This is a genomic window from Pseudomonas sp. MF7453 (genome assembly GCF_016405455.1).
Taxonomy (GTDB): domain Bacteria; phylum Pseudomonadota; class Gammaproteobacteria; order Pseudomonadales; family Pseudomonadaceae; genus Aquipseudomonas; species Aquipseudomonas paralactis.
In genome coordinates this window covers 1-42,157 of sequence record NZ_JAEKCN010000029.1, presented here as the reverse complement: position 1 = coordinate 42,157, position 42,157 = coordinate 1, and the positions used below count along the sequence as shown (strand labels likewise).

Genomic DNA, 42,157 nt, shown 5'->3' with positions numbered 1-42,157 from the left:
ATTTGGGGGGCCGCCGCCACGCGCCATCCATGGCGCGGGGCGGCTAAACCGGCATCCCTGCCGGTTTACCCCCCAAATCCCTGGCGAATTCCGGCCAGCGTGGTTTGACGGGGCGCTTAAGATCAAAGGCAGATCAAGAGCAAGAGCGGCTCGCTTCGCATCGTGGTTAGCGTTGGCAGTGGCTACAAAAGTTGTGTAGATACTCATGCTCATCGGGGTCAAGTGTGGGAGTGGCTTGCCCCCGATAGCGTTGGTGCAGACACCATAGTTCCCAAGCCTGCTACCATGCGCGCCTACACCCCTGCCGTGACGACGCCAGCCAATGCCCTTCGCTTCTCAGCCTGCTTTGAATACCGTGCTCACGCACTTCCATGACCTGATCGTGCCGCTCTGGCAAGGCCCGGGATGGAACGCCGACCTGGCACTACCGTTTGAGGCGCTGGACGCCGATCATCAACCGTTGCCCCCACAACGCTATCGCGCCATGGCTTGCGCCCGACAGTTGTACCTGTTCGCCAGCCTGATCGGCGAGCCGGGTGCGGCCTTTGCCGAAGAACGTGCGGCGGCGCTGTTCCGTTCCCTGCAACGGCACTTCCATGATGCCGAACACGGCGGCTGGTTCTACAGCATCGACTCGGCCGGCCAACCGCTGGACAAGCGCAAAGACCTCTACACCCACGCCTTCATTATTTTTGCCTGCGCCCATTACTGGGCCAAGGTGCGTGAACCGTTGGTGGAATCGGTGCTCAACGCCGCCCTGGAAGTCGTCGCCCAACGCTTTTCCACCGGCGACGGTTTGTACGAGGCCGTACTGGAACGCAATTGGGCCTCCCTCAACTCAGGCCCCTTGCAAAACCCGCTGATGCACCTGGCCGAAGGTTTCCTGGCCACCCTCGCGGTGCGTGAGGACGCCGAGGTACAAGCGGCCCTGCTGGCACTGGCGACGGCCATGCAGCAACGTTTCATCGACCGCGAGCACGGCGTGATGATGGAAAAACCTGTGGGCGCTGTGGATAACTGGTTTGAGCCGGGGCACCAGTTCGAATGGTTCTTTTTGCTGGAATCTTCAGCTGTGCTGCGCGGCACTGCGCTGCATAAGTCGCTGACACGGGCATTTGCCTATGCCGAGCAAAAGGGTGTGGATAAGTTAAGCGGTGCGGTCAGTGGCATGCTCGCGCTGGATGGCACCGTGCGCGACGGCACCCAACGTATCTGGGCCCAGGCGGAGTACCTGCGGGCGCTGACCTTGCGGCCGGGTAGCGAAGCGGTGCTGCAGCGGCAGTTGCAGGCGTTGCAACAGCGCTTCCTGCATGCCAAGGGTTGGCACGAATGCCTGGATGCCGAGGGTAAGGTGAGCCGACGGGATATGCCCTCGACTACGCCCTATCATTTGGCAACTTGCTATGAGGGCTTGGTCCAGCATCTGGGCTGACCTGCAGGGCCCCATCGCAGGCAAGCCAGCTCCCACAGTGGATAGTGTTCACACATTTAAATGTGGGAGCTGGCTTGCCTGCGATAGCCTCACCTCGGTCTAACTGACCTCACGCAATCCACTTGCGATCCCCGGTAAAACTGATCGTCAACCAGCGCGCCGCATCCGGCGTGCCCAAGCCTGTGGATATCTCTTCGCGCAAGCTGTCGAGGGTCGCGACCTTATCCACCGGGTAATCCGCCGGCAGCACTACATGGATCTCGATAAACCGCGCTCGCCCGTGCTTCTGCACATAGGACACGTAGTCGTCGAAACCATGCCTGGCCTGCGCAGCATCCATCACTTCGCGTACTTTATCGTCCAGGTGATCCGGCGCGATCCCCAGCACTTCGCGCAACGCCGGGCGCAGGATCTTGAAAGCCGGCGCCAGCATACTCAGGGCCAGCAGGATCAAAATCAGCGGGTCGACATACACCGCCCATTCGCCGTAGCCCTGGGACTTGAGCAACAGAGCGGCCAAAAAGCTGATCAGCAAACCCACCGACAGCATCGCATCCACCAGCCAACTGATGTTATCGAACTGGATCAGCGATGATTTGAGTGTGCGGTTGCGGTAGCGCACATAGAAGAAGTAGGCGAATTCCACGACGGTAAACACCGCCGCATAAATAATCACCAGCCCCAACTCGATTTCGCGCCCGCCGTTGATGATGCCGAACACACCATTGAGGAATGCATAGATGGCGATCAGCAGCAGAAAGCTGCCTTCGATCAACAGCACCATGGGCTCCAGGTGCCAATAGCCGAACTGGAAACGCTCGTTACTTTTCTTGGCGATCAACTTGGCCGTGATCAGCATCAACACCTTGATGGCGGTGGCGATCAGCGAGAAGAAGCCGTCGAACAGAATGGATTGGGCGCCGGATATCACCCCCGTGACAATCCCGGCGATCGCCACAGCGAACATCAGGATCGTCGATTGTTTGAGCAGTGCCTGCTCACCTCGGTTACTCACATTTCCTCCCGTCAAAACCTTTAAACCGCAGGGTGCGGTGGGGTTTTCAGGCGGGCAGTGTACCTTATGCCGCATTTTGGCCGATTTGCCGCCATTTACTGTAGGAGCGAGCTTGCTCGCGAAGAACCCGAGAGCGCCGCGTGCATTCAGAATATCCGCGTCATCGTTAACGTTTTTCGCGAGCAAGCTCGCTCCTACAGAGTATCGCGCAGGTGCTTAGCCCTTGGCCCCACGCTCAATCGCAAACCCGGCCCAGGTCTGGCTCACCGGCATCAGTTCCAACCGGTTGATGTTCACGTGGGCCGGGGTATTCATCACCCAGAAAATCGTGTCGGCAATATCCTGCGGCTGGATCGGTTCAGCACCTGCATAGGTGGCGTCATAACGCGCCTGGTCACCGCCAAACCGCACCAGCGAGAACTCGCTCTCGCACAGGCCCGGCTCGATGTTGGTCACCCGCACGCCAGTACCTTGCAGGTCGCACCGCAGGTTCAGCGAGAACTGCTTCACGAACGCCTTGGAGCCGCCATACACATGGCTGCCCGGGTACGGATAGTTACCGGCGATGGAGCCCAGGTTGATGATCCCCGCACCACGGCCATGAGCAATCAGGCGCGGCAACAACAGGTTAGTGGTGGTCAGCAGGCCCTTGATATTGGTGTCGACCATGGTTTCCCAATCGTCGAGGTCGCACTTGGGGGCAGGATCAGTGCCCACCGCCAGGCCGGCGTTGTTGATCAGGCCACGCAGTTTGGCAAACGACGGCGGCAAGTTGGCAATAGCCTCCTCCATGCCTTTGCGATCGCGCACATCGACCACCAGGCCATGCACTTCGGTCTGCCGGGAAAGCTCTTCGACCAGGGCATTCAAGCGCTCGGCACGACGACCGGTGAGCACCAGCTTCCAGCCGGCTTCGGCAAAACGACGAGCACAGGCCTCGCCGAAACCTGAAGTAGCGCCAGTGATGAATAGCGTGTCGGACATGGTGTTCTCCTAGAGGGCATCGGGGAAAAAGTTGCCAGCAGAATGCCCTTACGCCGCCGTCGCGGCAACCGCTATGCGCAGAACTTCACATACAACTGTTCATTTTTTAATCAGAACGACCAACGCCTTGTAAACCGTGGCTTGCAGCCATGTGCGCGCAGGTTATCCACAATTGCGCCCACAGTCTTTGGGGGCAAGTGCAAATCGCTCGGAGCCACTGTGTACAAGGCTTGCAGGCGGTTTTAGAAAGTTTTTTGCTTGACCTTGATCGGGGCGTATGTAGCCCTTGAAAAATTCAGAAAGACGCAACGATGGCTTCAGGCCAGTCATTCCGGCCCCTGCGGGAGTCTTTCCAGAGTTTAATCACAGACTTATCCACAGGCTTGACCGACATATTCCGGTCATATACCTGTGTCTTTAAACAGGTTGACAAAGCCGGTGGAGGGTCGAGAAAAAGTAGCTGATCAAAAAACAACCACAACGCTACAAGCCATGTATTTAAAGGCTTTCAGCCAGGTACACCCATGTTACCCACAGCCGGTTCCACAGTGGATGGGGACAAGTCAAAACTGTGACAAAACAGGGATTTGCGGCGGCTATATGTCGCGCTTTGGAGGTGGGCTGGATTTGTTTTCCACAATTTGGTGGAGGGCTTGTTGACACCGCAAAAACAAATGTGGGAACCGGCTTTGGGTGGGAGCTGGCTTGCCTGCGATGCGGCCACCTCGGTATGTCAGCTAAACCGAGGTGATGCTATCGCGGGCAAGCCCGGCTCCCACATAAGGCCCGGTTCCCACAGGGTTGATGCGCCTGGATCTTAGGTCAGTGGCCGCCGAGGTAGGCGTTGCGCACTTCCTCGTTAACCAGCAGTTCTTTACCTGTGCCGGTCAGGCGAATCTCACCATTGACCATCACATACGCCCGGTCCGACAAGCGCAGCGCATGGTTGGCGTTCTGCTCCACCAGGAAGATGGTCATCCCGGTGGACGCCAACTCACGCAGGGTGGAAAAGATCTGCTTTACCACAATCGGCGCCAAACCCAGGCTGGGCTCGTCGAGCAGCAACAGCTTGGGCCGGCTCATCAGCGCACGGGCGATGGCGAGCATTTGCTGTTCGCCGCCGGACATGGTCATGGCCCGCTGGTTACGCCGCTCCTTGAGCCTGGGGAACAGCTCGAACATGCGCTGCATATCCTCGCTGGCAAACTTGTCGCCAATGGGGATGGTGCCCATCAGCAGGTTTTCCTCGACGGTCATGTCGGGGAACACTCGCCGCCCCTCCGGCGACTGCGCAATGCCGTTGGACGCGATGTAATGAGACGACTTGTGGGTAATGTCGACGCCGTTGTACAGAATCTGCCCCGACTCGGCCCGAGGCTGGCCGAAGATCGACATCAGCAGCGTGGATTTGCCCGCGCCGTTGGAGCCAATCAGGCTGACGGTTTCGCCTTCGTTGATGTGCAGCGAGACCTTCTTCAGGGCCTGGATCGGGCCGTAGAACACGTCCAGGTCCTTCATTTCGAGGATAGGTGCGCTCATACCAGCTCCTCTTCGTCCGCGCCCAGGTAGGCAGCAATCACTTTCGGGTCGTTGCGGATCGCGTCGGGGCCGCCTTCGGCAATCACGTTGCCGTGGTCCAGCACCACAATGTGGTCGGAAATACTCATCACCATGCCCATGTCGTGTTCGATCAGCACCACCGTAAGGTCGTGTTCGTCGCGCAGCAGGCGAATCATCGCGCTGAGGGCTTCGGTTTCCTGAGGGTTGAGGCCCGCTGCCGGTTCGTCCAGGCAGATGATCTGCGGCCGCGTGCACATGGCGCGGGCGATTTCCAGGCGGCGCTGCTGGCCATAGGAGAGCTCGCCGGCCAGGCGGTTGGCGCAGTCCACCAGGTCCACAACCTCCAGCCAGTAGAACGCACAGTCCAGGGCATCACTTTCAGCCTTGCGGTAGCCCTTGGTATTGAGGATGCCCGCGAGCATGTTGCGATTGACCCACATGTGCTGGGCCACCAGCAGGTTTTCCAGCACCGACATTTCCTTGAACAGGCGAATGTTCTGGAAGGTGCGCGCCAGCCCGGCACGGTTTACCAGGTGGGTGCCGCCGAACATCTTGTAGTACACACGGCTGAGGAAGCTTTTGGGCGAGACGAAGTCGGTGGCCTCAAAGCGCTCGCCGAGCAGTTGGATCACGTTGGTTTGCTTACCCCGCACGTTGAGTTCGATCTTGCCGCCACTGGCTTTGTAGAAGCCGGTGAGGCAGTTGAACACTGTGGTCTTGCCGGCGCCGTTGGGGCCGATCAGGGCGAAGATCGAGTTGCGTTCAACCTTGAGGCTTACATCGCTCAAGGCCTTGATACCACCGAAGTGCATCATCAGGTGTTCGACGGACAGCACGACTTCCTTACTCATGGCGCTACCCCTTTGCGTGGCGTCACGCCGGTACGGCTGATGCGAATCAAGCCGCGCGGTCGCCAGATCATCATCACCACCATCAGCACCCCAAACAGCAGCACGCGGTACTCGGAAAAACTACGCAGCAGTTCCGGCGCCACGGTCAACACGAACGCGGCGATCACCACGCCGACCGTCGAGCCCATGCCGCCCAACACCACGATGGCGAGGATCAACGCCGACTCGAAGAAGGTAAACGACGATGGGTTGACGAAACCCTGGTAGCTGGCGAAAAACACACCCGCCAAACCAGCGGTAGATGCCCCAATGGTGAACGCCGAGAGCTTGACCAGCACATGGTTCAGGCCCATGGAGCGGCAGGCGATTTCATCTTCACGCAAGGCTTCCCAGGCGCGACCGACCGGCATACGCGTGAGGCGATGTTTGATGTACAGCACGGCCAGCACCACCAGAAACAGCACGATGTAGATGAACATGAACTTGATGTTGGGGTTGTAATCGATGCCGAAGAACTCGTGAAACGGGATGCCGCCATCCTTTGCACGCTTGCCGAACTCCAGGCCCAGAAAGGTCGGCGAAGGCACGGGCATACCGTTGGGGCCACCAGTGAACGACAGCCAGTTGTTGAGTACCAGGCGAATGATTTCACCAAAGCCCAGGGTCACGATGGCCAGGTAGTCACCGTGCATTCGCAACACCGGGAAGCCGAGTATGCACCCCGCCAACGCCGCCGCGATGGCCGCCAGCGGCAGCACCGTCCAGAACCCCAGGCCCAGGTATTGATAACCCAGCGCCAGGCCGTAGGCACCAATGGCATAGAACGCCACGTAACCCAGGTCGAGCAGGCCGGCCAGGCCCACCACGATGTTCAGGCCCAGGCCGAGCAACACGTAGATCAACCCGAGGATCACCACGGTGAGCAGGTATTTGTTGGCGAAGATCGGAAACACGATGGCGATCACGATCAGTGCCGGAATGATCCAGCGCAGTCGCGACTTGTAGTCCGGCGGCAGCACATGCACGCCCGAACCACTGCTTTCAAAACCCTGCAGGATCTTCACGCCCTTGGGGGTTTGCAGGAACAGGCTCAAGGCAAAACGCCCGACCATGACGATGGCGACCAACGTGGCAACTCGCACCGGCTCCAGGTTGAAGCTGTAGCCGTCGAGCACTACGCCCACGATCGGGCCGAACACGATCAGCGAAATCAGCCCGGCGAGGACGGTATCGACCACACTTTTTTTGATATCAATGGATTTGGCAGCAGACATGTTTACACCTTCGCCACGAGTGGGCGACCAAGCAGGCCCTGGGGACGGAAAATCAGAATCACCACCAGCAGGGAGAAACTGAACACGTCTTTGTAGTCAGAGTTGATCAACCCCGAGAACAGCGACTCGGAGATACCGAGGATGATCCCGCCCAGCATCGCCCCAGGCAGGGAGCCGATGCCGCCGAGAACCGCCGCGGTAAACGCCTTGATGCCGATGATGAAGCCGGCATAGAAGTCGAAGGTGCCGTAGTTGAGGGTGATCAGCACGCCGGCCAGGGCAGCCATGGCTGCGCCGATAACGAACACGTAGGAGATCACCCGGTCGGTGTTGATGCCCAGGATCGAGGCCATTTTGCGATCTTGCTGAGTGGCGCGGCACATGCGACCCAGCTTGGTGTATTTGATGATGTAGGTGAGCAACGCCATGCCGGCGAACGCCGCCACCAGGATGAACACTTTGGTGTAGGTCAGTTGCACGAAGCCGGTGCCGATATCGACGCGCCAGGCGCCGGCCAGCAGCGTCGGGATGCCTTGTTGCTTGGCACCCTGGGCGATCTGTGCGTAGTTCTGCAGGATCAGCGAGATACCGATGGCGCTGATCAGCGGTGCCAGGCGGGTGGAGTTGCGCAGCGGTTTATAGGCGACACGTTCAATCACCCAACCGTACACGCCGGTGACGACCACGGTGAAGATCAAGGTGCCGAGAATGAGCAGCGGGAAGGATTCGATGCCGAAGTAAGCCAGCAGTGCCAGACTGATCGCCGCGAGGTAAGCGGAAATCATATAAACCTCGCCGTGGGCGAAGTTGATCATGCCAATGATGCCATAGACCATTGTGTAGCCGATGGCGATCAGGCCATAGACCGACCCGAGGGTCAGGCCATTGACCAGTTGCTGCAGGAAAATACCATCCATAACGCAATCTCACGCGGTGAGCACCTGCACACCGGTGGGTGTGCGGCGCTTCTGGAGGAAAAGACAGGTTTGGTGCAATAGAGCAGGCAACCAGGCCCTCTGTGGGAGCTGGCTTGCCTGCGATAGCGGTTTCACATTCAACACAGGGTTGGCATTGAGTCCGTCATCGCGGGCAAGCCCGGCTCCCACAGGGATCGAGGTGTTCAAGCCGTCGCGTTATTACTTCTGCTTTTCCAACTGATGGTATTTGCCGTCTTTGTCCCACTGGTAAACCACGTAGTCGGAGACTTTCAGGTCACCCTTCGTATCCCAGGCTTTTTCGCCCATGACGGTTTTGACCGGGTTGGCCTTGAGCCACTTGGCGGCGTCTTCGCCCTTGTTGGACTTGGCACCGTTGAAACCGGCAGCCAGGGCCTGGATCGAGGCGTAGGCGTACAGGGTGTAGCCTTCAGGCTCGGTGCCGTTCTTGCGGAACTCTTCCACGACCGTCTTGCTGTCTGGCAGCAGGCGCGGGTCGGCGCCGAAGGTCATGTACACGCCATCGACGTACTGCGCGCCGCCGGCGGTGGCTACCAGCTCGTCGGTGACCACGCCGTCATCGGACATGAACTTGACGTCTTTCAAGCCCGCTTCGCGGATCTGGCGCACCAGTGGGCCGGCTTCCGGATGCAGGCCGCCGAAGTACACGACGTCGGCGCCCAGGGAACGGATCTTGGTAACCAGGGCGCTGAAGTCTTTCTCGCCCCGGGTCAGGCCCTCTTCCAGCACCGGCTTGACGCCGCGCTTGGTCAACTGCGCAGCGGTGGCGTCGGCCAGGCCTTTGCCGTAGGTATCCTTGTCGTTGATCACCGCGACTTTCTTGCCCTTGAGCACGTCGACGATGTAGTCGCCGGCCACGATGCCTTGCTGGTCGTCACGCCCGCACATACGGAACATGGCGCCCAGGCCGCGTTCGGTCACTTGTGGGTTGGTGGAGCCCGGGGTGATGGCGATGATGCCTGCTTCGTCGTAAACCTCAGACGCCGGGATGGTGTTGGATGAGCAGAAGTGCCCGACCACACCGATCACTTTGTCCTGGTCGGCCAGGCGGTTGGCCACAGCCACGGCTTGTTTGGGTTCGCAGGCGTCATCGCCGGCCACCAGTTTGATCTGCTCACCGTTGATGCCGCCGGCCTTGTTGATAACGTCGGCTGCCGCCTGGGCACCCTTCATGTACTGCTCACCGAAAGCGGCGTTGGCACCCGTCATCGGGCCCGCCACACCAATTTTCACATCAGCTTGAACAAACGTAGAAACACCCAGCGCCGCTGCAACGGCGAGGGCCAGAAAACCTTTCTTGTAAAACGTCTGGGACATGAGTGGTGCTCCGATATTTTTGATTTTTGGCACGACAACTTGCATTCAAACTTTTCACTGAAAGCTCAGAGCAAGCCGCGTGCCATTACTTTTTTATTCTTCAAAAAGACACGGTGTCATTGTTATTACGTGGGTTTCGACTCCTTTTGCCAGTACGTGCAACCGTCTAGCTTCTATAGGTGCAACCAGAGAGCAGAAAAAGTACAACCTTGCGCGTCAGCACCTGCAACCGGAGGGATAAACGGCAGTTCCTGCACCTGTAACAAAAGGCGTAACGGAACTGCACATTTACAGTGCGTGATTGCTACGACTTGCACCAATACAGATGGGTAGCCTGCTAAGAAAATGCAGGCTTTTGAGGGGTATTTCGCTGATCAGATCACGATCCTCAGACATTGCCCGGCGTGGTACAGCGAGAATCCTGCTTCATACAGGCAACTGCGCAGACCTGCGCCTGCCAGTGGCTGCATCGGCGCAAAAGGGATCGGCAAGGCTTGGGGATTCTGGTGACACAGGTAGTCGGCAAATGCCTTGCCGACCACGCTGCCTGTGGTCACACCGCGCCCGTTATAGCCGGTGACTGCGACCAGGCCGGGGGCAGGTTCGAACAGGCGCATCAGATGGTCTGGGGTAAACGCGATGCAGCCGGTCCAGGTGTATTCCCACTGCACCGATTTGAGATACGGGAAGTAGTGCTGCTGCACCCGATCGGCCCACGCCTTGAGGAACCAGGCGGGTTTCTGGTTGCCGTTGCCCAGGCTGCCCAGCAACAGGCGGCCATCGGCATCACGACGGATGCTGCTCAATACCTGGCGCGTGTCCCACGACCCCTGGCCACCAGGCAGGATTTGTCGGGCGGCATCATCGGTCAGCGGCGCCGAAGCCACCTGATAGTAATAGCCGGGGAAAAAATTGCGCCGCAACTCTGTCCATTCGCCTTCGGTGTAGGCGTTGGAGGCGATCACCACCTGAGCAGCCTGCACCGCGCCCTCAGCGGTCTGCACCGACCAGTCGGCACCCTGGCGTTCAAGCCGGGTGACCGGGGAATGGTCAAACAATTGCCCGCCCAGCGTTGCGGCGGCATTGGCCAAGCCCGTGGTGTAGGCCATGGGGTTCAGGGTGCCGGCCCGTCGATCGAGCAAGGCGGCGGATATTTTGCGGGTACCGGTGGCTTGCTCGCACGCCGGCCCGGTGAGTAACTCCACCGGCGCGCCACGGCGCTTCCATTGTTCTTCACGACTGCGCAAATCCGCCTCGCCACGGGCGTTGTGCGCCATGTGCAACGTACCCTCGCGGCGCAATTGGCAATCGATGTTGTATTTGTCGATCAGGCTGAACACCAGGGCCGGCGCTGCGCCCAACATGCGGTTGAGCTGGCTGCCCACCGCCGTGCCGAACCCGGCTTCGATCTCATCCGGCGGGATCCACAGGCCGGCATTGACCAAGCCGACGTTACGCCCCGAGCCGCCATGGCCGGTGCGATGGGCCTCCAGCACGGCAACGCTTTTACCCTGTTCCAGCAAATGGATGGCCGCCGACAAACCGGTGATGCCGGCGCCGATTACGCACACATCCACCTTGAGTGTGCCGCTGAGCGCGGCGCGATCTGGTCGGCTGGGGGTGAGGTGTTCCCATAAACATGTTTCGCGCAGTGCCATTGCCAGACTCCGATGAGACCTAACAAACAAATACTCTTTTGAATGGGAAACCCAATCACCTGTGGGAGCTGGCTTGCCTGCTCCCACATTGATCTCACTCCGACCTGAGGCTCAGTCGAACGTGATGCCTTGGGCCAACGGCAATTCCTGCGAGTAGTTCACGGTATTGGTCTGCCGGCGCATATACCCGCGCCAGGCATCCGAGCCCGACTCTCGCCCGCCGCCGGTCTCTTTCTCGCCACCGAAGGCACCGCCAATCTCCGCGCCGCTCGGGCCGATGTTGACGTTGGCAATCCCGCAATCACTGCCCACCGCCGACATGAATTGCTCGGCTTCACGCACGTCGGTGGTGAAGATGCATGACGACAGGCCCTGTGGCACCGCGTTATTCAGGCGCAGGGCTTCGGCGAAGTCGGTGTAGCCGACCACGTAGAGAATCGGCGCGAAGGTTTCGGTACACACCACGTCGCTTTGCTCGGGCATTTCCACAATTGCCGGCGAGACGTAGTAGGCGTTGGGAAATGTGTCTTGCAGTTGGCGCTTGCCGCCGAACACCTTGCCGCCCTCGCTCAAGGCTTGCTCCAGGGCGTCCTGCATGTTGTCAAAGCCCTGCTTGTCGATCAGTGGGCCGACCAGGTTGCCTTCCAGCGGGTGGCCGATGCGCACCTTGGAATAGGCCGCCTTGAGGCGGGTGACGATGTCTTCCTTGACCGACTCATGGGCGATCAACCGGCGCAACGTGGTGCAACGTTGGCCGGCGGTGCCGACGGCGCTGAACAGGATGGCGCGCACGGCCATGTCCAGGTCGGCGCTTGGCCCGAGGATCATCGCGTTGTTGCCACCCAGTTCGAGAATGCTGCGGGCGAAACGCGCCGCAACTTTCGGCGCCACTTCGCGGCCCATTCGGGTGCTGCCGGTGGCACTGATCAGGGCCACGCGCGGGTCGTCCACCAGCGCGGCGCCGGCGTCGCGGCCGCCGATGATCACCTGGCTCAGGTACTCGGGCGCATCGTCAAACTTGTTCAGTACGCGCTCGAACAACGCCTGGCAGGCCAGCGCGGTGAGCGGGGTCTTTTCCGAGGGTTTCCAGATCACTGCGTTGCCGCATACCAATGCCAGCGCGGTGTTCCATGCCCATACGGCCACCGGAAAGTTGAAGGCGCTGATCACCCCGACCACGCCCAGCGGGTGCCAGGTTTCACGCATATGGTGGCCTGGGCGTTCGGAGGCGATGGTCAAGCCGTACAACTGTCGGGACAGGCCCACGGCGAAGTCGCAGATGTCGATCATTTCCTGCACTTCACCCAAGCCTTCCTGAGTGATCTTGCCGGCTTCCCAGGACACCAGCTCGCCCAGGTCGGCCTTGTATTGGCGCAGTACATCGCCGAACTGGCGTACCAGCTCGCCGCGACGCGGGGCCGGCACTTTACGCCAGGCCTCAAATGCGTGCTCGGCACGACTGACCTGTTGCTCCACCTCGGCGGCGCCTTCCCAGTGCACACTGCCGATACGGCTGCCATCAATCGGCGAATGCACGGGCTGTTTGCCCGCCTGGTACAGCGCCGGGTTTACCCCGAGACGATCAAGCAATGCGGCAACCATGGGTCACTCCTTCAATCTGCGTACAAAAATTCGCGCCGCGACACGTGCGGCGATCCTGGCCCTATTTGTAGCTGGCCCAAGACTTGCCAACAAACGACGATTAGGCGAGATATCATTCCGTTTATTCATGCAAAGAACAAAAAGAGGCATGCCGTGCTGAACAAAAGACATTTGCCCTCGATCACCGCGCTGCAGTGCTTCGAAGCCGCTACCCGCCACCTGAGCTTCACCCGCGCTGCCGAAGAGCTGAACCTCACGCAAAGCGCCGTGAGCAAACAGGTGGCGCAGCTGGAAGAGTTGTTGCAGCACCTGCTGTTTCGCCGGGTGCGCCGCCGCTTGCAGATGACCCCGGCGGGCGACCTGTACCTGGTGGAAGTGCGCAAGATCCTCACCCAAGTGGAGATGTCTACCCATTACCTGCGCTCCTACGGCGGCGAGACTGAAGTGCTGCGTGTGTCCACGCCCTATACCTTCGGTGCGCGCTGGCTGGTGCCGCGCCTCAAGGGTTGGCGCCTGCGTCACCCGCAGATCCACCTGGACCTGTGCAACGAGCAAGCGCCGGATGAGCTGCTGCAAGGCAAGGCTGATATGGCGTTCTACTTCGGCCAGGGCGCGCGTCCGGGCACCGAGAGCCTGAAGCTGTTCAGCGAAGAACTTGTCCCGGTATGTTCGCCCGACAGCCTGCCCGCCCAGCCCTTCACCGATCCTACGCAACTGAGCGACCTGGTGCTGCTGCAAAACGCCTCGCGGCCCCAGGGCTGGCATGAATGGTTCGCCAGCCAGGGCTTTCATACCGAGCACAGCTACCATGGGCCGCGGTTCGACACGTTTTATATGTGCATTCGGGCGGCGCAGGTAGGTTGCGGCGTGGCGTTGTTGCCGCGTTTTCTGGTGGAGGAGGAATTGGCCGAGGGCAAGTTGGTGATCCCCTGGCGACATGCGATGCCGAGCCAGGATGCTTACTACCTGGCGTATCCTGAGCATTCGGCGGAAGTGCCCAAGGTGCGCGAATTTGTGAAGTGGATGATGGAGCAGGTGCTTTAGCGCCTGGAGAATCGCCATCGCAGGCAAGCCAGCTCCCACCGTTTGGAATGCATTTCAAATGTGGGAGCTGGCTTGCCTGCGATGGCGCCAGTGGCCTTACTGAAAAAATCACTGGCAATCCCCCACAGGTCTATGCGCCACTAACCCCCTTCCTCAATTGTGCGTAAAGGCCGGCCTCCATCGCCGACCCGTCTGGAGATTCCCGTTATGAGCGAGAGTGTGTTTGCCGATCGCATCGTGCAGAACCTGCTCGACACCGACTTCTACAAGCTGACCATGATGCAGGCGGTGCTGCACAACTACCCCAATGTGGAAGTTGAATGGGAGTTCCGTTGCCGTAACAGTGAAGACCTGCGCCCATACCTGGCGGAGATCCGCTACCAGATCGAACGCCTCGCCGAGTTAAGCCTGAGCCCCGACCAACTGGGCTTTCTGGAACGCATCAGCTTTATGAAGCCGGATTTTTTGCGCTTCCTCGGGCTGTTTCGCTTCAACCTGCGGTATGTGCAAACCGGCATCGAGAACGGCGAGTTATTTATCCGCCTGCGCGGGCCTTGGCTGCATGTGATCCTGTTTGAAGTGCCGATGCTGGCCATCGTCAGCGAAGTGCGTAACCGCTACCGCTACCAAACCGTAATCCTTGAACAGGCCCGCGAGCAGTTGTACCGCAAGTTCGATTGGCTGACGGCCAATGCCTCCAGCGATGAACTCTCGGAACTGCAAGTGGCCGACTTCGGTACGCGCCGCCGCTTCTCGTACCGGGTACAGGAAGAAGTAGTCAGCGTGCTCAAACATGACTTCCCTGGGCGCTTTGTCGGCACCAGCAACGTGCACCTGGCGCGTGAATTCGATATGAAGCCGCTGGGCACCATGGCCCATGAGTGGATCATGGCCCACCAGCAACTGGGCCCGCGCCTGATCGACAGCCAGATCGCCGCCCTGGATTGCTGGGTGCGCGAGTACCGTGGGCTGCTGGGTATCGCCCTGACCGATTGCATCACCACCGACGCCTTCCTCAGCGACTTCGATTTGTACTTCGCCAAGCTGTTCGATGGCCTGCGCCACGACTCCGGCGATCCGATTCAGTGGGCGGAAAAAGCCATCGCCCACTACCACAAGCTGGGCATCGAGCCGATGAGCAAGACCCTGGTGTTCTCCGACAGTCTGACGCTGCCCAAAGCATTGGAGATATTCCGTGCGTTGCGTGGTCGGATCAATGTGAGCTTTGGTATCGGCACCAACCTCACCTGCGACATTCCGGGGGTGGAACCGATGAGCATCGTGCTTAAAATGACCGCCTGCAATGGCCAGCCCGTCGCCAAGATTTCCGATGAAGCGGGCAAGACCCATTGCACCGACCCGAATTTTGTCGCCTATTTGCGTCACGTTTTCAAAGTACCTGCCCTTTCCAGCAAGGAGTGAATCATGCAAGCCGTACAGCGTGAGATTGCGCAGCAGCTCAAGGTCCAAGCGCCGTTCAAAGACCAGGCCAGCCTTGAAGCCGAGATTGCCCGACGCGTGACCTTTATCCAGGACTGCCTGCGCAATTCCGGGCTCAAGGCCCTGGTGCTGGGCATCAGCGGCGGCGTCGACTCCCTGACCGCCGGCCTGTTGGCCCAACGTGCGATGCAGGAACTGCGCGCCAGCACCGGTGATGAGGCGTACCGCTTTATCGCCGTGCGCCTGCCCTACGAAACCCAGTTTGACGAACACGACGCCCAGGCTTCGGTGGACTTTATCGAGCCGGATGAACGCCACACCGTCAACATCGGCCCGGCAGTGAAAGCCCTGGCCAATGAAGTGACCGCGTTTGAAGGCAGGCCCGCGGCGTCCCGCGACTTCGTACTGGGCAACACCAAGGCGCGTATGCGCATGGTGGCGCAGTACACCATCGCCGGCGCGGCCGGTGGGCTGGTGATCGGCACCGACCATGCGGCCGAAGCGGTGATGGGCTTCTACACCAAGTTCGGTGACGGGGCTTGCGACCTGGCGCCCTTGAGCGGGCTGGTGAAGCATCAGGTGCGGGCCATTGCCCGTCACTTTGGCGCGCCGGAATCGCTGGTGGAGAAGGTGCCGACCGCCGACCTCGAAGACCTGTCGCCGGGCAAGCCGGACGAAGCGTCACATGGCGTGACCTATGCCGAGATTGATGCCTTCCTGCACGGCGAGCCGGTGCGTGAAGAGGCGTTCAGGATTATCTGCGAGACCTATCGCAAGACAGAGCACAAGCGGGTCATGCCGTTTGCGCCTTGAGGTGAACCGATCGTTTTGCATTGATTGTCGAATCGCCATCGCAGGCAAGCCAGCTCCCACACTTGACCGTATTCCAACATGGGAATGCGGTCGAATGTGGGAGCTGGCTTGCCTGCGATGAACGATAACGCGGTGTTACTTCAGAACCACAGCACCTTTCATCATCGAGATGTGGCCTGGGAACGAGCAGAAGAAGCTGTATTTCTCATCGGCCTTCAGCTTGGAGACGTCGAAGGTCACCGAGTCTTTCTCGCCGGCACCGATGATCTTGGTGTGGGCGATGATGCGCTCATCACCGGCTTTCAGGTAATCCTTGTCGATCCCCGCAGCCATGCCGTCGGTTGCCACCGGTTGCATATTGGCTTCGGTAGTCAACACCCAGTTATGGCCCATCACGTTCTTGGGCAGGTTACCCGAATGAGTCAGCTCAACAGTGAACTGCTTGCAGCTCTTGTCGATGGTGATTTCTTTAGTGTTGAACGACATTTGGTCGGTGGAGTCGACAGTGACCTTGCACTCTGCAGCAAGCAACTGGCCGCTCGCCAGGGTCAGCAGGGAAACAGCAACGAGTTTGGCAAACATGTGAATCTCCAAGGCAGGGTTAGAAAACGCGTATTGCGACAAGGGTGCCTCAAGCAGGCTGAAGTTCTTATGATCTGCATCAACAGATTGTATACAACTTTAGGCTATCAGACTGATCAACACAATCAACCAGCCAAACTGCCGCACCCTGCCTATGATCGCCCCATCACTCACGGGAGTTCATGCCATGCACCTCAATCACCTGTTCAACGGCCTGCTGGCCGCCTACGCCTGCGGTAAGTGAAAGCAAAGCGCACCCTGAAGCTGCTACCATGACGACCCAAGGCAGCTGCGCGCCGCCCACCCTCACCTTCGACCCTAGAGGATCGCCCATGGCCAAACCTAATTACTCCTTCGCCAAACGTCAGAGAGACTTGGCCAAGGAACAGAAGAAAGAGGAAAAGCTGCAACGCAAGAAAGCCGCTGCAGACGAAGAAGCCGGCGCGCTGAACCCGGATGCGGAAGGTGAAGCAGCAACTGACGAGACCGAAACCCCGAAAGACCCGGCTGAATAAGCATTCCTGTAGGAGCGAGCTTGCTCGCGAAGAACGTCAACGATGACGAGGGTCGCCTGGATTAACGTGGCGCCCCAAGATCCTTCGCGAGCAAGCTCGCTCCTACAAAAATCGACAGCCCGCAGTCATTATTCCAACGGCATCACCGTCACCCGCACCTCCGGGTCATGGCTGCCTCCCCCCAGAATCACCCCACGCAACGGCGACACATCGGAAAAATCCCGGCCCCAGGCCAGGGTGATGTGCTCCAGTGCCGGCTGCACATTGTTGGTCGGATCGAAATCCACCCAGCCCAACCGCGGGCAAAACACCGAGACCCACGCATGGGACGCATCGGCGCCAATCAGCCGTGGCTGGCCGGGCGGCGGCTGGGTCAGCAGGTAGCCGCTGATATAGCGCGCCGCCAGGCCCCGTGAGCGCAGACAGGCGAGCATCAGGTGGGCGAAGTCCTGACACACGCCGCGACGGCGCTCCAGCACCTCCACCAGCGGCGTGGCGACCTGAGTGGCTTCGGCATCGAAGGTGAATTCGCTGAAAATCTTTTGCATCAATGCCTGCACGCCGACCAACAAAGGCTCGCCAGGCGGGAAGCAGCTTTGCGAGAACTCGACAAAGGTTTTTTTCAGATGCACGTAAGGCGATTCGAAGCGATAGCGGCAGGCTTCGATCACCTCCATCGACAGCGCCTGGCTGCTGTAGGTGAAGCTGTCACGGGTGCTGTCCCATGCGGGCGATTGCCGCAGGTCCAGCGAGGGACGCGCCAGCACTTCCACGGTCAATCCGGCATTGACCAGCAACTCATCATGCGGCCGCTCGAACGCCAGGCGCGTGATCGGGTTGCCGAACACGTCCAGCTCATCGCGGCGCGAAGAAGGCTGCGGGCTAATGTCCAGGGTTTGCCAGGTGCAACGCTGCCACGCACACGGCCGTGGCCACAAATGCGCCAACTGCTGGGCCAGGGATACCGGGCTGTCGTAGTGGTAATGGGTATCGTGAAAAATCTGATAGCGCGCACTCATCACACCGACACCGTTTGCTGGCTGACATCATCTACATGGGCAAAATGGCGCAGCGCCAGGCGGTCCGACACTTGCCCGCTCTCATCGGCGACCGCTTGCAGCAGGTCGGCCAGGCCATCCAGCGCGGCACGTACGCCGGGCTCGCCAAACAGCGGGTTCTCAAGGCACCCCAGGTCGAAGCGCCCCAGGCGCTCCACCAACGGCGCCAGGCCGGTTTCCCGAGGCACACCAAAATCATCATTGAGGCGACGCACGGTGCGGCTCACCAACTTGAGCTGAAACAACACCGCGTGGGGGTTCTGCTCATCGAGCAACAACAGGTCGAGCACCGGAATCAGTTGCGGCACCGCCAGGTAGCGCGAGCGATAGGTGATGCTGCTGTTGCCCAGCTCCAGCAACCACTCCAGCCCCGCCTGATCGAACACCGCCACGCCACGCAGGAACGCGGCCAGGCTGGTACTGAGAAATTGCAGACGCTCAATGCGCCGGCCCATCATCAAAAAGCGCCAGCCTTCATCGCGGGTCATATCATCCAGGGCAAACCCGGACAGCGCCGCTAAAGACATTACCAAGCGATTGAGAAAATCCAGCAGCTCGCCAAAGTCCGGGGTTTGGCTTTCCAGTTCCATGGCTTCGCGTTGCAGCTCTACCAGGGCCTGCCAGTTTTCCCGAGACAGCTTGCCGCGCACCTGGGACGCGGCCCACTGCAAGCGCTGCAAATTGGCGCGCAGGCTGGAGGGCCAGTCATCGCCGAGCAAGGCCGCAAGCAGACGCTCCGGCAACTCGCCCTCCTCCGGCAACAGATGCAGGCTTTCACCCAGCTCGACCGCCGCCTGCAATGCCAACGGATCATCGCCGTCGACATAGCGCGCCAGCACGACGCGCAGCCAGCGCGCACTGTCATCACAGCGTTCGCAATAACGGCCAAACCAGAACAGGTTTTCCACCACCCGCGACGGCAAATACGGGTCGCGGCGCACCAGATCGTGGACGCCAATGGCGCGCTGGGCACGCCACTGTTCACCGGCGCTGACGCGCTCGCCGAGCACCCAGGTGTCCTTGCTGGCACCGCCGCGTTGCATCGATACCACTTCGGCATCGGCGTCGGCGGCCACACGGGTCAGGCCACCGGGCAACACGCGATAGCCCTCGGCGCTGGCCACCGCGTACACGCGCATACCGATGGCGCGGTGTTGCAGATGGTCCTCCTCGGTGTGCCAAACCGGCGCCTGGGACAGTTGCGCCAGCTCCTGGGCGACATAGGCGTAAGGCCGTGCGCGCATACGCTCGGCCAGGGTCTGGCGCTGCTGTTCGTTCAAGTCACGGCCAAAAACCGGGGCGAAACTTTGCGAGGGAAACGCCGGTTTGATTAGCAGCTCCGGGAGCTTCTCCAGTGCCTCGGCCAGTACCGGTGCCTCGCCGCACCACCAGGTGGCAATCGACGGCAGGATCAGCGCTTCACCGAACAAGAACTCGTTGATCTTCGGCAGGAACCCCAACAAGCCCGGCGACTCCAGCACGCCGCTGCCCAGGGCATTGGCCACCAGCACATTGCCCTGGCGCACAGCGTCGAGCAGGCCGGGCACGCCCAGGGCCGAGTCGGTACGCAGTTCCAGAGGGTCGCAAAAATCGTCATCCAGGCGGCGCATGATCGCGTGGACTCGGCGCAGCCCGCTGAGGGTTTTCAGGAACACCGTGCTGTCGCGCACGGTAAGGTCGCCGCCCTCCACCAGTGGGTAGCCAAGCTGGCGCGCAAGATAAAGATGTTCGAAATAGCTCTCGTTGAAACGCCCCGGCGTCAGCAGCACGATCAGCGGCGGCTGGTCATCGCCGGGCGCCTGGCGGGCCAGGGTTTCCTGCAGGGTGCGGAAGAAACCGGTGAGGTGCTGCACCTGCAAGTCACGGTATAGATCCGGGAAAGCACGGGACACGATGGTGCGGTTTTCCAGGGCGTAGCCGGCACCCGACGGTGCCTGGGTACGGTCAGCGGTGACCCACCAACGGCCATCGGGCGTGCGCGCCAGGTCCACGGCGTACAGGTGCAAAAAAGCACCGTCCGGCGGCTGGATCCCCTGGCACGGCCATAGAAAGTTGTTATGCCCAAATACCAGCTCGGCAGGCAGCAGCCCCTCTTTGATGAGGCGTTGCGGGCCATAGAGGTCGGCGAGTACCGCATTGAGCAGACGCGCGCGCTGGGCGATACCGGCCGACAACTGCCGCCATTCATCAGCGGCCAGCACATGGGGCAGCAGGTCCAGTTCCCACGGGCGATCAGCGCCCTTGGGGTCGGCGTAGACGTTATAGGTCACGCCGTTTTCCTGGATCTGGCGGGTCAGCAATGCCTGACGCTGGGCCAGTTGTGCGGGCGTACTGCGTTGCAGGTGGTCAAGCAGGCGCTGCCAATGGGCACGCACCGCGCCGCTGTCATCCAGCAGTTCGTGATAGGTGCCCGCGGTGAGCGGGTAACGGTCGAGCAAGTCGGACATGGAACGCTCGGCAGAGGCAAGGGAAGTCAGGTTAACTCAAATTCACTACGGTCTAGTGTGGGAGGGGGCTTGCTCCCGATTGCGGCGCATCAGTGACAAATGTGCTGACTGACACTCTGCTATCGGGAGCAAGCCCCCTCCCACATTTGATCGCGTTCACTCATTTTTATTGGGGAAACGGCGTAAATCCAGGATCATGGGCAACTCATCGTTCACCTCTACACTCGGCACAGAGAGCTTGCCCGGGCTATGCCCCAACCGGAAAAACCGCGCCATCCGCCGGCTCTCTGCCTCATTGGCATTCACCGGCAAGCTGTCGTAATTACGCCCACCCGGATGCGCCACGTGGTATTGGCAGCCGCCCAGCGAACGCTGCATCCAGGTGTCGAGCAGGTCGAACACTAACGGCGCATGTACCGCGATGGTCGGTTGCAGGCAATTGGCCGGTTGCCAGGCGCGGTAACGCACACCGGCAACAAACTCTCCCACTCGACCGGTCGGTTGCAGCGGCACGGGTATGCCATTGCAGGTCAGCAAGTAGCGTTGCGGCGGCAGGCCACTCAACTTCACTTGCAGGCGCTCCAGAGACGAATCCACATAACGCACCGTGCCGCCCACCGCGCCCTCCTCGCCCAGCACATGCCAGGGTTCCAGGGCCTGGCGCAGTTCCAGTTCGATACCGCTGACGGCGTAATCGCCCACCTTGGGAAAGCGGAACTCCAGGTGCGCGGCAAACCATTCGGCACGCAGCGGGTAACCGGCAGCGTTGAGCTCGACAATGACGTCGGCAAAGTCTTGCTCAATAAAGTGCGGCAACAAAAAACGGTCGTGTAACTCAGTGCCCCAACGCGCCAGCTTCGGCGGCGCATAAGGCTCGCGCCAGAACCGAGCCACCAGCGCGCGCAACAGCAACTGCTGAGTCAGGCTCATGCGCGCATGGGGCGGCATTTCAAAGGCACGTAATTCCAGCAAGCCCAGGCGGCCCGTGGCGCCGTCAGGTGAGTAAAGTTTGTCGATACAGAACTCGGCGCGATGGGTGTTGCCGGTCACGTCGATCAGCAAGTTGCGCAGCAGCCGGTCCACCAACCAAGGCGGGCATTCCTCACCCGGTGCCGGCATCTGCGCGAAGGCGATTTCCAGTTCATACAGCGCATCGTTGCGCGCCTCATCCACCCGTGGCGCCTGGGAGGTCGGGCCGATAAACAGCCCGGAAAACAGGTAGGACAACGACGGATGGTTATGCCAGTAACTGATCAGGCTGCGCAGCAGATCGGGGCGACGCAGAAACGGCGAGTCTTTGGGCGTCGCACCGCCGAGGACGAAATGGTTACCGCCGCCGGTACCGGTGTGGCGCCCGTCGATCATGAACTTTTCGGTGGTCAGGCGGGTTTGCCGGGCTTCTTCGTAAAGAAATTCGGTGCGTTCCACCAACTCATCCCAGGTGGCGGATGGCTGCACGTTGACCTCAATCACACCCGGGTCCGGCGTCACCCGGAAATTGCTCAGGCGTGTATCGGCGGGTGGCTCGTAGCCTTCCAGCAACACGGGGCAATGCAGCGCCTGGGCGGTGGCCTCGATGGCCGTCACCAGCTCCAGATAATCCTCGACGCGCTCCAGCGGCGGCATAAACAGGTACAGGCGCCCTTTCCGCGCTTCGGCGCACAGCGCAGTGCGAGTCAGCCAATCGGCGGATTCGTCGACCTTCGGCACGCGCTCATCACTGGGGGCCGGCTCGCCGTGGCTGTGCAGTTGCGCGGTAGTGGGCAGAGGCGGCTGATCCTGGTTCGGGTCGGTCGGGTGTACGAATGGATACTCCGCTGCTGTCACCCACGGCTGGGAAGCCAGCGGTAGGCGATAACCCAACGGTGAATCGCCCGGCACCAGGCGGCAGTGGTCATCGCGCAAGTACCAGCGCCCACTCTGCCAACGATCATTGGCGGCGGTGCGCGCCAACGGCAGCACTTGGCCGATGACCTTGTCCAGGCCCTGGCCGAAGACTTTGCGCAGGCGTTCGCGCTCCAGTTCGTCGCTCAAGCGCGGGTCCTGGGCGCTAACGTTTTGCGGCAGTGAGCCTTCGCGCCACAGGTAGTAGAAGTTGTCTTCAAAGGCGGGGAACACAAAGCGTGCCGGCAACTTCAGACGCTCGGCAACGCTGGCCAGGAAGCGTCCGGCCATCGCGCCGTCAGCCCCATAGTCCTCTTGCTCATCGGCGATCAACGCACTGTTGTGCCAGATCGGCGCCCCATCGCGGCGCCAGTAGCAATTGAGCGACCAACGCGGCAGCTGCTCGCCGGGATACCACTTGCCCTGGCCGAAATGCACCAGGCCCTGGGGCGCATAGTGCTGACGCAGACGCTGGAACAGCTCGGCGGACAGGCGGCGCTTGTCCGGCCCCAGAGCGGCGGTGTTCCACTCGGCGCTGTCGGGGTCGTCGATGGACACGAAGGTCGGCTCACCGCCCATGGTCAGGCGCACGTCGTGCTTGAGCAGGTCGCCGTCAATTTGCCGCCCCAGCGCCTGGATCGCCAGCCATTGTTCTTCGGTGTAGGGTTTGGTTACCCGAGGGGCCTCCCATATACGCTCCACCGACATCTCATGGGTGAACTCGCACTCGCACGGCTCCACCAACCCACTGATCGGCGCGGCAGACGATGGATCGGGGCTGCAAGCCAATGGGATGTGCCCTTCACCGGCAAATAAACCGGAGGTGGCATCCAGGCCGATCCAGCCGGCGCCAGGCAAATACACCTCGCACCAGGCGTGCAGATCGGTGAAGTCCACTTCGGTGCCGGAGGGGCCATCCAGTGCTTTGACGTCAGCGGTGAGTTGAATCAGATAACCGGAGACAAATCGCGCTGCCAGCCCCAGGTTACGCAGCAATTGCACCAACAGCCAGGCTGAATCGCGGCAGGAGCCGGAAGCGTTTTCCAGGGTGAATTCCGGGGTTTGCACGCCCGGTTCCATACGAATCAGGTAGCCGATATCGGCGGCCAGGCGCTGGTTCAACCCGACCAGGAAATCCACCGCTGGCAAGGGTGTGCGGTCAATGCCGGCCAGGTAAGCGGCAAACTTCGGCGTCAGCGGCAGGGTTTCCAGGTACGGCGCCAGCTCGCGTTGCTCATCGGCGGCGTAACTGAAGGGGATTTTTTCGGCGTAGGGTTCGAGGAAAAAGTCGAACGGGTTGAACACCGCCATCTCGGCGACCAAATCGACTTCGATGCGCAGCTGGTCAGTTTTTTCCGGGAACACCAGGCGCGCCAGGTAATTGCCCTGAGGGTCTTGCTGCCAATTGATGAAATGCTGCTCGGGCAGCACTTTCAGCGCGTAAGACAAGATCCGCGTGCGGCTATGGGCCGCCGGGCGCAAGCGCACGATCTGAGGGCCGAGTTCGACAGCACGGTCGTAGCGGTAATGCGTAACGTGGTGCAACGCGACATGAATCGACACGGCGGCCTCCTGCGAGCCTGGGCATGGGCACAACCTGCGCAAGACTTATGCCAGCGCGGCAGTCATTGCGCTTTAGCGTGGAACCCGGTGCAGTACAGCACCAAAACGGCGCCTGCGTTGCCGGCATGGTGCAGGCGCTGCACACATTTGTAGCGCCAGGTTGAGTGCAGGTGGTGAATCTACCCAATCAACGGGCTTTGCGCTTTGCGATTGCGGCTTGGCGCAGATGGCGTATCTCGGACAGTTTTTTGCGCATTTCGCGGTGGCGCTTGCTGTTGAGCAGCAGTAACCCCAACAGCGGAACGAGTACAGCCGAGCCATAGACCAGCTTGTTGAGATCGTATTGAATCATTGGCAGTGCGAACAACAGACAAGCGCCCAAGTACGCCGCTACCAGCCGCGTAGCCCAGGGATAGCCGCGTGCGATCATGACGTTGCCAAAGACAAGAGCTGCCACTAGCACCAGGATCGCGCCTACTGAATAGTTGGCCTTGAGCGCAGGATCAACACCGCGCAAATAGGTCACGCCAGCCATGGAAACCGCAGCTGAGCCGGAGAAGATCGCCATGAAAATCGTCCCCATGAATACGGGGAAATAGCGCGCCAGGAATCTGTTTATCGAAGGCGGCTCCTTCACATGCGACTACTCGATCTGACGGTTGATTTGACAGACTGCCGAATGCGACGGATTCCCACGAGTTTCGTGCGCATCTCTCGTTGAACCTTGCTATTAAGTGTCAATAATCCGAGCAATGGGAATAACAGCGCCAACCCATAAAGAACTTTGTGAGGCTGGAATTGAACCATCGGAACTACAAACAGTAGACAAGCGACGTAGATACCGACCATTACCCACACCCACGAGGGTCGGCCCCGCAAAATCATAAAGTTGCTATGGACCGTCAACAGAATGAGCAGCGCCCCGACCAACATGATCTTGAGCCCCACTTGAGCCAGCGGCACATCACGAAAATAAGTGACGAACGCCAGCGCCACAGCCAATGCCAAAGAAAAACACGCAGCAAATACGCCGCCCATAAACGTCAGAAAGTATTGCCTGAAAAAGTCGCGTAGCGTCATTAACTCGTTCATTCGTTTATTTCCTCGTACAACCCTATCGCTATGGTATTGACGTTTCCGGAGTACGCACTCCCGCCAAATCCTATGCTTGCGCCCAGGACGTCTTTGATCTGGGTAGTGGTGCTGTGCTTAAGCTGCGTAGGGGTAAAACGCTTGGTGAGTTCACCCGACGCCTGCTTCAATTTGAGCATCTTCGCAGTCAAGCTGGGATGGTTGATGCTCAGCAGTTCTTTCGTCAGCTTGGCTCTTTCCTGGCGATTCAACCCGCGAAGCACGTCACGCAGACTCTTGCCCGTCGATGCTTTGGCGGCCCTGACCAGCTTGACCGTCGTCAGGGCCGAAGCGCTCACGCCTACCAGTGATACTGCGTCCAGCACAATAGAAGCATTCTGGTACCAGCCCTCACTGTCGAGCCAATCCTTTACCTCAGGCTTGGCGACCTCCAGCGCTGTTCGAGCAATGCCGTTGAAACACTGAAGCATACTTGCGCCGGCAGCCGCATACCCCACCACAACGATGACGGAACTGGCCCCGGCACTGAAAGGCACCAGAATTGTTCCACTGGCGATCGCAGCCCAACTGATGACAGCCCCAAAGCAGGAGACTCCGGTATTCACAGCTTCGCCAATCAGTCGCGATTCTCGAGGATTGCTCACGACATGTTGAGCAAACTGCGTTGGCGCAATGTACTTCTGCGCTTCACGCAAAATGATGCGCTTGGGCCTGATGCTGCAGATGGGCTTGAATTCGCGCAGGGTAATGACGTTGAAGTCGGCGTCGATGTATACGACGCCTGCGCCAACGATACCTGGATCGGCGTCGATGGCCGCAAACAGGCGCGGCAGGTTGATCTGGCCTTCAATGCGCTGGCGCGCCATGAACTGGGAACGGTTGGAGTCCATGCCGATGTTGAGCAAGGGGTTGCCCATGAGGTGTTCTTCCTTGAAAGGGTGGAGACTGGAGTGACGCTATCGGGGGCAAGCCCCCTCCCACATTCGAATGCATTCTCACGCTGGAACTCAGTCAAGTGTGGGAGTGGGGCTTGCCCCCGATAGCAATCTAATGGGCGCCACCTTACCAAACAGCCTCACCTCCGACCAGAAAGCAAAACGCCAGCACGAGGCTGGCGCTTTGCATTTCAGGTGTCGATCAACGCGGCACAACCGGCTTGCGCGTAGGCTTGCCGCCCTTGCCCTTGGCCGCATCGCTGCGCTCTTTGGCCGCCTGCTTATTGCGCGCCTGGGCCGCAGCCTTGGCTTGCTCACGCTTGTCCCACGGGTTGCTGCCGTCGCTGCCACGAGGCGGCAGGCCGGTGTGCTGGGTGAGGATCCTGGTGGTGGTTTCCTTGGCGACCTTATGGCTGCCCGCCGGCGTCGAGTTCTTGCGCCGGGCGCTCTGGTAGCTGTCGGTGGACGGCTGATGCAGCGGGATCAGTTGGTCCTTGCCCGACCCGATCAGGTCGGCGCGGCCCATGCGGGTCAATGCTTCACGCAGCATCGGCCAGCCTTTCGGATCGTGGTAGCGCAGGAACGCCTTGTGCAGGCGGCGCTGCTCCTCGCTCTTGACGATGGTCACCGCGTCGCTCTTGTAGGTGACCTTGCGCAGCGGGTTCTTGCCCGAGTGGTACATCGCGGTGGCGGTGGCCATCGGCGACGGGTAGAACGCCTGCACCTGGTCGGCACGGAAGCCGTTGCCCTTGAGCCAAAGGGCCAGGTTCATCATGTCTTCATCGGTAGTGCCCGGGTGGGCGGCGATGAAGTAAGGGATCAGGTACTGCTCCTTGCCCGCTTCCTTGGTGTACTTCTCGAACATGCGCTTGAACTTGTCATAGCTGCCAATGCCCGGCTTCATCATCTGGTTGAGCGGACCTTCCTCGGTATGTTCCGGGGCGATCTTGAGGTAACCACCCACGTGGTGGGTCACCAGCTCCTTGACGTATTCAGGCGACTCGACGGCCAGGTCGTAGCGCAGGCCGGAAGCGATCAGGATCTTCTTCACACCCGGCAACGCACGAGCGCTGCGGTACAGCTGGATCAAGGAGGAGTGGTCGGTGTTCAGGTTCGGGCAGATGCCAGGGAACACGCACGACGGCTTGCGGCACGCGGATTCGATTTCCGGGCTCTTGCAGGCAATGCGGTACATGTTCGCAGTCGGGCCGCCGAGGTCGGAGATCACCCCGGTAAAGCCCGGCACCTTGTCGCGGATCTCTTCGATTTCGCGAATGATCGACTCTTCGGAACGGTTCTGGATGATGCGGCCTTCGTGCTCGGTGATCGAGCAGAAGGTGCAGCCGCCGAAGCAGCCACGCATGATGTTCACCGAGAAGCGGATCATGTCGTAGGCCGGAATCTTTTCCTTGCCGTATGCCGGGTGCGGCACGCGGGCGTAAGGCATACCGAACACGTAGTCCATTTCTTCGGTAGTCATGGGAATGGGCGGCGGGTTGAACCACACGTCCACTTCACCGTGCTTCTGCACCAGGGCACGGGCGTTGCCTGGGTTGGTTTCCAGGTGCAACACGCGGTTGGCGTGGGCGTAGAGCACCGCGTCGCCGCGGACTTTTTCCACCGATGGCAGGCGGATCACGGTCTTGTCACGGGTCATGCGCGGGCTGGCCAGGATCTGCACAACCTTGGCTTCTTCCGGATCGTCGACTGGACCTTTTTCCTGCTCGATGGCGCAGGCCTGGGTGTCCTGGGTATTCACATACGGGTTGATGATCTTGTCGATCTTGCCTGGACGGTCGATACGCGTGGAATCCACTTCGTACCAACCGGCCGGCGTATCACGGCGGATGAACGCGGTACCGCGCACATCGGTGATGTCTTCGATCTTGTGGCCCCACGACAGGCGCTGGGCGACTTCGACGATGGCCCGCTCGGCGTTGCCGTACAGCAGGATATCGGCAGTGGCATCGATCAGGATCGAGTTGCGCACGCGGTCCTGCCAGTAGTCGTAGTGGGCGATACGGCGCAGGGAAGCTTCAATGCCGCCAAGCACGATCGGCACGTTCTTGTAGGCTTCCTTGCAACGCTGGCTGTACACCAGGCTCGCACGGTCCGGGCGTTTGCCGGCCATGCCGCCTGGAGTGTAGGCGTCGTCGGAGCGGATTTTCTTGTCGGCGGTGTAGCGGTTGATCATCGAGTCCATGTTGCCGGCCGCGACGCCGAAGAACAGGTTCGGCTCGCCGAGCTTCATGAAGTCGTCTTTGGACTGCCAGTTCGGCTGCGCAATGATCCCGACGCGAAAGCCCTGGGACTCCAGCAGCCGGCCGATGATCGCCATACCGAACGATGGATGGTCAACGTAGGCATCACCGGTGACGATGATGATGTCGCATGAATCCCAGCCAAGCTGATCCATCTCCTCCCTGCTCATCGGCAGGAATGGCGCAGGACCGAAACATTCGGCCCAGTACTTGGGATAGTCAAATAACGGCTTGGCTGTTTGCATGACGGTGACCGGTGTTGAGATGAAAAATCGCGGGCGCGGAATATAGCACAAATTTTGACCAATTCCGACGGCCATGGTCGGAAATATCCGTGCCCGGTTCATACCGCCAAGGGCTGCCCTTGTCCAAAGATGTATGTACCCCTCCCTCCAACATTGCCCGCTCTAACGTTGCTCAATCTTTGACGCAACGAGCACAGACCATGACCACCCCACCCATCACGACCGTTGAGGCTGAACCGTTTTTTTTACTGACCAGCGAAAGCTGGTCCGACCAGCAGATTCTGCAAACCATGGAAGAGAGCCTGGCAGCCTTCATGGGCAAACTCCCGCTGGAGGAACAAAATGAATACCTGCGCCTGTGCAAAGACCAGACACGGCGCGAGCAGCTCTTGAACACTGCCCTGAATGATTTCTACCGCGACTTGAACCAGCAACTGACCGAGGCCCTGGAAAGCGCACTGAGGCGCAAAGCCGGCAAGCCGATCAACCCACAGACGACTTACCTGAAAACCAGAGTCCGGCAGTTGCCCATCGCCCCGCACGAACTGCCGGCCAATGATCTTCTCAGCAACAAAATACGCATCTTCAAAGAAGACCTTGCCGTGCAGGAGTATGAACGCTCGATCACCTTACTGGAGGCCGCGCACCGTAACTTCGGATTCACCGCCTACTTTTCCACCGAAGAACAACGCGCCAGCACCATCAGCGACGACGCGATCAGCGTGAAGGACTTCGTCGCCGTCGCACGCAGCGTCGATATCGGCAAACGAATCAGCGATTACATCGAAAAAGAATTCCAGGCACGCCTGTCCTCCGCTTTGTTCGGCCTGCAAGGCACCAAGCTGATGATCGCCCTGAGGGACGCCTACCGCACTGGTGAAGCCTGGAGCATCAGTGAGCGTGAATTCAACGCCCTCAAAAGCGCTCTGTTCGACAAAAACACCCCCTGGGACCTGTACCAGCTGAACGCCGGTGGCGACAAAATTGCCATCCCTTTTTTTACCCGGCACGTTGAGGGCCCAGAGGGTTCTTGCGTCTACAGCTATTTTCCGGACCGTCCGGACGGCGCGCTGCGCCGACATGCCTCGCACCAGGAGGCCGTGGACGCCCTGCAAAACCAGATCCGCAACGATGTAGGCCTTGCACGCTTCGGCTGGTTCATGAAGGCGATTTCCTTGAAGGAACAGGAAACGATCCGAACCTTTATCAAGCCGCTCAGCGTCAATCGCGATGAACTCTACTGGCATGCCCGTATCCTGTATGACCTGTTCGCCAGCAAGACCCCAAACCGGCAAAAACTGGCCGTTGAAAAAATTCGCACGGACACAGGTTCCCTGGCTCACACTCTGCCTATTTATCAGGCTCGCCCCATCCAGTCCGACCTGATTCGACTGGCGCGCACCAATCAACTCGCAGATCGCGACGCCGCGGTTGACCTGCTCACCTATCTGGTCAGCGAAACCCTGTCGATGCTGCTGATCCCCGTTCCCGGTGGTGTCACCGGACTGAGCAAGGTCATGCTGGTGGCGATGCTCGGCACCCTCGCCTATCAGACCGCTGAGGCCATATCGGCATTGCGTCGCGGGCGGCAGGCGGAGTTGGTGCAAGCCGTGGGGGACATTTTTGATCTGCTGGTGGGCGTACGCATTCAGGGGGTCGCCGGCAGACTGTCGGCGCGCCGCACACGCAAGCTCATGAATGCCTTGGGCAACCCCAGGTACGCGACCACCGCCGACGGCAAGCCTGGCCTCTGGTTCGTCGAAACCGACAGGCCCATCGACCCGCATTACCTGAGCGGTGTTGAGCGGAACAATCAGGGCGTGTTTGAAAAAAACCAACGTAGCTACGTCAAACTGCAGGTCAACGACCACAGCAAATTCGCCGAGGTCACGCTGGAAAGCAGCACCGGGCGCTATCGACTGACGGGTGATGCTTCAAGCGTGCGCCCCTACGTCATCTACCTGCCCAACCATCAGCATTGGGCACTGGACCCGCTCGACACCCGTGCCCTGAATGACGCTCAAGTGCTGCAACAGATGATCTCGCCTAGCCAGCTGTCGTTGACCGCCACAACCTGCCGGCGCGCACTGGACGTCGCCGGCATCGATCGCCAAGACTTGCTGGATATCTGGTTCGACCGCCAGCCCGTAGCCCCGACACTTATCCAGGCTATTGAGGATCAGTACCCCACGTCCCAGACGTCAGTCGATAGCCCGGCGCTGAGCCTTTTGCAACAGCGCTTCCCGGATCTATCTCGCGCCATGGCCGCCGACCTGCTGCAACGGTACCCATCGTTACGCGATGCCGGTGCGTACTCCGTTCTGGATGCCCCCGTGCGCGAAGCCATTCATAAAGGCCGCCAGCAAAGCCTCATTATCGGGGCACTGGGTACGCTGTCTGACCCCAGCGGTCATGGGCTCAACAGGCAAAGCGAGACGCTGTTCGGCAACCTGCTGACCCTGTTGCCGGGTTGGCCCAGCGATGTCGGGGTACAGGTCTATCAAGGCATAACTGATCAGGCCGGCGATATTGTGGGTCGGGGTGCGCTGTTGGATACCTACGGCAATGACGACGCCGACAGTTTTGTCATGCTGGTCAAATCCGGTAACCGCTATGCCGGCTACCTACAAGACAGCGGCGAGCTTGCGCCTGCACCTGCCGGAGAAAACAGCTTGCTCAGCGCGACGTTGCGCACCCTTACCGACACGCAACGCGCTGATGTCGGCCGCGCCATTCATGACACCAGCGGCCTGGCCCAAGATGTGCTCAAACAGGCCCGCGTGCATCAGGCGTATCTGCACGAATTCCTGATGCCCTCGCGGGAGCTGCCACTCTCGAGCCAGAGCCTCAGTGCGTTCCGCATTGTCTACAAGCAGTTGCCGAACAATGCCGATGCCGACGGCATCCATGAGTTAAACCAGCGTAAATACGTGAGCATCGACAAGGGTACCTATCAGGTGATGCTTGATCGGGACGCCTCCTCCGGCCCCCGCAAAGTCTGGCGCATTGTCAAACCGAACGATCCAGTGGCCATGGATGAGAGCAACGTCTACAACAGCAGTCGGGCCGGCGAAAGCAGGGCCATTGTGCGCAATGCGGCGAACCTGTGGGTCACCGCCGTTGTCGGCGCATCAGGTGGTATGCGCCGCTCGGAACATGGCTGGTCGTTCCACCGGCAAGTGGCTGACCGGTTAACTGCCGCCGCCCATCAGATGCTCAGTCCGCAGCGTCGCGTGCAAAAGCTCTTCCCGTCCTTTAACGCCGAGCAGGTAAGCGCTTTTATACGCACGCTGGGAGACGACGTAGCAAGCGGGCTGACTGAGCGGGAAGCCGAATATAGAAACCTCAAACAAGCGCTGAAGGCATGGGGGCGGGCGGACACCTCCCAACCCGCCGGCTGGGCGACCGTCGTGACCGAGCAGATCAAACGCTGTTGGCGCCGAGAGACCGGAACGTCCTTTAAAATGCCCTCGGGTACCAAAGTGCTGCCGGCGTTGAAAGCAGACTTCAGCCATGTACTGGAACTGGATCTGGTATCAATTGACTGGTCGGACACGGCCGATACCTTTATCGGCAATTTCCGTCACCTGGAACGGTTGCGCATTACTCACTCCACCCTCGACAAACTCCCCGGCGCAGTAGGCGACCTGAGGAACCTGACTACGTTGAACCTGAGTTCGAATCGAATCCGGCTGGATGCGCAAAGCGCGTTAAAGCTATCGGGACTCACCCGGCTTGAGCATATCGACTTGTCGGAAAACCCGCTGGGGATAACCCCCGACTTCAGCGCAATGCCCAATCTGAAAACACTGGACCTGAGGGGCACAAAGATAGATCAGTGGCCGACCGGACTACAGAACAAGACCGGCCTGACAAAAGTGGACTTGCTCAGCAACCAATTGCGCGAGGTTCCCGCGATAAACTTGAACCCGACGATCGACCAGCTCCCCGCCATTGCCAGAATCAACAACGTCACGCTGCTCCAGGGCAACCCCTTCCCCGACCAGTACTGGAGAAAATTCGACACCTACTGGCGGCTCATGAAAGACAACCACCCTGACCTGATCGCTGGAGCAATCGAAGGGGCCTTTGACTGTAAGAATCCGCGGGTGGAGCGTTATCTCGAAATGTACCCGAGCAAGACCCTGCGACAGGCTCGTGACTTCTTATGGGGCTTTCCCGAAGCCACAGTGGAAGCTGAATTGAGCCGACTGGAACACGAGCTCAGCCAACTGCGGACCCAGTTAAGCGCTTGGGTATTCTCAGGTGGAGGGCAACGCCAGGCCTACATCCGCGCAGGCGAGTTGGCGGAGAACGCCGTGAATCGAAACGATAGACACACCGCCCGAGAGCGCATCCTGAATTGCTGGAGACGGGAAGCGCCCCAGGTACATGCCCATGACGGAACACCGATCGGCCTGGAACTCGACCTCAGTGGCCTGAGACTGTCGAGTTTGCCGGATATAGACGCTGACTTCAGCCATGTAGGCTCGCTCAAATTGAACAATATGGGCCTGAGTGCTTCTCCGGAGGGGTTCCTCACACAATTCCGACACGTGCGCTGGCTAAGCATGACCGACAATCAGCTCAGGGAACTTCCCCCGGCGCTGGGTGAAATGCATGGCCTTACCAAACTATTTCTGCAGAACAACCAGATCCGCCTGACCCAGGAGACCGCACGTATTCTGTCCGAGCGCGTCACGCTCAGAGCCCTATGGATAAATGGAAATCAACAGCTGGGTATAGCACCGGACTTCAGCCAGATGCCGGATATACGCTCGATCAACCTGGGGAATACAGGTATCGATACCTGGCCTACCGGCCTGAGCGAGCAACCGTTACTGGACACGATAAATCTGGTGGGTAATCGGATTTCAGAGATTCCAGACTCTGTCATCGAACCGACGGATGCTCGCCTGGCGCAATCAGCGCACGTCAATAACATAACTATCGTGACCCGCAACCCATTGTCCGACGACACGTTGGCGCGACTTACCAGGTACGGCGAGCGATTGACCGCTGCGGGTATAACCGACGCCGAACGACCGAACCGCCTGGTAACTTCAGCCCTGCAAAACAGAGGGCAAAGTGCATTCAGAAACCGTGGCGACGACTCGTTTCGCCGCTTAACCGCAGGCCTTGCTCCAGACCGGCTTCACGCCAGGAGAACGCAGTGGAATGTGCTGCGTGAACAACCAAACGCCGACCCCTTCTTCAACTTGCTCAATCGCCTCGAACGCCTCGACGCCGGCCAGGCAGATTACCAACGCAGAGTGTGGGAGGTCATCGACGCGATCAGCGAAAACAGCCCGCAATCGGAAGCCCTGCGCAAGGAAATTTTCGACCGCGCGGGAGAGCCAACATGTTGTGATCGGGCGGCTTTCTCTTTCGGCAACCTGGAGACCACCGTGCTGGTCTACAGAGCGCGCAGCCAAGCCATGGATCAGTCACAAGGCGTGCACTTATCGACATTATCCAAAGGCCTGTTCCGTTTGCATGAAGTCGACAAGATCGCCTCGGCCGACATCCAGCGCAGCGAAGCCATCGTCAACGATCCGGCCGTGTCGGAAACAGACAAACGCCCCCACCGCCGCCGTTTGGGCGAGGAAGTCGAAATCAGGCTGGCCTATCGTCATGGCCTCAAGGAGCGCCTGCAACTGCCGGGGCAACCGCCGAGTACCGCCTTCACTCAACTGGCCGGTGTTACGCAGACAATGCTGGACAGCGCCTATGAAACCGTCATCGCGCTGGATAACTCGCCCGAAGAATTCCAGGCGCTGGTGTCCAGGGAGTTTTGGCAGGTGTACATCACCAACAAATACCAGGCGCAATTCGAAGTACAGCGCCAGCCTTATCAGGAACGTCTTGAGGCGTTGCACAACAGTTTTGCCGCGCAGCAACTCCCCGAGACCGCCTACAAGGAGCAAACCGACAGTCAGCAAGCCTTGCTCGCGATTGAAGAGGCAGAACTGATCCAGACGCTGACTCGACAAGAACTGGCCGAATGATCTCGGCCGTTAGTTACTCGTCGTCGTCGAAGTTGTAACTGCCCGGCGCCAGGTTTTCAAAGCGCGTGTACTTGCCGATGAACGCCAGGCGGATAAAGCCGATCGGCCCGTTCCGCTGTTTGCCGATGATGATCTCGGCAATGCCTTTGTGTTCCGTTTCGGGGTGATAGACCTCGTCGCGGTACACGAACATGATCACGTCGGCGTCCTGCTCGATCGCTCCGGATTCACGCAAGTCGGAGTTCACCGGACGCTTGTTGGGACGTTGTTCCAGGGAACGGTTGAGCTGGGACAACGCCACCACCGGGCAATTGAATTCCTTGGCCAGCGCCTTCAAGGAACGGGAGATTTCGGAAATCTCGTTGGTGCGGTTGTCGCCGCTGGAGCCCGGGATCTGCATCAACTGCAGGTAGTCGATCATGATCAGCGCGATGTCGCCGTGCTCGCGCACCAGACGGCGCGTACGCGCACGCATTTCGGAGGGGCTGATACCAGCGGTGTCATCGATGAACAGCTTGCGGTCGTTGAGCAGGTTGACCGCCGAGGTCAGGCGCGGCCAGTCGTCATCCTCAAGTTGACCGGAACGCACTTTGGTCTGGTCGATACGACCAAGCGACGAAAGCATACGCATGATCAGCGATTCACCCGGCATCTCAAGGGAGTACACCAGTACCGCCTTGTCGCTGCGCAAAACAGCGTTTTCCACCAGGTTCATCGCAAAGGTGGTTTTACCCATCGACGGACGGCCAGCGACGATGATCAAGTCGGACGGCTGCAGGCCGCTGGTCTTTTCGTCGAGGTCGGTGTAGCCGGTGGAAATACCGGTAATGGCCGCGTCGGTGTTGAACAGGGTGTCGATGCGGTCGATGGCTTTGGTCAACAGGTCGTTGACGCTGACCGGGCCGCCGGTCTTGGGCCGTGCTTCGGCGATCTGGAAGATCTGGCGCTCGGCCTCGTCGAGGATCTCGGCGGCGGTGCGGCCTTCGGGGTTGAAGGCGCTGTCGGCGATTTCGGTGCTGATGCCGATCAACTGGCGAAGGGTGGCGCGCTCGCGAACGATCTGCGCATACGCCTTGATGTTGGCGACGGACGGCGTGTTTTTCGCCAGCTCACCGAGGTAGCCCAGGCCGCCCACTTGGGAGGTCTGGCCTTCTTTGTCCAGTTGCTCGGCCAGGGTCACCACGTCGATCGGTGAGTTCTGGTCGGCCAGCTTGGCGATGGCGCGGAAGATCAGGCGATGGTCATGGCGATAGAAGTCACCGTCCGAGACTTGATCCAGCACGCGTTCCCAGGCGTTGTTGTCCAGCATCAAGCCACCGAGCACGGCCTGTTCGGCCTCGATGGAATGCGGCGGCACCTTCAGGGCAGCGGTTTGCAGATCGTATTGCTCAGGAGCGGAGATTTCGTTCATGGCCACTTGAAATTAGGGGTGTGTAGAAAAACAAAAGGCACGACCTGTAAACAGGATCGTGCCCGATGTTAACCGGCTGACACGCGAGGTGCCAGTCAGTTAGGTGCGACTTAAGCTGCTACCACGACAACGCGTACGGTGGCTTCAACTTCGGCGTGCAGGTGCACGGCTACGTCGAATTCGCCTACGTTGCGGATGGTGCCGTTCGGCAGACGAACTTCGCTCTTCTGCACTTCAACGCCGGAGGCGGTCAGTGCATCAGCGATGTCGTGGGTGCCGATCGAACCGAACAGCTTGCCTTCGTCACCGGCGGTGGCAGTGATAGTCACTTCCAGCTCAGCCAGTTGGGCAGCGCGAGTTTCGGCCGATGCTTTTTTGTCTGCTGCGGCTTTTTCCAGCTCAGCGCGACGCTCTTCAAACGCAGCCAGGTTGGCAGCGGTTGCAGCGGTGGCTTTGCCGTATGGCAGCAGGTAGTTACGACCGTAGCCGGCCTTAACGTTCACTTTGTCGCCCAGGTTGCCCAGGTTGGCGACTTTTTCCAGAAGGATCAGTTGCATGTGAAAATCCTCTAACTTTTAACCTTCACCGTTCGCGCTATCGGCATCTTTCGACGCCAGACGTCCGCGAAAATCAATCAGGCCGTCGACAATGGCCAGAACCACGAGTAACGGATAGATCAGCTGCATGAACAGCAACAGCGTGACGTACAACCCCACCAGCCAGAACCTGGCCAGACGCTTTCGCGCAACCAGCCCATGAATCAGGGCCAGCCCGGCAAACACCAGCGGTACGCTGCAAATCGGCGCCAGCAAGGCCATCTGTGGACCGAAGTTCGGCCCGACAACCATGCACGCCAGCAGCAACATCGCCGGCCCCGCGGGGATTCTGATACTGCGAAACTCGCGACCAAAACCACCCGGGTTGTACAACAACGCCTGCCAATAACGCCCAACAATCAGGCTCAGCACGCTGACGACCTGCAACAATGCCGCAATCAGGCCGGTCAGGACCGGAGCAATCAGTGACGCAAACCGCGCTCGCTCATCTACCGATAATTGCTGGTAGAGATCCCCGAGGGCCAGCGGCAGGATCTTGACGATTTCCTGCGACAGCGCCTCGATTTGCGGGCGGAAAGCCGCGCTAAGCATCACTGAGTACACCAACCCCAATGCCACGCTGACCAGCAGCGTGCGGACCCAGGACTCACTTGCGCGTAAAACCAACGCAAGGCTTGATGACCCCAGCAGTACCAGAAGTACCCGTGGATCACCCATTTGCAGCCACCAGATCAAGGCCGGCAACAAACCCAGGGCAAGAACGCCAAGGGCGTCCTTCAAACCGCGCCGCAGCAGCACAAGGCAACCTGCGGCAGCACCCAACCAATAAAGCAACGGCAATGCCGCACAGCCAGCCACTACCAGAGTGGCCTGCACACGACCGCGCATGATGAACTCAGCTAAGGCGCGCATGCATTCAATCCCTTACTACTTGTCGACTGCCCGGTCTCAGCGGCCGTGGCTGTCGGTGTAGGCCAGCAGGGCCAGGAAGCGGGCGCGCTTGATAGCGGTGGCCAGCTGACGCTGATAACGTGCTTTGGTACCGGTGATACGGCTTGGAACGATTTTGCCGGTCTCGGATACATAAGCTTTCAGAGTGTTGAGATCTTTGTAATCGATCTCTTTCACGTCTTCAGCGGTGAAGCGGCAGAATTTACGACGACGGAAGAAACGTGCCATTTGATAGGCTCCTTAATAAGGTCCGTGGATTACTCGTCAGCGTTATCGCTGTTGTCACTGTCATCAGCGCTATCATCAGCACCTTCTTCAGGACGGTCGCGACGCTCACGGCGCTCACTGCGGTTTTCTTCAGCCTTGAGCATCTCGGATTGGCCGGTAACGGCTTCTTCGCGACGGATGACCAGGTTACGGATCACTGCATCGTTGTAGCGGAAGTTGTCTTCCAGCTCGGCCAGGGCCTTGCCAGTGCACTCAACGTTCAGCATCACGTAGTGAGCCTTGTGAACATTGTTGATTGCGTAGGCCAGTTGACGACGGCCCCAATCTTCCAGACGGTGGATTTTGCCGCCGTCTTCTTCGATCAGCTTGGTGTAACGCTCAACCATGCCGCCGACTTGCTCGCTTTGATCCGGGTGGACCAAAAAGATGATTTCGTAATGACGCATGAATGCTCCTTACGGGTTGTAGCCTGCCGCTCAAAAACGGTCAGACAAGGAGTGAATGACACTTATGGATCTTGCCGCAGGGGAGGCACATGCGTGCCTGCCAGGAAGGCAAGGGGCGCAATTGTAGAGAAGGGGGAGAAGCGGCGCAAGGTAATTGGTGATTATTTGAACAATCCTGAATAAACACCACAACACCAATGTGGGAGCTGGCTTGCCTGCGATGACCATGGCACCGGCAACATCTCTGCCGACTGACACTCCGTCATCGCGGGCAAGCCCGCTCCCACATTTTGATTACTTCTTGGGCTTGGCCTTAGCCTTGGCACCACGCTGACGCTGGGCCTCGAACAGGCACACGCCCGTCGCTACCGACACGTTCAGGCTGCTGACGCTACCGGCCATCGGCAGGTGCACCAGGTAATCGCAATGCTCACGCGTCAGACGGCGCATGCCTTTGCCTTCGGCGCCCATGATCAGGATGGTCGGGCCGGTCAGGTCCTGGTCATAAATGCTGACCTCAGCCTCCCCCGCCGTGCCCACGACCCACAGGCCGCGCTGCTGGAGCTTCTCCAGGGTACGCGCCAGGTTGGTCACGGCCACCAGCGGAATCACTTCCGCCGCACCGCAGGCGACCTTACGCACCACCGGCGTCAGGGTCGCCGACTTGTCTTTAGGCACAATCACCGCCAGCGCACCGGCAGCATCTGCCGAACGCAAGCAAGCGCCGAGGTTGTGCGGGTCGGTGACGCCGTCCAGCACCAGCAGGAGCGGCGCGCCTTCGGTACGGTCGAGCAGCTCGTCGAGCATCGCCTCGCCCCAGACCTGGCTCGGGCTGACGTCCGCAACCACGCCCTGGTGAACGCCTTCTACCCACACGTCCATTTCACGACGTTCGGCCTGACCGATGGCAACCTTGTTCTGGGTGGCCAGTTCGACCAGCGCCTGCACACGCGGCTCGCTGCGACCTTCTGCCAGCCAAACCTGCTTGACGCGCTTGGGGTGGTGACGCAGCAGTGCTTCTACGGCGTGCACGCCGTAGATTTTTTCCAGACTCATGACTTGGCCTTAGGTTTGCGCGACCCGCCGCTTTTCGCAGGGGCAGAGCCCGCTTTAGGCGGGCCTTTACGATGTTTACTTGGCTTGCTCGACGGTTTTTCCGCCCCTTGGGACTTTCCCCCAGACGCCGCTTTACCACCGCTTTTGGCTTCGTTGAGCAACTGCTGCTTCAACTCGCGGCTTTTGCGCAGTTCGGCATTTTTTGCCGCGGCATCGCTTGGACGGTAGGCCTCAGGAGCCTTGTCCTTGGCCGAAGAACGACGACCCGTTTTGGCAGGTGCAGGCTCGGCAGCCGTCTTCGCGCCAGCGGCCTTGCCTTTGGAAGCCGGCGCTGCGGTTTCGCTGCCACGTTTTTTGCGGCCAGCCGGCTCAGCAGGTTTGTCAGGCATACCGAAGTCGATCTTGCGCTCGTCCAGGTCGACACGCATGACCTGCACTTCAACGGTATCGCCCAAGCGGAAGCTGCGACCGGTGCGCTCGCCCGCCAGGCGGTGATGCACAGGATCGAAGTGGTAGTAATCACCCGGCAAGGCGGTGACATGCACCAGGCCCTCGACGTAGATGTCGGTCAGCTCCACGAACAGGCCAAAGCCGGTTACTGCGGTGATCACGCCCGGGAACGACTCGCCTACACGATCCTTCATGAACTCGCACTTGAGCCAGTTCACCACGTCGCGAGTGGCTTCGTCGGCGCGGCGTTCGCTCATGGAGCACTGCTCGCCCAACTGTTCCAGGGCCGCTTCGTCGTACGGATAGATCCGCGCCTTTGGAATGGTCATGGCACCGGCGCGCTTGACGTGCGGGGTGTTCTGCTTGGAATGGATCACGCTGCGGATCGCCCGGTGCGTGAGCAAGTCCGGGTAGCGGCGAATTGGCGAAGTGAAGTGGGTATACGCTTCGTAATTGAGACCGAAGTGGCCCTGGTTATCGGCGCTGTACACCGCCTGACTCAAGGAGCGCAGCATCACGGTCTGGATCACGTGGTAATCCGGACGGTCTTTGATGCTGGCCAGCAGCGCCTGGTAATCCTTGGGCGTCGGGCCGTCCTTGCCTTTGTGCAGGGACAGGCCAAGCTCACCGAGGAAGGCGCGCAGTTTTTCCAGACGCTCCGGCGGCGGACCGTCGTGGACGCGGTACAGCGCAGGGATTTCGTGCTTCTTGAGGAACTCCGCAGTGGCCACGTTGGCGGCCAGCATGCATTCCTCGATCAGCTTGTGCGCGTCATTACGGGTAGTCGGGGTGATAGCGGCGATCTTGCGCTCGGAGCCGAAAACAATCCGGGTTTCCTGGGTTTCAAAATCGATCGCGCCACGGGTATGACGCGCGCCCAGCAACACCTTGTACAGCGAGTACAACTGCTTGAGGTGCGGGACCACGCCAGCGTATTCGGTACGCAGGGCCTTGGCTTCGCTGGTCTTCGGCGTTTCCAGAATGGTGCTGACCTTGTTATAGGTCAGGCGTGCCTGGGAGTGGATCACCGCTTCGTAGAACTGGTAGTCGGTCATCTCGCCGGTTTTGGAGATGGTCATCTCGCACACCATGGCCAAACGGTCGACTTTCGGGTTCAGGGAGCACAGGCCGTTGGACAGCTGCTCAGGCAGCATCGGGATCACGCGCTCTGGGAAGTACACGGAGTTGCCGCGTACCTGGGCTTCGTTGTCCAGGGCCGAACCGATCTTCACGTAGCTGGACACGTCGGCAATCGCAACGTACAGCTTCCAGCCGCCCGAGAACAGGCGCAGCTTGCCAGGCTTGGCTTCGCAGTAGACCGCGTCATCGAAGTCGCGAGCATCTTCGCCGTCAATGGTGACGAACGGCAGATGGCGCAGGTCGATGCGTTTTTCTTTGTCTTTCTCTTCGACTTCCGGCTTGAGCTTGGCGGCTTCCTTGAGCACGGCCTCCGGCCAGACGTGAGGAATATCGTAGGTGCGCAAGGCAACGTCGATTTCCATGCCCGGCGCCATGTAGTTGCCGACCACTTCGACGATATCGCCCTGGGGCTGGAAGCGCGCGGTTGGCCAGTGGGTGATTTTCACCTCGACGAACTGGCCGACCTTGGCGGCGCCATTGCGGCCCGGGGTGATCAGCACTTCCTGCTGGACCTTCGGGTTATCCGGCACCACAAAGCCGATGCCGCCTTCTTCGAAGTAACGGCCGACAATGGACTCGTGGGCACGGGACACCACTTCGACGATCACGCCTTCACGACGACCGCGACGGTCCAGGCCGGACACGCGCGCCAGGGCGCGATCGCCATCGAACACCAGACGCATTTGCGCCGGGCTCATGAACAGATCGTCACTGCCGTCGTCCGGGATCAGGAAGCCGAAGCCGTCGCGGTGGCCGGCAATGCGGCCCAGGATCAGGTCGAGCTTGTCTACCGGCGCGTAAGTGCCACGACGGGTGTAGATCAATTGAGCATCGCGCTCCATCGCACGCAAACGGCGGCGCAGGGCTTCGAGCTGGTCTTCGGTGGTCAGACCGAATTCTTCGACCAACTGCTCGCGGCTAGCAGGCGAACCACGATCGGCGAGGTGCGCCAGGATCAGTTCGCGGCTAGGAATAGGGTTTTCATATTTTTCCGCTTCACGAGCGGCCTCGGGATCGAGGGACTGCCAATCGGCCATTAGAGAGTTTTCACCTTGTCTATATGTGGGTTAGTTTGGCATACGCGTATTGAAACGGGAAATTTCAGGTATCAACAAGCGTTTAAAAGACCTTTACGACCCCCGTCACGCACCTTGCACGACCGCTGGTGAAATTTTCCAGGGTTTTTTCATGGCAGGGGTTTACAGCTCAAATATCGCTCCGTATAGTGCGCGCCATCGACGACGGCAACGTTGTCAGATAATGCCCAGGTGGTGAAATTGGTAGACACGCCAGCTTCAGGTGCTGGTGATCGCAAGGTCGTGGAAGTTCGAGTCTTCTCCTGGGCACCAAATTCAGATCAAACCCGCGAAAGCGGGTTTTTT

General features: G+C 59.8%; 30 protein-coding genes and 1 tRNA gene. 7 read left to right on the top strand and 24 right to left on the bottom strand.

All coding sequences use genetic code 11. The features are described 5' to 3' along the window. Positions 1-322: 322 nt before the first annotated feature. Positions 323-1,432 (top strand): AGE family epimerase/isomerase, encoded by a 1,110-nt coding sequence (locus JFT63_RS27945; RefSeq protein ID WP_198845207.1) that lies wholly within the window; start codon positions 323-325, stop codon positions 1,430-1,432. A 109-nt stretch (positions 1,433-1,541) separates the two neighbouring features. Here JFT63_RS27945 and JFT63_RS27940 read toward each other — a convergent pair whose 3' ends face one another. The 9 genes from JFT63_RS27940 to amaB form a co-directional block, all read right to left on the bottom strand. Continuing rightward, positions 1,542-2,447, bottom strand: a complete 906-nt coding sequence (locus tag JFT63_RS27940; protein ID WP_198845206.1) for a cation diffusion facilitator family transporter — start codon at positions 2,445-2,447, stop codon at positions 1,542-1,544. A gap of 216 nt (positions 2,448-2,663) precedes the next feature. Then, complete coding sequence (locus JFT63_RS27935; RefSeq protein ID WP_186562749.1) at positions 2,664-3,431, bottom strand: SDR family oxidoreductase; 768 nt, start codon at positions 3,429-3,431, stop codon at positions 2,664-2,666. Between the two features lie 822 nt (positions 3,432-4,253). After that, the gene (locus JFT63_RS27930) at positions 4,254-4,970 is read right to left on the bottom strand and encodes an ABC transporter ATP-binding protein (protein WP_005784287.1); all 717 of its coding nucleotides are present in this window, start codon (positions 4,968-4,970) and stop codon (positions 4,254-4,256) included. Continuing rightward, a complete protein-coding gene (locus tag JFT63_RS27925) occupies positions 4,967-5,842 on the bottom strand; it encodes an ABC transporter ATP-binding protein (protein ID WP_005784285.1) in 876 nt (291 codons plus the stop codon). The genes JFT63_RS27930 and JFT63_RS27925 overlap by 4 nt, the downstream gene beginning before the upstream one ends. Then, positions 5,839-7,116, bottom strand: a complete 1,278-nt coding sequence (gene livM / locus JFT63_RS27920) for a high-affinity branched-chain amino acid ABC transporter permease LivM (RefSeq protein ID WP_057702609.1) — start codon at positions 7,114-7,116, stop codon at positions 5,839-5,841. Before livM ends, JFT63_RS27925 begins: the two co-directional genes overlap by 4 nt. A gap of 2 nt (positions 7,117-7,118) precedes the next feature. Then, the gene (locus JFT63_RS27915; protein WP_003188099.1) at positions 7,119-8,033 is read right to left on the bottom strand and encodes an ABC transporter permease subunit; all 915 of its coding nucleotides are present in this window, start codon (positions 8,031-8,033) and stop codon (positions 7,119-7,121) included. 219 nt (positions 8,034-8,252) lie between these two features. Then, on the bottom strand, positions 8,253-9,389 hold the full coding sequence (locus JFT63_RS27910; RefSeq protein WP_057702608.1) for a branched-chain amino acid ABC transporter substrate-binding protein: 1,137 nt from the start codon (positions 9,387-9,389) through the stop codon (positions 8,253-8,255). A gap of 374 nt (positions 9,390-9,763) precedes the next feature. Then, on the bottom strand, positions 9,764-11,047 hold the full coding sequence (amaA, locus tag JFT63_RS27905; protein ID WP_198708456.1) for an L-pipecolate oxidase: 1,284 nt from the start codon (positions 11,045-11,047) through the stop codon (positions 9,764-9,766). A gap of 111 nt (positions 11,048-11,158) precedes the next feature. Beyond that, entirely contained in the window at positions 11,159-12,649 is a 1,491-nt protein-coding gene (gene amaB / locus JFT63_RS27900; RefSeq protein ID WP_198845205.1) for an L-piperidine-6-carboxylate dehydrogenase, read from the bottom strand. Between the two features lie 153 nt (positions 12,650-12,802). On the opposite strand from amaB, the gene JFT63_RS27895 reads away from it, so the two are divergent. The 3 genes from JFT63_RS27895 to nadE all read left to right on the top strand — a co-directional run bounded on the left by JFT63_RS27895 (position 12,803) and on the right by nadE (position 15,946). After that, on the top strand, positions 12,803-13,693 hold the full coding sequence (locus JFT63_RS27895; protein WP_198845204.1) for a LysR family transcriptional regulator: 891 nt from the start codon (positions 12,803-12,805) through the stop codon (positions 13,691-13,693). A gap of 207 nt (positions 13,694-13,900) precedes the next feature. After that, a complete protein-coding gene (gene pncB / locus JFT63_RS27890) occupies positions 13,901-15,115 on the top strand; it encodes a nicotinate phosphoribosyltransferase (RefSeq protein ID WP_057702604.1) in 1,215 nt (404 codons plus the stop codon). A 3-nt stretch (positions 15,116-15,118) separates the two neighbouring features. Then, positions 15,119-15,946, top strand: a complete 828-nt coding sequence (nadE, locus tag JFT63_RS27885; RefSeq protein ID WP_198708455.1) for an ammonia-dependent NAD(+) synthetase — start codon at positions 15,119-15,121, stop codon at positions 15,944-15,946. A gap of 135 nt (positions 15,947-16,081) precedes the next feature. On the opposite strand, the gene azu is transcribed toward nadE, so the two are convergent. Then, entirely contained in the window at positions 16,082-16,528 is a 447-nt protein-coding gene (gene azu / locus JFT63_RS27880) for an azurin (protein WP_003188091.1), read from the bottom strand. A 332-nt stretch (positions 16,529-16,860) separates the two neighbouring features. Between azu and JFT63_RS27875 the strand changes: the two genes are divergently transcribed. Then, positions 16,861-17,043 (top strand): hypothetical protein, encoded by a 183-nt coding sequence (locus tag JFT63_RS27875; RefSeq protein WP_005784271.1) that lies wholly within the window; start codon positions 16,861-16,863, stop codon positions 17,041-17,043. A gap of 128 nt (positions 17,044-17,171) precedes the next feature. Here the strand turns inward: JFT63_RS27875 and JFT63_RS27870 are convergent, their stop codons facing one another. From JFT63_RS27870 to JFT63_RS27840, 7 genes are all read right to left on the bottom strand, one after another. Beyond that, the gene (locus tag JFT63_RS27870; protein WP_198845203.1) at positions 17,172-18,062 is read right to left on the bottom strand and encodes a transglutaminase family protein; all 891 of its coding nucleotides are present in this window, start codon (positions 18,060-18,062) and stop codon (positions 17,172-17,174) included. Continuing rightward, complete coding sequence (locus tag JFT63_RS27865) at positions 18,062-20,548, bottom strand: circularly permuted type 2 ATP-grasp protein (protein WP_198845202.1); 2,487 nt, start codon at positions 20,546-20,548, stop codon at positions 18,062-18,064. Before JFT63_RS27865 ends, JFT63_RS27870 begins: the two co-directional genes overlap by 1 nt. A 156-nt stretch (positions 20,549-20,704) precedes the next feature. Beyond that, a complete protein-coding gene (locus JFT63_RS27860) occupies positions 20,705-23,995 on the bottom strand; it encodes a transglutaminase family protein (protein ID WP_198845201.1) in 3,291 nt (1,096 codons plus the stop codon). Positions 23,996-24,182: 187 nt separating this feature from the next. Next, positions 24,183-24,578: a hypothetical protein gene (locus tag JFT63_RS27855; protein ID WP_057702598.1), complete on the bottom strand. Its 396-nt coding sequence runs from the start codon at positions 24,576-24,578 to the stop codon at positions 24,183-24,185. 50 nt (positions 24,579-24,628) lie between these two features. Continuing rightward, the gene (locus JFT63_RS27850) at positions 24,629-25,087 is read right to left on the bottom strand and encodes a hypothetical protein (protein WP_186562760.1); all 459 of its coding nucleotides are present in this window, start codon (positions 25,085-25,087) and stop codon (positions 24,629-24,631) included. Further along, positions 25,084-26,004 (bottom strand): hypothetical protein, encoded by a 921-nt coding sequence (locus JFT63_RS27845; protein ID WP_057702596.1) that lies wholly within the window; start codon positions 26,002-26,004, stop codon positions 25,084-25,086. Before JFT63_RS27845 ends, JFT63_RS27850 begins: the two co-directional genes overlap by 4 nt. A 220-nt stretch (positions 26,005-26,224) precedes the next feature. After that, positions 26,225-28,528: a YgiQ family radical SAM protein gene (locus JFT63_RS27840; RefSeq protein ID WP_034125867.1), complete on the bottom strand. Its 2,304-nt coding sequence runs from the start codon at positions 28,526-28,528 to the stop codon at positions 26,225-26,227. Between the two features lie 200 nt (positions 28,529-28,728). On the opposite strand from JFT63_RS27840, the gene JFT63_RS27835 reads away from it, so the two are divergent. Next, positions 28,729-34,536 carry an NEL-type E3 ubiquitin ligase domain-containing protein gene (locus JFT63_RS27835; protein WP_198845200.1) on the top strand — a complete coding sequence of 1,936 codons (5,808 nt, stop codon included), beginning with the start codon at positions 28,729-28,731 and terminating at the stop codon, positions 34,534-34,536. Positions 34,537-34,549: 13 nt separating this feature from the next. On the opposite strand, the gene dnaB is transcribed toward JFT63_RS27835, so the two are convergent. From dnaB to rnr, 7 genes are all read right to left on the bottom strand, one after another. After that, entirely contained in the window at positions 34,550-35,947 is a 1,398-nt protein-coding gene (dnaB, locus tag JFT63_RS27830) for a replicative DNA helicase (RefSeq protein ID WP_003188079.1), read from the bottom strand. 110 nt (positions 35,948-36,057) lie between these two features. Beyond that, positions 36,058-36,504: a 50S ribosomal protein L9 gene (gene rplI / locus JFT63_RS27825; RefSeq protein WP_003171376.1), complete on the bottom strand. Its 447-nt coding sequence runs from the start codon at positions 36,502-36,504 to the stop codon at positions 36,058-36,060. Positions 36,505-36,522: 18 nt separating this feature from the next. Next, complete coding sequence (locus JFT63_RS27820) at positions 36,523-37,416, bottom strand: hypothetical protein (RefSeq protein WP_198845199.1); 894 nt, start codon at positions 37,414-37,416, stop codon at positions 36,523-36,525. Positions 37,417-37,452: 36 nt separating this feature from the next. Continuing rightward, positions 37,453-37,683, bottom strand: a complete 231-nt coding sequence (rpsR, locus tag JFT63_RS27815; protein WP_002551829.1) for a 30S ribosomal protein S18 — start codon at positions 37,681-37,683, stop codon at positions 37,453-37,455. Positions 37,684-37,712: 29 nt separating this feature from the next. Beyond that, positions 37,713-38,129: a 30S ribosomal protein S6 gene (rpsF, locus tag JFT63_RS27810; protein WP_005784250.1), complete on the bottom strand. Its 417-nt coding sequence runs from the start codon at positions 38,127-38,129 to the stop codon at positions 37,713-37,715. Positions 38,130-38,423: 294 nt separating this feature from the next. Continuing rightward, positions 38,424-39,185, bottom strand: a complete 762-nt coding sequence (gene rlmB / locus JFT63_RS27805) for a 23S rRNA (guanosine(2251)-2'-O)-methyltransferase RlmB (RefSeq protein WP_003188074.1) — start codon at positions 39,183-39,185, stop codon at positions 38,424-38,426. After that, the gene (gene rnr / locus JFT63_RS27800) at positions 39,182-41,812 is read right to left on the bottom strand and encodes a ribonuclease R (protein WP_198708450.1); all 2,631 of its coding nucleotides are present in this window, start codon (positions 41,810-41,812) and stop codon (positions 39,182-39,184) included. The genes rlmB and rnr overlap by 4 nt, the downstream gene beginning before the upstream one ends. Positions 41,813-42,037: 225 nt before the next feature. Here rnr and JFT63_RS27795 point away from each other — a divergent pair. Next, positions 42,038-42,124 (top strand) — tRNA-Leu (locus JFT63_RS27795). Positions 42,125-42,157 lie beyond the last annotated feature (33 nt).

What these genes read in the sequence shown, in the direction of transcription:
- JFT63_RS27945 (WP_198845207.1), top strand. Translation starts at nt 323, where the DNA reads ATGCCCTTCGCTTCTCAGCCTGCTTTGAATACCGTGCTCACGCACTTC.
- JFT63_RS27935 (WP_186562749.1), bottom strand. Translation starts at nt 3,431, where the DNA reads ATGTCCGACACGCTATTCATCACTGGCGCTACTTCAGGTTTCGGCGAG.
- JFT63_RS27930 (WP_005784287.1), bottom strand. Translation starts at nt 4,970, where the DNA reads ATGAGCGCACCTATCCTCGAAATGAAGGACCTGGACGTGTTCTACGGC.
- JFT63_RS27925 (WP_005784285.1), bottom strand. Translation starts at nt 5,842, where the DNA reads ATGAGTAAGGAAGTCGTGCTGTCCGTCGAACACCTGATGATGCACTTC.
- livM (WP_057702609.1), bottom strand. Translation starts at nt 7,116, where the DNA reads ATGTCTGCTGCCAAATCCATTGATATCAAAAAAAGTGTGGTCGATACC.
- JFT63_RS27915 (WP_003188099.1), bottom strand. Translation starts at nt 8,033, where the DNA reads ATGGATGGTATTTTCCTGCAGCAACTGGTCAATGGCCTGACCCTCGGG.
- JFT63_RS27910 (WP_057702608.1), bottom strand. Translation starts at nt 9,389, where the DNA reads ATGTCCCAGACGTTTTACAAGAAAGGTTTTCTGGCCCTCGCCGTTGCA.
- amaA (WP_198708456.1), bottom strand. Translation starts at nt 11,047, where the DNA reads ATGGCACTGCGCGAAACATGTTTATGGGAACACCTCACCCCCAGCCGA.
- amaB (WP_198845205.1), bottom strand. Translation starts at nt 12,649, where the DNA reads ATGGTTGCCGCATTGCTTGATCGTCTCGGGGTAAACCCGGCGCTGTAC.
- pncB (WP_057702604.1), top strand. Translation starts at nt 13,901, where the DNA reads ATGAGCGAGAGTGTGTTTGCCGATCGCATCGTGCAGAACCTGCTCGAC.
- nadE (WP_198708455.1), top strand. Translation starts at nt 15,119, where the DNA reads ATGCAAGCCGTACAGCGTGAGATTGCGCAGCAGCTCAAGGTCCAAGCG.
- azu (WP_003188091.1), bottom strand. Translation starts at nt 16,528, where the DNA reads ATGTTTGCCAAACTCGTTGCTGTTTCCCTGCTGACCCTGGCGAGCGGC.
- JFT63_RS27875 (WP_005784271.1), top strand. Translation starts at nt 16,861, where the DNA reads ATGGCCAAACCTAATTACTCCTTCGCCAAACGTCAGAGAGACTTGGCC.
- JFT63_RS27870 (WP_198845203.1), bottom strand. Translation starts at nt 18,062, where the DNA reads ATGAGTGCGCGCTATCAGATTTTTCACGATACCCATTACCACTACGAC.
- JFT63_RS27865 (WP_198845202.1), bottom strand. Translation starts at nt 20,548, where the DNA reads ATGTCCGACTTGCTCGACCGTTACCCGCTCACCGCGGGCACCTATCAC.
- JFT63_RS27855 (WP_057702598.1), bottom strand. Translation starts at nt 24,578, where the DNA reads ATGGGGACGATTTTCATGGCGATCTTCTCCGGCTCAGCTGCGGTTTCC.
- JFT63_RS27850 (WP_186562760.1), bottom strand. Translation starts at nt 25,087, where the DNA reads ATGAACGAGTTAATGACGCTACGCGACTTTTTCAGGCAATACTTTCTG.
- JFT63_RS27845 (WP_057702596.1), bottom strand. Translation starts at nt 26,004, where the DNA reads ATGGGCAACCCCTTGCTCAACATCGGCATGGACTCCAACCGTTCCCAG.
- JFT63_RS27840 (WP_034125867.1), bottom strand. Translation starts at nt 28,528, where the DNA reads ATGCAAACAGCCAAGCCGTTATTTGACTATCCCAAGTACTGGGCCGAA.
- JFT63_RS27835 (WP_198845200.1), top strand. Translation starts at nt 28,729, where the DNA reads ATGACCACCCCACCCATCACGACCGTTGAGGCTGAACCGTTTTTTTTA.
- dnaB (WP_003188079.1), bottom strand. Translation starts at nt 35,947, where the DNA reads ATGAACGAAATCTCCGCTCCTGAGCAATACGATCTGCAAACCGCTGCC.
- rplI (WP_003171376.1), bottom strand. Translation starts at nt 36,504, where the DNA reads ATGCAACTGATCCTTCTGGAAAAAGTCGCCAACCTGGGCAACCTGGGC.
- JFT63_RS27820 (WP_198845199.1), bottom strand. Translation starts at nt 37,416, where the DNA reads ATGCGCGCCTTAGCTGAGTTCATCATGCGCGGTCGTGTGCAGGCCACT.
- rpsR (WP_002551829.1), bottom strand. Translation starts at nt 37,683, where the DNA reads ATGGCACGTTTCTTCCGTCGTCGTAAATTCTGCCGCTTCACCGCTGAA.
- rpsF (WP_005784250.1), bottom strand. Translation starts at nt 38,129, where the DNA reads ATGCGTCATTACGAAATCATCTTTTTGGTCCACCCGGATCAAAGCGAG.
- rlmB (WP_003188074.1), bottom strand. Translation starts at nt 39,185, where the DNA reads ATGAGTCTGGAAAAAATCTACGGCGTGCACGCCGTAGAAGCACTGCTG.
- rnr (WP_198708450.1), bottom strand. Translation starts at nt 41,812, where the DNA reads ATGGCCGATTGGCAGTCCCTCGATCCCGAGGCCGCTCGTGAAGCGGAA.